Genomic DNA, 57,671 nt, shown 5'->3' with positions numbered 1-57,671 from the left:
CGGGTGTGCGAAGGCTCACGGAGAGCCTGGCCGAGGGTGTCCGCAGGGAACCCAGCACAGCCGCCGGTCGTTAGAACCGCCGTGAGTCGATCCAGGAACGCGGCACTCCTGCTGGCCGCGGTGGCTCTGCTGGCCCTCGCGGGCTGCAGTGGCGGCAAGGAAGAGGCGGACAACCCCGGTGGAGCGGTGATCCGCACCACTCAGGACCCGAACGGTCTGCGCGGGGCGGGCCTGGACCGGCCGTTCTCGATGCCCGCGGCGACCCTGACCGACACCGGCGGGAACCCGTTCAACCTGGTCACCTCGACCAAGAAGCCGGTCACGCTGGTGTTCTTCGGCTACACGAACTGCCCGGACGTCTGCCCGACCGTGATGGCCGATGTGGCGTCCGCGCTGACCAAGCTGGACCAGCCGGTGCGCGACCAGGTCCAGTTGCTCTTCATCACGACCGACCCGGCCCGCGACACCGGGCCGGTGATCCGTAAGTACCTGGACCGGTTCGACCCGTCGTTCGTCGGGCTGTCCGGTTCGCTGACCTCGATCAAGGACATCGCGCAGGCCCTCGGCGTAGCGGTGGAGGGGATGCAGAAGCTTCCCTCCGGCGGCTACGAGGTCGGCCACGGTGCCCAGGTGATCGGCTTCGGCAAGAACGACAAGGCGAACGTGCTGTGGTTGTCGAACGCCGCCATCGGCGACCTGGCGCACGACTTCGGGAAGCTGGTGGAGGACAACCAGTGAGTAAGTGGCGACAGCCGTGGTTCCCCTGGGTCTCCCTGGTGGCACGGCTCGTGCTGGGCGTGGTGATGCTGGTGGCGGGTGCGCTGAAGGTGACCGATCCGGAGACCGCGGCGCAGGCGGTCCGGGCGTACGAGATCCTGCCGAGCGGGCTGGTCTCGCCGGTCGGCTGGGGGCTGCCGTTCCTGGAGATCGCGATCGGATTGCTGTTGATCGTCGGTTTCGGTGTCCGCGCCGCGGCCGTGGCCGCGGGTGTTTTCATGATCGTGTTCATCGTCGCGGTAGCGTCCGCCTGGGCGCGCGGCCTCGCGATCGACTGCGGCTGCTTCGGCGGCGGCGGACAGATCGCCCCCGGCCAGACGAAGTACCTGCAGGAGATCCTGCGGGATGTCGGCCTGCTGCTGCTCGCGGCCTGGCTGTGGCTGAACCCTGTGAGTAAGTACGCCCTCGAGTCCGACCCATCCACCGAATCGTCCGCCCGGACAGGAGTCACCGCGTCGTGAGCAAGACCAAAGCCCCCGTGAATCCGCTGGTGCAGCAGACCAAGCGGCGGATCTCGCCCGGGATCATCGTGGTGATCGTGCTGGTGCTGGCCCTCGGAGCCGGCGTCGGCGTGCAGTACTGGCGCGGCCACTCCAAGGTCGAGGTGAGCTCGAGCGGGCGGCCCGAGCCGACCGTGATCACCGGCCCCGGCCAGGCCGGCAAGGGTGTCACCGTCGGCCAGGCCGGTGCGAAGGCGCACATCGACCTGTACCTCGACTTCCGCTGCCCGCACTGCGCGGAGTTCGAGGAGGCGACCGGCGCGACCATCGACAAGCTGGTGCAGGACGGCACTGCCACCCTGACCTACTGGCCGCTGGGCTTCGTCAACCCGGACGCCTCGCCGCGACTGGCCAACGCGTTCGCCGCCGCGGCCGCGAACGGCAAGGCGCTCAGCTTCGCCGACGAGATGTACGGCGACTTCAGCAAGTCCTGGACCACCGACCAGCTGATGGAGCTGGGCAAACAGCTCGGCATCGGCGACGCGACGTTCCAGCAGGCAGTGCAGGACAACACGTACGCCGGCTGGCTCGACAGCGTCTCCAAGGCGTCGGACGACCGCGGCGTGACCGGTACGCCGACCGTCTACGTCAACGACAAGCAGCTCGACGCCGACCAACTGACCGCGGAAGGCCTGCAGAAGGCCGTGGACGCGATCGCGAGCTGACGCACCGAGTCCCCATCGTGACCATGAGTTTCTGGTCGCGGTGGGACGGGTCGAGTAGCGTTCCCACTTGCCATGTCTAGTCTGATTCCCGCCGTGATGGTTCCGGCCTTCATCCCCAGCCCGAGCCAGGGTGTCTGGCACGTCCTCGACGTGCCGATCCGCGCGTACGCGCTGTGCATCCTGGCCGGCATCTTCGTCGGCTACTGGCTCGGCCGCAGGCGCTGGGTCGCCCGCGGCGGGTCGCCCACCGTGCTGGCCGACATCATGTTCTGGGCCATCCCGTTCGGCTTGGTCGGGGCCCGGATCTACCACGTCATCACCGACGCAGAGCTGTACTTCGGCGCGGGCCGGCACCCGATCGACGCGCTGAAGATCTGGCACGGCGGGCTCGGGATCTGGGGTGCTGTCGCGTTCGGAGCGCTCGGCGCCTGGATCGCCTGCCGGCGGGCCAAGGTGCCGTTCCTGGCGGTCGCGGACGCGATGGCGCCCGGGATCGCGCTCGCCCAGGTGCTCGGGCGGTTCGGGAACTACTTCAACCAGGAACTGTTCGGCAAGCCGACCGACAAGCCGTGGGGCCTGGAGATCGCGCCCGAGCACCGGCCGGACGGGTATGCGAACTTCGCCACCTTCCATCCGACGTTCCTGTACGAAGCGGTCTGGAACCTGGGTGTGGTCGCGCTGGTGATCCTGGTCGACAAGCGCTACAAGCTCGGCCACGGCCGCGCGTTCGCCCTCTATGTGGCCGGTTACACCGCCGGTCGCGCCTGGGTCGAGAACCTGCGCATCGACACCGTCAACCACTTCCTCGGCCTGCGGCTGAACGTGTGGACGTCGCTGATCCTGTTCGTCATCGCCGTCGTCTACTTCATCGTCAGCGCTCGCCTCCGGCCCGGCCAGGAGGACATCTCCGGCGGTCCCGCCGCCGGCAAGCCCACCGGCGACGAGGCGAAGCCCGAGACCGAGCCTGAGCCCGAGTCCGGGCCGGCGGCCGATTCGACGGTCGACGCTGAGCCTAAGGTTGAGGCGAACAGCACCAACGGTTCCGATCCAGACGGGTCTCGTGACTGACGTACCTGAGGTTTCTGCCGAGCATCACGGAGGTCACACCCATCGTGATGTGAACGGCGGCTGGCTGCGTCCGGCGGTGTTCGGGGCGATGGACGGCCTGGTGTCGAACTTCGCCCTGATCGCCGGTATGGACGGCGGGACCGAGTCCGGCTCGATGGTGATCGTCCTGGCCGGGTTGGCGGGCCTGGCCGCGGGCGCGTTCTCGATGGCGGCGGGGGAGTACACCTCGGTCGCCTCGCAGCGCGAACTGGCCCGGGCCGAGATCGAGGTGGAGCGCAAGGAGATCCAGCGCCACCCGGTCGACGAGGAGATCGAGCTCGCCGAGACCTACCGCGCCAAGGGCCTCGACCCGGACCTGGCCAGCAAGGTCGCCAAGCAGTTCCACACCGACCCCGACCAGGCCCTCGAGGAGCACGTCCGCGAGGAACTCGGCATCGACCTGCACGACCTGCCGAACCCGGTGATCGCGGCCGCGTCCTCGTTCGTCTGCTTCGCGGTCGGCGCCTTCATCCCGCTCCTGCCGTACCTCCTCGGCGCAGGCAGCGTCGTACCGGCGCTGATCATGTCGCTCACCGCGCTCTTCGTCTGCGGTGCCGTCGTATCCCGCGTCACCAGCAGGTCGTGGTGGTACTCCGGCCTCCGCCAACTGCTCCTCGGCGGCCTGGCCGCAGCCCTCACCTACTTCGTCGGAACGCTGGTCGGACCAGGCATCGGCTGACTGTGCGTGAACAGCCCGCTGTAGGCGTTCAGGGCAGGCTGGCCACCGAGGTGGGCGTAGAGGACGTTCGAGTCCTTGCCGATCTCACCTTCGCGGATCAGATCGATCAGCCCGGCCATCGACTTCCCCTCGTAGACCGGGTCGATGATCATCCCTTCGAGCTGCCCGGTCAGCCGGATCGCGTCCAGCGTCGACTGCACCGGGATGCCGTACAGGTCACCGGCCCAGCCCTCGAGCACGGTGATCTCGTCGTCGCGTAGCTCCCGGCCGAGCCCGATCAGCTCGGCGGTCGCGCGCGCGATCCGCGCCACCTGGTCGTGGGTCTCCTGCAGCTTCGCGCTCGCGTCGATCCCGATCACCCGCCGCGGCCGGTCCTGCCCGGCGAACCCCGCGATCATCCCGGCCTGCGTCGACCCGGTGACCGCGCAGACGATGATCGTGTCGAAGAACACGCCGAGCTTCTGCTCCTGCTGCGCGACCTCGTCCGCCCAGCCCGCGAACCCGAGCCCACCGAGCCGGTGGTCCGACGCACCTGCAGGGATGGCGTACGGCGTACCTCCGCGGGCCTCGACATCGGCGAGCGCTTCCTTCCAGCTGTCCTTGAAGCCGATCCCGAAGCCGGCCGGGTCGAGGCGGACCTCGGCACCCATGATCCGGCTCAGCAGGATGTTGCCGACCCGGTCGTTGAGCGCGTCGGGCCAGTCGACCCAGTTCTCCTGCACCAGCACGGCTTTGAGGCCGGCCTTCGCCGCGACCGCCGCCACCTGCCGGGTGTGGTTCGACTGATACCCACCGATCGACACCAGCGTGTCCGCACCCTGCGCGAGCGCGTCGGGCAGCAGGTACTCGAGCTTCCGCGTCTTGTTCCCGCCGTACGCGAGCCCCGAGTTGCAGTCCTCCCGCTTCGCCCAGATCCGGGCACCACCGAGGTACGCGCTCAGCCGGTCGAGCGGATGCACCGGGCTGGGCCCGAACAGCAGCGGGTACCGCGGGAAATCGGACAGTGCCATGGTTCCTCCCGAAACTCGATCGCCCGGCGCGACCGCCGTGACTAGGGTCGGCCAGATGTTCCCCGGCGAGATCGATGTCCAGCCGTCCACCTACCTCGACCGTCTCGGCACCATCTTCGCCCGCTTCGGCGCCGACACCCAGGACTCCGGCAACGTCTCGTACGGCGTACAGACCGGTGCGACCCGGTACTTCGTGAAGACCGCGGGCGACCCTGCGAACACCGAGCCCTATCTGGACTTCGACGGCCGCGTCGCCTTGCTACGGAACGCGGTCGCGCTCGCGGAGTCCGTCTCTCCCGGCCCTGCATGCGGTGGTCGAGTCATCTGGGGACCGCTCGTCGTCTACGACTGGCGTGACGGTGAACTCCTCCACCTGAACTCCGGCAGCGCGCACGAACGCTTCCGCGCCTTGCCGGTCGAGGAGATCCTGGCCGCGCTCGACACCCTCTACGACCTGCACGCCGACCTCGACGCCGCCGGCTGGGTGGAGGGCGACTTCTACGACGGCGCCATGCTGTACGACTTCCCGACCCGCCGGCTCACCGTGATGGATCTCGACACCTACCGCCGCGGTCCCCACCGCAACGACATGGGCCGCATGTTCGGCTCTCGCCGCTTCATGGCCCCCGAACAGCTCTCCCTGGGCGCCCCCATCGACACCCGGACCACGGCGTACGTCATGGCCCGCACGGCCGTCGTCCTCCTCTCCGAGCCGCCACCAGCGCTGTGCGCCGTACTCCAGGAGGCGACCACCACGCGCTTCCCGTCGTACGCCGCCTTCCACAGGGCCTGGCTGAGCGCTCGGGCGAGGTGAATTTCAGGTGATGTGGATGGTTCTCTCGAGGGGTTGCTGGGATGATTGAGGGCGAGGAGTGAGTATTTGCTTACTGTGGGTGAGTAAAGGCGTGGTGACGGTGGAATGGCAGTCCATCTGTCGAGCGCCATGAGGTAGTCTCGGGACACCCGGCTTGGGCCAATGTTGTCCCGCGGCCAGTTGTTGACCGTAGGACGACGGGAGCCCCTGAATGTTTGGTCGCGCCCCCTTCCCGAGCGAGGGACTGTACGACGGAACCCACGAGCACGACGCTTGTGGTGTCGCCTTCGTCGCCACCCTGACCGGTGAACCCAGCCACGACATCGTGGCCAAGGCCTTGACCGCCCTGCGCAACCTCGAACACCGTGGCGCCTCCGGTGCCGAACCGGACTCCGGCGACGGCGCCGGCATCCTGCTCCAGATCCCGGACGCCTTCTACCGCAAGGTGTGCGACTTCGAGCTGCCGGTCGCGCGCAGCTACGCCACCGGGATCGCGTTCCTCCCGACCGACGCCGACGACGCCACGAAGGCGATCGCGCGGATCGAGGAGCTCGCCGCCGAGGAAAAGCTGACCGTGCTGGGCTGGCGCGACGTGCCGACCTCCCCGGACCTGCTGGGTGCCACCGCTCGCTCGGTGATGCCGACCTTCAAGCAGCTGTTCGTCGCCGCGCGGGCCGGCCGGGTGCTCGGCCTGGCGCTGGAGCGGATGGCGTTCCGGCTGCGGAAGCGGGCCGAGAAGGAGACCGAGACCTACTTCCCGTCGCTGTCCGGCCGGACCATCACCTACAAGGGGATGCTGACCACCGACCAGCTGGACAAGTTCTTCCCCGAGCTGACCGACCCCGACCTCGCCTCCGCGATCGGCGTCGTGCACTCGCGCTTCTCCACGAACACGTTCCCGTCCTGGCCGTTGGCCCACCCGTACCGCTACATCGCGCACAACGGCGAGATCAACACCGTCCAGGGCAACCGCAACTGGATGCGGGCCCGCGAAGCCCTGCTCGCCAGCGACCTGATCCCCGGTGATCTCGAGCAGCTGTACCCGATCTGTACGCCGTCCGCGTCGGACTCGGCGTCGTTCGACGAGGTCCTGGAGCTGCTGCACCTGGGCGGCCGGTCGCTGCCGCACGCGATCCTGATGATGATCCCGGAGGCGTGGGAGAACGCGACCACGATGGACCCGGCGCGGCGGGCGTTCTACGAGTTCCACTCGACGCTGATGGAGCCGTGGGACGGCCCGGCGTCGGTGGTCTTCTCCGACGGCAGCAAGGTCGGCGCGGTACTGGACCGCAACGGCCTGCGCCCGTCCCGCTACTGGGTCACCGAGGACGGACTCGTCGTCCTGGCGTCCGAGGCCGGCGTACTCGACATCGACCCCGCGACCGTCACCGAGAAGGGCCGGCTCGAACCGGGCCGGATCTTCCTGGTGGACGTCGAGGCGCACCGGATCATCACCGATTCCGAGGTGAAGAACGCGCTCGCCACCGAGCACCCGTACGACGAATGGCTGCACGCCGGCCTGATCCGGTTCGAGGACCTGCACGAGCGTGAGCACGTGGTGCACAGCCACGCGTCGGTGACCCGGCGCCAGCAGGTGTTCGGGTACACCGAGGAGGAACTGCGGGTCATCCTCACCCCGATGGCCAGGGCCGGTGCGGAGCCGATCGGCTCGATGGGCACCGACACGCCGATCGCGGTGCTGAGCGACCGGCCGCGGCTGCTGTTCGACTACTTCGCGCAACTGTTCGCGCAGGTCACCAACCCGCCGCTGGACGCGATCCGCGAGGAGCTCGTCACCTCGCTGTCGTCGTCACTCGGCCCGGAGGCGAACCTGCTCAGCCCGAGCCCGGCGTCCTGCCGGCAGGTGGTGATCCCGTTCCCGGTGATCACGAACGACGAGCTCGCCAAGCTGCGCCACATCAACCTCGACGGAGACATGCCGGGCCTGGCCACCACGGTCCTGCGCGGGGTGTTCGACGTCGAAGGCGGGGGCGAGGCGCTGAAGGCGCGGCTCGAGGAGATCTGCGCCGAGGCAGACGCCGCGATCAAGGACGGCGCCCGCATTCTGGTGCTGTCCGACCGCCATTCGAACGCGGACAGCGCGCCGATCCCGTCGCTGCTGCTGACCGCCGCGGTTCACCACCACCTGGTCCGGGAGAAGACCCGCACGCAGGTCGGCCTGGTGGTCGAGGCCGGCGACGTCCGCGAGGTCCACCACGTAGCCCTGCTGATGGGGTACGGCGCTGCCGCGATCAACCCGTACCTCGCGCTGGAGGCGGTCGAGGACCTGTGCCGCCGCGGCACCTACCTGCCCGGTGTCGAGCCCGAGCAGGCCGTGCGCAACGTGGTGAAGTCGCTCGGCAAGGGCGTTCTCAAGGTGATGTCGAAGATGGGCGTCAGCACGGTGGCGTCGTACACCGGTGCCCAGATCTTCGAGGCCAACGGCTTGGCGCCGGACCTGGTCGACACCTACTTCACCGGTACGTCGTCCAAGCTCGGCGGCGTCGGCCTGGACACGATCGCCGAGGAGGTACGCCGCCGGCACCTGCGCGCGTACCCAGCGGACGGCATCCTGCCGGCGCACCGCAAGCTGGAGATCGGCGGCGAGTACCAGTGGCGGCGTGAGGGCGAGCCGCACCTGTTCGACCCGGACACGGTGTTCCGGCTGCAGCACAGCACCCGGACCGGGCGCTACGACATCTTCAAGCAGTACACGGCCCGCGTGGACGAGCAGTCCGAGCGGCTGATGACGCTGCGCGGCCTGTTCGGGTTCGACTCCGACCGCGAGCCGATCCCGGTCGAGGAGGTCGAGCCGGTCAGCGCGATCGTCAAGCGGTTCTCCACCGGTGCGATGAGCTACGGCTCGATCAGCGCCGAGGCGCACACCACGCTCGCGATCGCGATGAACCAGCTCGGCGGCAAGTCGAACACCGGTGAGGGCGGCGAGGACTCCGACCGTCTGCACGACCCGGCCCGGCGGAGCTCCATCAAGCAGGTCGCGTCCGGCCGGTTCGGCGTGACCGCGGAGTACCTGACGAACTCCGACGACATCCAGATCAAGATGGCGCAGGGAGCCAAGCCGGGCGAGGGCGGTCAGCTGCCCGGCAACAAGGTCTACCCGTGGGTGGCGAGCACCCGGCACTCGACGCCGGGCGTCGGCCTGATCTCACCGCCGCCGCACCACGACATCTACTCGATCGAGGATCTGGCCCAGCTGATCCACGACCTGAAGAACGCGAACCCGGCCGCGCGCGTTCACGTGAAGCTGGTCTCCGAGGTCGGCGTCGGCACGATCGCGGCGGGTGTCAGCAAGGCGCACGCGGACGTCGTACTGATCTCCGGCCACGACGGCGGTACCGGTGCGGCTCCGTTGACGTCCCTGAAGCATGCGGGTGGTCCGTGGGAGCTGGGCCTGGCCGAGACCCAGCAGACCCTGCTGCTCAACGGGTTGCGCGACCGCATCGTCGTACAGACCGATGGGCAGTTGAAGACCGGCCGGGACGTGGTCGTCGCGGCGCTGCTCGGCGCCGAGGAGTACGGCTTCGCCACCGCACCGCTGGTGGTGTCCGGCTGCATCATGATGCGGGTCTGCCACCTGGACACCTGCCCGGTCGGCGTCGCGACCCAGAACCCGGTCCTGCGCGAACGGTTCTCCGGCAAGCCGGAGTTCGTGGTGAACTTCTTCGAGTTCATCGCCGAGGAGGTCCGGGAGTACCTTGCCCAGTTGGGTTTCCGGTCCCTGGACGAGGCGATCGGGCACGCCGAGGTGCTGGACATCCACCGCGCGGTCGACCACTGGAAGGCCGACGGCCTGGACCTGTCCCCGATCCTGCACGTGCCGGCGCTGCCCGAGGGCGCCTCCCGGCACCGGGTCGTCGAGCAGGACCACGGCCTGGACAAGGCCCTCGACAACGAACTGATCCGGATCTGCAAGCCGGCGCTCGACAGCGGCGAGCCGGTCCGGGCACAGCTGCCGATCCGCAACGTCAACCGGACCGTCGGCACGATGCTCGGCCACGAGATCACCAAGCGGTACCGCGCGGCCGGTCTGGCCGACGGCACCATCGACCTGACCTTCACCGGGTCGGCCGGCAACTCGTTCGCCGCCTTCGTCCCGAGCGGTGTCACGCTCCGGCTCGAGGGTGACGCCAACGACTACGTCGGCAAGGGCCTGTCCGGTGGCCGGGTGGTGATCCGGCCGGACCGGGTCGCGCGGTTCGACGCCGCCGACCAGATCATCGCCGGCAACGTCATCGCGTACGGCGCGACGTCCGGTGAACTGTTCATCAGTGGTGGCGTCGGGCAACGGTTCTGTGTCCGGAACTCCGGAGCCACCGCGGTCGTCGAGTCGGTCGGCGACCACGCCTGCGAGTACATGACCGGTGGGCGCGTCGTCGTACTGGGCGCCGTCGGCCGGAACTTCGCGGCGGGCATGTCGGGCGGCGTGGCCCACGTGCTCGATCTGGACCGCGCCCTGGTGAACCCGGAGCTGGTGGACCTGCTCCCGCTCACCGAGGACGAGTCCGAACTGTTGCAGGACCTGGTCCGCCGGCACCACGAGGAGACCGGATCGGAACGGGCGGCCAAGCTGCTCGCCGACTGGGCCGCGGCCGAGGTCAGGTTCACCACGGTGATGCCCCGCGACTACGCCCGGGTGCTGGCGGCCAAGGCGGCCGCCGAGCGGGACGGGCTGGACGAGGACGCCACCACGCGAGCGATGATGGAGGCCATCTGATGGCTGACCCGAAGGGCTTCCTGACCACCCCGCGCGAGGTCGCCGACCGGCGGCCGGTGGGCGAGCGGGTGCAGGACTGGAAAGAGGTCTACCCCGGTGGACCCGGCAAGGCGCTGCTGCCGATCATCACCAAGCAGGCCGGCCGCTGCATGGACTGCGGGATCCCGTTCTGCCACAGCGGCTGCCCGCTGGGCAACCTGATCCCGGAGTGGAACGACCTGGTCTGGCGGGACGACTGGTCCGGTGCGATCGAGCGGTTGCACGCGACGAACAACTTCCCGGAGTTCACCGGCCGGCTCTGCCCGGCACCCTGCGAGCCCGCGTGCGTGCTCGGTATCAACCAGGACCCGGTGACGATCAAGAACGTCGAGGTCGCGATCATCGACAAGGCCTGGGAGAGCGGTGACGTCAAGCCGCAGCCGCCGGAATGGCTGACCGGCAAGACGATCGCCGTCGTCGGCTCCGGTCCGGCGGGTCTGGCCGCCGCCCAGCAGTTGACCCGGGCCGGCCACACCGTCGCGGTGTACGAGCGGGCCGACGCGCCCGGCGGCCTGCTGCGGTACGGCATCCCCGAGTTCAAGATGGAGAAGATCCAGGTCGACCGCCGGATCCAGCAGATGAAGGAGGAGGGCACGGTCTTCCGCTCCGGCGTGAACGTCGGCGTGGACGTGACCGGCACCCAGCTCAAGCAGCGGTACGACGCCGTCGTCATCGCGACCGGTGCCACCGCGGCCCGCGACCTCCCGGTACCGGGCCGCGAGTACGGCGGCATCCACCAGGCGATGGAGTACCTGCCGCAGTCGAACCGGGCCTCGCTCGGACGGACCGTCGAGGACCAGATCGTTGCCACCGGCAAGGATGTGGTGATCATCGGTGGCGGTGACACCGGTGCGGACTGCCTCGGCACCGCGCACCGGCAGGGCGCCCGCTCGGTGACCCAGCTGGAGATCATGCCGCGGCCGTCGGACGACCGCCCGTCCGGGCAGCCGTGGCCGACGTACCCGATGATCTACCGGGTCGCCTCGGCGCACGAGGAGGGCGGCGACCGGGTCTACTCGGTCTCCACCGTCAACTTCGAGGCCGATGCCGAGGGCAACGTTTCCGGGCTGAACCTGGTCGAGGTCGAGTTCAAGGACGGCCGGTTCGTCCCGGTCGAGGGCACCGAGCGGACCATCCCGACGCAGCTGGTGCTGCTCGCGATGGGCTTCCTCGGGCCGGAGCGCGAGGGCTTCCTCGAGCAGCTCGGTGTCGACCTCGACGAGCGCGGCAACGTGAAGCGGGACAAGAGCTACCAGACCTCGGTCGAGGGCGTCTTCGCCTGTGGCGACGCCGGCCGTGGTCAGTCGCTGATCGTCTGGGCCATCGCCGAGGGCCGCTCGTGCGCGAACGGCGTGGACACGCTCCTCACCGGTTCGTCGACCCTGCCCACCCCGATCCCGCCGACGGCCCGCCCACTCGCGGTCTGAACCCGGGACATGAAATGCGGGCTGCAGGCAACAAACCGTTGCGTGCAGCCCGCACCTGTGTGAACGACCGGCAACAGCCGCCCGGTTGGAGATGCGACGACTTGACCAGCCCAATAGGTTGGATCCGTGGCTAGCCGCCTGGTGACCAGAGCCCGGCTCCGCGCGATCGCGCCGTGGGCCTCGCTCACCCTGCTCTTCCTCGTCACCTCCGTGACCGTCGGCCTGCTCGGCTTCGTCAACGACTCCGAACGCGTCACCATCGGTGCGCACGCGGCTACTGTTTCACCCACCTTCGACGGGTACGCCACCCTCGACCTCGGCGCCGTCCTGCCGCGGCTGCGGCTGCCGGCCGACACGCCCGGCGGCATCGGGATCAACATCGACATCCAGGAGACCGACGCCGACAACCTCACCGAACTCCTCAACCGCGACGCCCTGATCGCCTCCCAGCCCGACGGTGAAATCGCGAAGATCCAGCAGGTCGTCCAGCAGATGGCCGTCGACAACGCGGTCGCGGGCGCCGGGACCGGTCTGCTGGTCGTTGTCGTGGTCGCGACCGTCTGGACCATGCTCGGCCGGCGCCGCCGCCGCGAGTTGTGGGAGCTGGTGCATTCGCACGAGCGCCGGGTGGAGCACCGGGCCATCGTCGTACTGGTCGCGATGCTGATCACCATCGCGTCGATCTTCGGGCCGGGCCGGATGCGCACCGCGGACGTCGTGCCGACCGAGTGGCGGCCGCTGGCCAAGCTGCTGCCGGAGCTGTCGCTGGACGAGCGGTTGAAGGGTGTCGAGGTCGCGGCCGGGTTCTCCACCACCGGCGGAGTGGGCCTGATTCGTACCGCGGTCGAGACCTACGAGCGATCCACCGAGTTCTACGGCCGGCTGGAGGAGCGGGTCAGCCGGGTCGGCGGCCGGATCCACCAGGCGAGCGAGGGGGAGACGGTCGCGCTGCTCGTGTCGGACCGGCACGACAACATCGGTATCGACCGGTTCGCGGCCGAGGTGGGGAAGGTGGCCGGCGCCAAGCTGCTGATCGACGCGGGCGACGACTCGTCCTCGGGACAGTCCTGGGAGGTGTTCAGCATCAACTCGCTGCGCCAGCACTTCAAGGGCCTGAAGGTCGTCGCCGTGGCCGGCAACCACGACGCCGGCGGGCACATCGAGGACTCGATGCGCAAGAACGGCTTCACCGTGCTGGACAGCAAGCCGGTCGAGGTCGAGGGCATCCGCTTCCTCGGCGACAGCGACCCGACGCGGACCGGGCTGGGTTCCGCGGACACCCCGGGCGACGAGACGACCGCTGAGCAGTCCGAGCGGCTCGCGGACATCGCCTGCGAGCAGCCCGACGACAAGCGGATCTCCACCATGGTGGTGCACGATCCGTCGTCGTTCGCCGACACCGCGGCCCGGGGCTGCGCGACGCTGCTGCTGTCTGGCCACCTGCATCGCCAGGTCGGGCCCGAGCACAAGGTGGTCGACGGCCGCCCGGTGACGACGTACACCAACGGCACGACCGGGGGAGCGGCGTACGCGTTCGCCCTCGGGTACACGCTGCGGCGGCCGGGTGAGGTCACCCTGATCACGTACGCCGACGGCAAGCCGATCGGCCTGCAGACAGTCACCGCCGAGCTCGACGGCGACGTCGGTGTAGGTGCCTACAGCCCCTTGCCTTCTTGACGATTCAGGCTCTCGAGCCGAAGTGTCACGAGGAGTTGACCGCCTGGTAAGGGGGGCGGACCAGCGGGTCAGTGGTCTTGTAGGAGTAGGATTTTGTGACGTGCGTCGCGCAAAGATCGTTTGTACGCTCGGCCCGGCTACTGCCGCCCCCGAGCGCATCCTTGAACTCGTCCAAGCCGGTATGGATGTCGCCAGGCTCAACCTGAGCCACGGTGCCCACGCCGAGCATGAGCGCATCTATCAGCGGATCAGAACCGCCGCCGCGGAAACCGGGAAGAACGTCGGCATCCTGGTCGACCTGCAGGGCCCGAAGATCCGGCTGGCCGAGTTCGCCGAGGGCAAGGTCACCTTGACCTACGGCGAGCGCTTCACCATCACCACCCGTGAGGTGCCGGGTGACGTGACCATCTGCGGTACGACGTACGACGGTCTGCCGGGTGATGTGAGTCCGGGCGACCAGCTGCTCATCGACGACGGCCGGATCGCGCTGGTCGCCGAGGAGGTGACCGAGACCGACGTGGTCTGCCGGGTCACCGTCGGCGGACCGGTGTCGAACCACAAGGGCATCAACCTGCCGGGTGTTGCGGTCAGTGTGCCGGCGATGTCCGAGAAGGACGCCGAGGACCTGCGCTGGGCGCTGCACCTGCCGGCCGACATGATCGCGCTGTCGTTCGTGCGGGACGCGTCCGACATCCAGCTGGTGCACAAGATCATGGACGAGGAGGGCCTGCGGGTCCCGGTGGTCGCCAAGATCGAGAAGCCGCAGGCGGTCGCCAACCTGGACGAGATCATCGACGCCTTCGACGGGTTCATGGTGGCCCGCGGCGACCTCGGCGTGGAGCTCCCGCTCGAGGAGGTCCCGCTGGTACAGAAGCTGATCATCGACCAGGCCCGGCTGAACGCGAAGCCGGTCATCGTCGCGACCCAGATGCTGGAGTCGATGATCTCCGCGCCGCGGCCGACCCGGGCCGAGGCGTCCGACGTCGCGAACGCCGTACTCGACGGTGCCGACGCGGTGATGCTGTCCGGTGAGACCAGCGTCGGCCGGTTCCCGATCGAGACCGTGAAGACGATGGCTCGCATCGTGGAGTCCACCGAGGAGCACGGACTCGGCCGGGTGCAGGCGATCGAGTGGGAGCCGCGGACCAAGGGCGGCGTGATCGCCAAGGCCGCCGCGGACGTGGCCGAGCGGCTGGAGGCGAAGTACCTGATCGCCTTCACCCAGTCCGGCGACACCGCGCTCCGGCTGGCCCGCTACCGCACCGAGGTTCCGCTGCTCGCCTTCACGCCGGTCCCGTCGGTCAGCTCGTGGCTGAGCGTCGTCTGGGGTATCGAGACGCACATCGTCCCCACCGTCGACCACACCGACGAGATGGTCCGCCAGGTCGACCAGCGCCTCCTCGAACTGGGCAAACTCAAGAAGGGCGACCTGGTAGTCATCGTCGCCGGCTCCCCACCCAGCATCCCCGGCTCCACCAACGCCCTCCGAGTCCACCGCATGGGCGACGCCATAGAAGGCATAGCCCCCGCCTACCGCAACCCCGAGCGGTAGACAGACAGGGCCGACGCAGCTGTAGAACTACGGACAGATCTCTACGTGTGCTTGTGGCGAGCGGTCAACTGGCCGCTCGCCTCAATGCCGTTCACGGGCAGGGGCCGGAGATGCGGTCCCGCCGACTGTCGTGGGTGGGTCCGACGCGGGAGCGGGCCGTCGAACCAGTAGAGTTGCTCCTGCAACCTCGCCGGGTTGGCGGAACGGCATACGCGATGGTCTCAAACACCATTGCCCGCAAGGGCTTGTGGGTTCGAATCCCACACCCGGCACAAACTGTCGGCGCTCGACGTCAGCATGTCCTATGGCTCGGTTCAGGTCGCGGGAGACGGTCGAGTCCGCGTTGCGGATGTCGGACGCCGGCGTCCTCGACCGGATCAACGCAGAGGTCCACGGGGTCACGATCTCGACGATCCGTGGGTGGCGGCGGACGTATCAGCGGCTGGGTCTCGTCAGGACGAACAGCGGGTATGCCGGGACACCGTGTCCGCGGTGCGACGGCGCCGAGCTGGACGAGGCGGCATACGCGCTGCTGCTGGGGTGGTATCTCGGAGACGGGTCGATCGCGCGGGCCAGGCGTCGGGTCTTCACGCTGCAGATCATCAACGACGCGCGGTACGGGGAGCTCAACCAAGAGATCGCGAAGGCCATCCGGCTGGTGAAGCCGAACGCGAGCCCGTGTCTGCGAGGAGGCGACGGAGCGGTCCGGATCGAAGCCCGCTGGAAGCACTGGCCGTGCGTGTTCCCGCAGCACGGTCCCGGCCGGAAGCATCTGCGGAAGATCGAGTTGGCGCAGTGGCAGCGGGAGATTGTTGCCGAGTACCCCGAGAAGCTGCTGCGCGGGCTGTTCCACTCCGACGGCTGCCGCTTCGTGAACTGGGCGAGCAAGCCCGGCCGCGACAAGCGGTACTACTACGTGCGCTACCAGTTCTCGAACGAGTCCGAAGACATCATCGGGATCCTCACCGATGCGCTGGATCTGCTCGGGATTCCGTGGCGGCGGCCGCGGAGGAATGTGATTGCGGTGAGCCGGAGGGAGGCGGTCGCCATGCTGGATGGGTTCGTGGGTCCGAAGAGCTGCCTGCGGGTCGATAAGGTGTGCGGTGTGACTGCTAAGCGTGTGGTGATCGCTGAGGATGAGGCTTTGATCCGGATGGATCTGGCCGAGATGCTGGCGGAGGAGGGGTACGACGTCGTCGGGCAGGCGGGGGACGGGGAGGAAGCCATCCGGCTGGCGACGGAGCATCGGCCCGACCTGGTCATCCTGGACGTCAAGATGCCGAAGCTGGACGGCCTGAGCGCGGCGGAGAAGATCGCCGGCGAGCGGATCGCCCCGGTGCTGATGCTGACGGCGTTCTCGCAGCGCGAGCTGGTCGAGCGGGCCCGCGACGCCGGCGCGATGGCGTACCTGGTGAAACCGTTCTCCAAGGCCGACCTGCTGCCCGCGATCGAGATCGCCGCCTCCCGGTACGTCGAACTGGCCGAGCTGGAGCGTGAGGTCGCCGACCTGGCCGAACGGCTGGAGACCCGCAAGCTGGTCGACCGGGCCAAGTCGATCCTGCAGACGAAGTTCGGGCTGTCCGAGCCGGACTCGTTCCGCTGGATCCAGAAAACCGCCATGGACAAAAGAGTTTCCATGCGGCAGGTTGCGGAGTTGGTTGTTGACGAGGCTGGCGGTAGTGACTGACTCACTCTCCGCGTACGAGGTCCAGCGCGCGTACAGCACTCACCTTGACTCACGCTGCTTACCGCTGTAACGACCTCACAACACACGATGCGTGACATCGCTTCGAGAGCCACCGGAGGTCTAACCTGCGGGTGCTCGCGGCAAACGCGGGAGTCCGGGGTTTGCCGGACTATCCAGACATGGGAGGAACAGTGCACCAGCGTTCCGTAGTACGGGTCGGCGCGTCGCTGATCGTTGCGTCGTTGGCCCTGACTGCCTGCGGTTCACGCAGTGGCGACGACTCCGGAGGGGACTCCGGCGGCAGCGCGACCAAGACTGCCAAGATCGGCGTGATCGCGCCTCTGTCGGGAGACTTGTCGGCCCTGGGTCTGGGTATCCAGCACTCCGTCGAGCTGGCCGTGAAGCAGGCCAACGACAGCAACGCGATCCCGGGCTGGAAGCTCGAGGTCGACGCGAAGGACGACGAGGCCAAGCCGGACCCGGGCAAGAACGCGGCCACCGCGCTCGCCGGTGACGCGGAGGTGATCGGCGTGGTCGGCACGCTGAACACCAGCGTCAGCCAGCAGGTCCAGCCGGTCCTCGCGCCGAAGAACATCGTCCAGGTCTCCCCGGCCAACACCGGCCCGGGCCTGACCCAGGGCGCCAACTGGCAGACCGACCCGAAGCGGCCGTACCCGACGTACTTCCGTACCTGCACGACGGACGCGGTCCAGGGTCCGTTCGCGGCGCGGTACCTGTACGAGACCGCGAAGATCACCAAGGTCGCCACCATCCACGACAAGAAGGCGTACGGCCAGGGCCTGGTCGGCACCTTCACCGAGGAGTTCAAGAAGCTGGGTGGGCAGATCGTCGCGGCCCAGACCATCAACCCGGACGACTCGAACTACCAGGCCGTGATCTCCGCGGTGAAGCCGTCGGCTCCGCAGGCGGTCTACTACGGTGGTGAGTACCCGCAGGCCGGTCCGCTCTCGCAGCAGATGAAGGCCGCCGGTCTGAACATCCCGCTGATGGGCGGCGACGGCATCTACGACCCGAAGTACATCACCCTGGCCGGCAAGACCAGCGACAACGACCTGGCCACCTCGGTCGGCGCCCCGGTCGACGCGCTGGAGTCGGCGAAGAAGTTCGTCGCCGACTACAACGCGGCCGGCTTCAAGGAGCCGTACGCGGCGTACGGCGGTTACTCCTACGACGCGGCCAACGCGATCATCAACGCGCTGAAGACCTCGCTGAAGGACGCCAAGGACGTCGAGTCCGCCCGGCAGGCCACGGTCGATGCCATGAGCAAGGTTGCGTTCGACGGCGTGACCGGCAAGGTCGCCTTCGACCAGTACGGTGACACCACCTCCAAGGTGCTGACCGTCTACAAGGTTGCCGGCGGCAAGTGGGCCACCGTCGAGACGAAGGACTTCGAGGCCAAGTAGTCTCGAGTCGACCTGATGCCTCGGGGGTGGGAGCGATCCTCCCACCCCCGTGGCATGTCATAACTGAGGCAGATGGGAGGTCGACGTGGACCAGTTCTTCCAGCAGCTCGTGAACGGGCTGACACTCGGGTCGCTGTACGCCCTGATCGCAGTCGGGTACACCGTCGTCTACGGCATCGTGCAGCTGATCAACTTCGCCCACGGCGAGGTGTTCATGATCGGTGCGTTCGGCGCACTGACCACGTACCTGTTGTTCTTCGACGGCGAGACCAGCGTGTGGATCCTGCCGATCATGATCATCGGCGCCATGATTGCCTCGGTCGGCACGGCTGTGGCGATGGAACGTGTCGCGTACCGTCCCCTGCGGAACGCGCCACGACTCGCACCGCTGATCACCGCGATCGGTATCTCGGTGTTCCTGCAGGAGTTCGTCCGGCTGTTCTACGAGCGCCCGGGCTGGACGCTGTTCGCCTTCGCCGGCCTGGCAGTGGGCATCGGCTACTACGTCGGCGCGCTCGTGTCGAAGGCCGACCTGAACCACCAGGTGAGCAGGTGGTACGACCGCGCCCCGCTGATCGGCGCCGTGCTCGGCGCCGTCGGCGTCTGGGTGGTCGTACGGCTGGTCGACAGCGACGTGAGCGTGCTGCTGGCGCTGGGCGTCGTCATCGTCGGCGCCGCCGTCGGTACGGCGATCGGCTGGCTGGCCGGTCTGGCGACACGACGCAACGCACGCACCACGATCGGCATCCAGGCGATCGCAGCGTCCGCGGCCACCGCGGCCGTCGCCGCGGTCGTGGGCTGGGTGCTCTTCGAGAAGCTCATCAGCAGCATCACCTGGCCGAGCGCGAAGCAGCGCATCCCGTTCCCGCAGATCGATGTGGTCACCGGTACGGCGATCGACATCGGCGGCGTGACGATCCAGCGGTCGGCGATCTTCACCATGGCCGCCCTGGCGATCTGCGCGATCCTGCTGTGGTTCTTCATCAACCGGACCCGCCTCGGCCGCGGCATGCAGGCCGTGTCGCAGGACCCGGACACCGCCCGGCTGATGGGTATCAACGTGGACCGGATCATCGTGGTCGCGTTCGCCCTCGGCGCCGTACTCGCGGCCATCGCGGGTGTCTCGCAGGGTCTGCAGAACAACAACATCGAGTTCCGGATGGGCTTCCTGGCCGGTCTGAAGGCGTTCACCGCCGCCGTCCTCGGTGGTATCGGCAACATCTACGGCGCTGTCGTCGGTGGTCTGGTGCTCGGCGTCGTCGAGGCGATGGCGACGCAGTACATCCCGGGCCAGTTCGGTGGTAGCACCTGGAAGGACGTCTGGGCCTTCGTGATCCTGATTCTGGTACTGGTGTTCAGGCCGCAGGGCCTGCTCGGCGCGAGGGTGGTGGACCGGGCATGACCGATGTGAAGACGCCTCCGGCGGAACCGGAGACCACGGCTCAACCGCCCGCCAGGCCGCTCGCCTGGCCGTTGGGGCTGCTCGGGGTGGCGCTGGTCATCGTCGGCTCCTTCCTGTCCTGGAGCTACGACAGCCAGATCCTGGGCGACCTGTCGATCAACTTCTACCCGGGTGGCCTGCAGATCCTGGCGATCATCCTCGCCCTGATCGCGCTGGTCCTGCTGCTGGCCGAGAAAGGCCCGCTGACCAAGCTGGGCGCATGGCTCGACGTCACAGCCGGTCTGCGGGCACTGGGCTTCACTCTCACGCTGTACATGCTGCTGGTCCTGATCGCGATCTCGGTCGAGTCCGACGGCCTGATCAACGTGAACCCCGGCGGCTACATCTCGTTCGCCGGTGCCGTGCTCATCCTGGTCAGCGCCTGGATGCTGCCCTTGCGGCAGTTGCGGGACATGAGCGAGGCGAGACTGCCGGCCTGGTTCGAGATCCTCGCGATCGCGCTACTGATGGCCGCGGTGCTGTTCGTCGCGGCGTACGCGCTCGGGCTGGAGGACGCCTGGTCGTTCATCCTCTGCCTGGTCTTCATCGCCGCGGTCACGGCCGTGCTGTTCCGGACCGGTTCGTTCTCGTGGGTCGGTCATGTCTCGCAGCGGCAGCGCAAGGTGCTGACGCTGTCGGCGGTCGTGGTCGCGTTCCTGTTCCCGTTCACCCAGGGTGGCTCGGACGCGAACATGTCGATCGCCACCCAGGTGCTGGTCTTCGCGGCGACCGCGATGGGTCTGAACATCGTGGTCGGTCTGGCCGGCCTGCTCGACCTCGGGTACATCGCGTTCCTCGGGTGTGGCGCCTACGTGGCCGCCACCATGTCGACGTCTGCGTTCGCGACCGTGGGGTGGAAGCCTCCCTTCCTGGTCGTGATGCTGATCGGCGCCGGTGTCGCGGCGACCCTGGGTCTGATCATCGGTACGCCGACGCTGCGGGTCTCGGGTGACTACCTGGCCATCGTGACCCTGGGCTTCGGTGAGATCTTCCGGTTCTCGATGTTCAACCTGGACGGCAACAACGGCCCGAACCTGACCAACGGCCCGAACGGTGTCCCAGGCATCCCGGACCTGGAGATCGGCAGCTTCAATTTCGGCGACGTGCACACGGTCGCGGGGATCGAGCTGGGCCGGTTCTCGAACTACTACTTCCTGCTGCTGATTCTGACCGGCTTCGTCATCCTCGTCTTCTCGCGGCTGAACAACAGCCGGATCGGCCGGGGCTGGGTAGCGATCCGGGAGGACGAGAAGGCGGCCGAGGCGATGGGCGTGAACACGTTCGGGCTGAAGCTGCTCGCGTTCGCGGTCGGTGCCTTCCTGGCCGGCCTGGCCGGCACCATCAAGGCCCACCAGGACGGCGCGGTCAGCCCGGACCAGTTCATCTTCCTGGAGTCGGCGTTCCTGCTCGCCGCGATCGTGCTCGGCGGTATGGGCACCATCGCCGGTGTGTTGCTGGGGGCAACGATCCTGAAGCTGCTGCCGGAGAAGCTCCGGTTCTTCTCGGAGTACCGGCTGCTGCTGTTCGGCCTGCTGCTGGTGCTGATGATGCGGTTCCGGCCCGAGGGCCTGGTCGCGAACAGACGCCGCCAGTTGGAGTTCCACGAAGAGGACGAGCAGCTTGCCGTCGAGCTCGACGAGGAGCACCTGCTGGCCGAGGAGGGGAAATGACCGTCACGGACACGCAACGCCAGCCGGCCCGGACCGGAGGGCAGCCGGTGCTGGAGGCCTCCGGTGTGACCATGCGGTTCGGTGGTCTGCTGGCGGTCAACAACGTCAACCTGACGGTCCGCGAAGGCGAGATCGTCGGTCTGATCGGCCCGAACGGTGCCGGCAAGACGACGTTCTTCAACTGCCTGACCGGTCTCTACAAGCCGACCGGCGGTCAGGTCCGGTTCGCCGGAGCGCCGCGGAAGGCGCCGAAGGCGACCAGGAAACAGGCCGAGGACCCGGAGGCGGTGCGGGTGGAGGCGCTGGCTGAGCTCACCCCGCTGGCACCCAAGCCGCGGGCCGTCGTCAAGGCCGGGATGGCGCGGACGTTCCAGAACATCCGGCTGTTCGCGAACATGACCGCGCTGGAGAACGTGATGGTCGGCCGTTACTGCCGGACCAGCTCGGGCGCGCTCACCTCGGTCCTGCGCGGGCCGAAGTTCCGCCGCGAGGAGGCTGCCACCAGGGCGCGGGCCCAGGAGCTGCTCGACTTCGTCGGCCTCGGCAAGTCGACCGAGCACCTGGCCAGGAACATGCCGTACGGCGACCAGCGCCGGCTCGAGATCGCCCGAGCGCTGGCCACTGACCCGAAGCTCATCCTGCTGGACGAGCCGACGGCCGGTATGAACCCGCTGGAGACCCGGCAGGCCAGTGACCTGATCTTCAAGATCCGGGACTCGGGGCTGTCGGTCGTGGTGATCGAGCACGACATGCGGTTCATCTTCAACCTCTGCGACCGAGTGCTCTGCCTGGTCCGTGGCGAGGCGCTGATCGAGGGCACGCCGCAGGAGGTGCAGTCCGACCCGCGGGTGATCGAGGCCTACATCGGCACCGGCGAGCAGGACGACGAGGACGAGGCGGCCGCCGTCCAGGACACCACCGTCGCCGACGAGGAGGACAGGTCATGACCGCGATGCTCGAGGTCCGCGACCTGGAAGTTGCCTACGGCAAGATCGTCGCGGTGAAGAAGATCAGCTTCAGCGTGGAGCAGGGGCAGGTGGTGTCGCTGATCGGCACCAACGGCGCCGGCAAGACCACCACGCTGCGGACGATCTCCGGCCTGCTCCGGCCGACGTCGGGCGAGATCCTCTTCCAGGGCGAGCGGATCGACAGCGTGGCGGCGCACGACATCGTCGCCCGCGGTCTGGCCCACTCGCCGGAAGGACGGCGGATCTTCCCGCGGCTGTCGGTGGAGGAGAACCTGCTGCTCGGGGCGTTCGCCCGCAAGGACCCGGCGGGCGTGCGCACCGACCTGAACGCGGCGTACGACCTGTTCCCGATCCTGGGGGAGCGGCGCAAGCAGCCGGCCGGGACGTTCTCCGGCGGTGAGCAGCAGATGCTGGCGATGGGCCGGGCGATGATGAGCCGGCCGAAGCTGCTGATGCTGGACGAGCCATCGATGGGTCTGTCGCCGATCATGATGAAGCGGATCATGTCCACGGTGTCCGAACTGCAGTCGCAGGGTACGACGATCCTGCTAGTGGAGCAGAACGCCCAGGCCGCGCTGAAGCGCGCGGACTTCGGCTACGTGCTGGAGGTCGGCCAGATCGTTCTGTCCGGCACCGGCCGCGACCTGCTGGTCAACGACGAGGTGCGCAAGGCCTACCTCGGCGAGGACTGACCGTCCACCTTTGGCTGGTTGACCCAGCAGACGGTGGGTTTGCCACCCTCGTACGGGGTGGCAACCCACACGCTCGTGGGTCAACCAGCCAAAGGCGGTCAGTCGCGGATGGCCACGAGCAGTTGCACCAGCAGGGGAGCGACGATCAGTGCGGGCAGCAGGTCGGCGACCGCGATCTGCTTGATCTTCAGCAACCGCAGCGCCACGCCGATCAGCATCACGCCACCGGTCGCGCCGAGTGCGGTCACGTGCGCGTCCGGGAGTACGTCGCCGAGTACGGCGCCGACCGCGGTCATCAACCCCTGTACCACCAGGACGACGAGCGCAGACGCCATCACACCCCAGCCGAGGGATGCGGCGAACGCGATCGAGGCGAACCCGTCCAGCACCGCCTTCAAGTACAGCTGGTCCGCGCCCCGGCCGAGCCCGTCGGACAGCGCGCCCAGGAACGTCAGCGGCCCGACGCAGAACACCATCGAGGCCGTCACGAACCCCTCGACGAACGTGCTCTCGCCCTCGGCACGGCGGAACCGGTGCTGCAGCCACGCCCCGAACTCCTCCAGGCGTAGCTCGATCCGTAGCAGCGAGCCGGTGATCCCGCCGATCAGCATCGCGCCCAGCACGATCAGGATCGGCGCGCTGTCACCGACCGCGTCGCTGAGGACCGCGTCGCCCACCTTGAGTGCGGAGCTGATTGCGATCAGCAGCGTGACCAGACCGAGCGCGTCGGTGACCAGATCCCTCGTTCGGTGACTGAGCCGGTGGCCCACGAGCACGCCGAGTACTGACCCGACGATGACCGTCACGACGTTCACGACAGTGCCGATTCCGATGAACAAATCTGGTCTCCGATCACCCCGGGGCGCAGCTTTGCAAGTGACCCGCAAGGGCCTACTGTTGCGCGGGGGACGAGCGTATCCGCCGTCCCGTTCACCTCGGGGGTGGACCGAAGCAGGAGGTCGCTGTGGCATCAGCCATCGAGGTGAGGGACGCCCAACGCGGTGATGCCGCCGCCTTGGTCGCGCTGTGGCGCGAGCTGGCCACCGGAGCCGGTCATCCGTCCCGGCTGCCGGCGGCGCCGTCGCCGGCAGCGGTCGAGGTTGCTGTCAGCAAGCATCTGGACGATCCGTTCGGCCGGCTCCTCGTCGGTGAGCTCGACGGCGCCGTCCACGGCATGGCGTATCTGCGCCGGACCGCGATCAGCCCGTTGCACGACGACCTCACGGTGACGGTCGAGTATCTGCACGTCAGTGACGAGGCCCGCCGGCACGGACTGGGCAAGGCGCTGATCGCCGAGGCGACCGCGTGGGCCGAGCACGAGAACTGCGCACACGTTGCCGCGGTCGCGCCCCCGATCGCCCGCGAGGCGAACAGGTTCCTCGCCCGGCTCGGGTTGGCCCAGGCCGGCGTACTGCGCTATGCGACCACGCACACGGTGCGCCGTCGGCTCGCGGCCGAGCACGCGCCGAACCTGCTTGCCCTGTTGTCGTCGCGACGGTCAGTGATCGCCCGCCGCGCGCAGCTCGGCCGTCCGCTGCCCGCCGACGTGGCGCACGTCGACGTACCGGCCGAGGTCACTTACCCGGCGGAGCCTGAATCAGCTGGCACGTGAGCCGCGCGGTGCAGACCCGCTTGTCCCGGTCGTCGGTGATCACGACCTCGTACGACGTGGTCGTGCGACCGAGGTAGATCGGGGTCGCGACGCCCGTGACCGTGCCCTCGCGGACCGCGCGGTGGTGGGTGGCGTTGATGTCCACGCCGACCGCAACCTTGTCGTACGTCGCCGCGTGCAGGGCCGAGCCGATCGAGCCGAGGCTCTCGGCGAGCACGCAGGACGCGCCGCCGTGGAGCAGCCCGTACGGCTGGGTGTTGCCCTTGACCGGCATCGTCGCCACGACCCGCTCCGGGGAGGCTTCGGTGACAACGATTCCCATCAGCTGCAGGAGCGTGCCTTCCAAGCCCATGCCCGGGCCGAGGTCCACTTGATCAGTCACAGGGGCAGACTACGCGGCTGTGACAGAACTGTCCGTGGGAACCACTAGAGTCGGTACGTGGCTCCAGAAACCAACACCTCGACGATGACCAAGGACGCTGGATCTGCGCAGGCCGGCGCATCAGGCCGGCCGCGGATCCTGCTGCTGGACGGGCACTCGCTGGCGTACCGGGCGTTCTACGCGCTTCCGGTGGAGAACTTCTCCACCACCACCGGGCAGCACACCAACGCGGTGTACGGGTTCACCTCGATGCTGATCAACATGCTCCGCGACGAGCAGCCCACCCATATCTGTGTGGCCTTCGACGTATCCCGCAAGACCTTCCGCTCCGAGCAGTACGCGGAGTACAAGGCGGGCCGGTCGAAGTCGCCGGACGAGTTCAAGGGACAGGTGTCGCTGGTCAAGGAGGTGCTGGAGGCGCTGCGGATCCCGACCACGGAGATCGACGGCTGGGAGGCCGACGACGTGATCGCCACGCTCGCCACCCAGGCCTCCGAGCAGGGCTTCGAGGTGCTGATCAGCAGCGGTGACCGGGACGCGTTCCAGCTGGTCAGCGACGACGTCACGGTGCTCTACCCGAAGCGTGGCGTGTCCGAGATCGCCCGGATGGACCCGGCCGCGGTCGAGGAGAAGTACGGCGTCACCCCGCAGCTGTATCCGGATCTGGCCGCGTTGGTGGGGGAGCAGAGCGACAACCTGCCGGGTGTGCCCGGCGTCGGCCCGAAGACGGCGGCCAAGTGGCTGAACCAGTTCGGCTCGCTGAACGACGTGGTCGACCGGGTGAACGAGATCAAGGGCAAGGCCGGTGAGTCGCTGCGCGAGCACCTGGCCGGCGTGATCCGGAACCGGCAGATCAACGAATTGGTCCGGGACCTGACCCTCGACGTCACGGTGGACGACCTGGTCCGGGTGCCGTGGGACCGCGAGAAGGTGCACACGCTGTTCGACAGCCTGGAGTTCCGGGTGCTGCGCGAGCGGCTGGTCGCCGAGCACGAGGAGGTCGACGCGACCGTCGACCACGGGTTCGAGCTGGAGGGTGTGCAGCTGAAGCCGGGCGAGGTGGCCGCCTGGCTGAAGGAGAACGTGAACACCGGCGAGCGCGTCGGCGTCGCGGTGCAGGGCAGCTGGGGTCGCGGGACCGGCGAGATCACCGGCCTGGCGCTGGCGACCACGGCCGGTGCGGCCGCCTGGTTCGACCCGACCGCGCTCACGCCGGACGACGAGGCCGCGTGGCAGGCCTGGCTCGCCGACCCGAAGCAGCCGAAGGCGCTGCACGACACGAACGGTCCGCTGCTCGGCTTCCTGGAGCGCGGCTGGACGCTGGCCGGTCTGAGCTCGGACACGCAGCTCAGTGCGTACCTGGTCCGTCCCGACCAGCGATCCTACGACCTGGCCGATCTGACCGTTCGGTACCTCAAGCGCGAGCTGCGCAACGAGGAGGCCGACAACGGTCAGCTCAGCTTCGACGACATCGAGGGCGGCCCCGCCGCGGACCACACGATGCTGCGGGCGCGCGCGATCGCCGACCTGGCCGACACACTCGATGCCGAGCTGGACAAGCAGGCCGGTACGGCGCTGCTCGCGGACGTCGAGCTGCCGCTGATCGACGTGATCGCGAGCATGGAGCGCGACGGCATCGCGGTCGACCGGCCGTACCTGGAGGAGCTGGAGGCGCGGTTCGCCACCGGTGTCCGGGAGGCCGCGACGGCGGCGTACGACGTGATCGGCAAGGAGATCAACCTCGGCTCGCCGAAACAGCTGCAGGTGGTGCTGTTCGACGAGCTGCAGATGCCGAAGACGAAGCGGACCAAGACCGGCTACACGACAGACGCGGACTCGCTGCAGGCGCTGTTCGAGAAGACCGAGCACCCGTTCCTCGCGTACCTGCTGGCGCACCGCGACGCGACCCGGCTGCGGCAGACGGTCGAAGGGCTGCTGAAGACGATCAGCCCCAAGGACGCGCGGATCCACACCACGTTCAACCAGACGATTGCGGCCACCGGGCGCCTGAGCTCGACCGACCCGAACCTGCAGAACATCCCGATCCGGACCGAGGAGGGCCGCCGGATCCGGCAGGCCTTCATCGTCGGTGCGGGGCACGAGTCGCTGATGTCGGCCGACTACAGCCAGATCGAGATGCGGATCATGGCCCACGTGTCGGCGGACGAGGGTCTGATCTCGGCGTTCAACTCCGGGATGGACTTCCACTCGGTGACGGCGTCGCGGGTGTTCTCGGTCGATACCGCTGAGGTGACGCAGGAGCAGCGGGCCAAGATCAAGGCGATGAACTACGGTCTCGCCTACGGCCTGTCGGCGTACGGGCTGAGCCAGCAGCTGAAGATCGGTGTGGACGAGGCGCGCGGGCTGATGGACGAGTACTTCGAGCGCTTCGGTGGCGTCCGCGACTATCTGCGCAGCATCGTGCTGGACGCCGGCAAGAGCGGCTATACCGAGACGATCCTGGGCCGCCGGCGCTACCTGCCCGACCTGACCAGCGACAACCGGCAGCGCCGGGAGATGGCCGAGCGGATGGCGCTGAACGCGCCGATCCAGGGCTCGGCCGCGGATGTGATCAAGATGGCGATGCTGAAGGTGGACGCGTCGCTGCGCGAGTCCGGCCTGAAGTCGCGGATGCTGCTGCAGGTGCACGACGAGCTCGTCTTCGAGATCGCACCGGGCGAGCGCGAGCCCCTCGAGGAGCTGGTCCGCCGCGACATGGGCCACGCCGTCGACATGGCCGTCCCTCTCGACGTCTCCATAGGCATCGGCCGCACCTGGCACGAGGCCGCCCACTAAGTGTCCTGAGTCGGCCTCGGTGGTCGAGCCGAACCGGCCGTTCCGCTGGGATCTGGTCCGGCCGGATCAGCTCGGCTCATTGCTGGACGACGTCGGGGAGCCGAGCCTGTTCTTCCTCGACGACCTGATCGAGTGCGCCGCCCGGGTGCTGGCCCAGTGCGCGGACGGTGAGCTGTACTTCGTCGACCTTGTCTTCGAGGGCTCGACGTTCGGGAACCTGTACGCCGTACTGCGCCGGTGGATCGACGACGACCGGGCACAATGGGATGTCATCCGGCGGCAGCTGCGGTTCATCGGGATCACGGCCCGGACCAAGACCAGCCCGAACACCTGGCGCTGGCAGCAGCACGCCGCGTTCGCCGCGGAGCTGCCGGCGGCGGCGATCCGGCACGTGTCGCTCGACGGCCGCCTGTGGTCATACTTCGGCGACTACCAGCACAAGACGGCCGCGTCGTTCCGCCGGACCCGCTGGTCGGACCGCGAGTCCCCCGCGCGACCAGGACACCCGGTTCGCGCTGGCGCAAGCCGTACGTGTGGTTGCGGCGGGGCGTACGGCGCAGGTGCGGCGCCGGCTGGCCGACCGGTTGACGCGGGAGCCGGCGATCAGCGACCGGTGGCTACGCGACCTTCAGCTGGCGCTTCGGCGGTAGCCCATTCGGTTGCCCGGTCGGTCGCGAAGATCGGCATCGGGTCGGGGGAGAGGGCGTGCTGGATCAAGGTCAGTTCGCGGGGTGCCAGAGGCGGCAGATCGTCCAGGGGCCACCAGCGGACCTCGAGGGACTCGTCGTCGTTGACGCGCGGCTCCCCGCGGAGCGGCCGGCAGCGGAAGCAGAGGTCGAGGAACTGGACCTGGTCGCCGTTCGGATAGCCGGACGGCGGCAGTGACTCGATGCTGACCAGACGGTCGATCGCTGCCTCGACGGCGGTCTCCTCCTCGATCTCGCGGAGCAGGCCGACGGCGGGCTGTTCACCCGGCTCGAGAATGCCCGCGACCAGACTCCAGCGTCCGTTGTCGGCCCGGCGTACCAGCAAGACCTGACCGGTGTCGTCGAGCACGACACCGGTGATGCCGGTGAGCCAGAGCAGGTCGTGCCCGATCTTCTCGCGCAGTTCGAGGATGAACTTGGGAGTGGTCATGTCCAGGACCCTATCGGTCGCTGTCGCAAGAACCTGAGATCGGCCACGCAGTTGGAAAGCGCTTGCACGTAAGACGCGGACAGGATCATGTCCGTCGGGTTCGAGAAGGTCCTGCTGTTGCAGAACACACTGAACCTGCAGACGTCGGAGGTGCTCGACACCTACGTGTACAAGCTCGGCTTCACCTCGCAGGTGCCGCAGTTCCGCTATGCCGCGGCGATCGGTCTGTTCCGATCCGTGATCGGACTCGCGTTGCTGGTGCTGGCGAACACCGTCGCGCGGAGGTTCGCCAAGTCCAGCCTCTGGTAATCAGTTCGCGTCGGAGGCCTGGCGGCGGAGTCCTGCCGCCAGGCCGGCCGACAACAGCAACGCACACGTGCTGGTCATCGCGACGAGGACCAGCACGCCGTTCAGTCCGGTCGCGATACCGGTTCCGAGCACGATCCCGGCGGCGAGCACGAGGACGACGAGACCGACCCAGATCAGCAGCGCGGCCCGCTTCTCCTGCTGTGCGATCGCCGCATAGACAACGAGTTGCAGTACGGCGTACGCCGAGCCGGAGATCGCGAACAGCCAGGTGTACGGGCCGAGCGGCGCGTACTTCTCCTCGCCGCCGATGATCGCCACCACCAGATCCGGCAGCAGCAGGGTGCCGATCACCGTGCAGAACCCGAGCGCGGCGACGGCCTGGATCGCGCGGCGCAGCCGCACGGTGTCGCCCGGGGAGCTGGCCAGTGTCGGGAACACGACCACGATGACGAACTGCGGCAGGAACAGACAGGCCTTCGCCACGATGACACCGGCCGCGTAGTACCCGCTGTCCGTGCCGTCGAGGAGCGCCCGGGCCAGCAACACGTCCGCGTTCGCCATGACGAAGAACGCCAGCAGCGTGTGCGTGCCGTGCACCGTCCCCCGCAGTACCTCCTTGATGTGCTCGGACGTCGCACCGGACGATCCACGCAGCAGGAAGGCGCCCAGCAGGGTCGGTACGGCGGCACCCAGGGTCAGACCGATCATCGCCGAGTCGAGCGATGGGTGGATCAGCAGCGCACCGCCACCGAGTACCAGGCGACCCACACCGACCGCGGTGTAGACAGCTGCGAGTTCGGTCCAGCGTTTGCTGCCCTGCAGTACGCCGAGCTCCGAGCCCATCAGCGTGAGGCAGCCGAGTGTCGGTGCGAGCAACAGGACTGGGAGGACGGAGTCGATGTGCAGCAGCCACATGAACAGCGGGGTGGCCACGAGCAGGACCGCGGTCAGTCCGAGTGCTCCGCGGCGACCTGCCTTGACCAGCGCGTCGGCCAGGGACGCTGTGCTGTCATCGGTGTGGGTGGCGATCATCCGGGCGCCGGTCGCCTGCAGACCGAGCGAGGCGACGTTGCCGATCAGCAGCAGCCCGAGCAGGGCGGTGATGGCGCCGAACTCCTCCGGCGTGAGCCGGCGGGAGCCGAGGATCGTGAAACCGTAGGCGGCGACGTTCATGATGGCCATGCCGACGGCAACGACCGTGGCGCCGCGCAGGAATGCCAACCGGGGTGCCATGGGCTCTTGCTCCGGAGTGGTGTCTGAACTCATGCTCTACTGCCTCAGGTCGCAACCGTTGGGTGGGGAAGTGGTCATGTCAGAACGTGCACTGCGCGTCCTGCCCTGGTTGTGGCCTGTCCTGCTCACCCTGTTGATCACTGCTCCGCTGCTCGCTCCGGGCTACATCGTTGGCTACGACATGGTGTTCGTGCCGGACCTCACGGTACGGCTTGACCTGTTCGGTGTCACAACGGCCATGCCGCGGGCAGTCCCGTCGGACGTGCTGGTCGCCGTCCTGGACGAGCTCACCGGCGGCCAGGTGCTCAACAAGCTCGTGCTGGTAGCCATCCCGCTACTCTCCGGTCTCGGCATGACCGCACTCTGGCGTGAGCTCCGGCTGGGCGGTGCACTGCCCGGTGCCGCGGCCGCCACCCTCTACATGTGGAACCCGTTCGTCGCCGAACGACTCCGCCTCGGCGCCTGGGCGCTCCTCCTCGGGTACGCCGCTCTGCCGTGGCTGGTGCGATCCGCGCTGCGACTGCGCAGGGGAGAGGGATGGCCGGGCTTCGTGCTCGCATCCGCCGGCTGTGCGCTCACGGCGTCCGGTGGAATCACCGGACTGCTCGTCGGTGGCTTGATCCTGCTGTGGCGGCCACGGGTGAAGTCGTTGTGGCCGTTGGGCGCGGCAGTCCTGCTGAACGCACCCTGGCTGATGGCGGGCCTCGCGCACACCGGCAACGCGACCACCGACCCGGATTCGGTCACCTCGTTCGCGGCCCGCAACGAGGGCTACGGGGGAGTGCTGCCCACTCTTCTCACCTTGGGTGGGATCTGGAACGCAGATGTTGTGCCGGGCAACCGGGGAGATCTGCTGCCGGTCATCTTCGCGTTCGTCCTGCTGGTCGCCTCCGTGATCGGTGTCGTGTTGTGGTGGCGACAGGACCCGGTGGCGAGGGCTCTGGTCGTGGCGGCGGTGATCGCACTGCTCCTCGGGCTGGCCGGTGTGGTCGCGTCCGGAGCCTTTGCTCAGGTTGTCGCTCACGTCCCCGGCGCCGGCCTGTTCCGTGACGGCCAGCGTTATCTCGGACCGCTCGCCCTGCTCGAGTCCATCGGCTTCGGTGTCGCGCTGGCCGTCGCCCTGGAGCACGTTCGCCTGTACCGAATCGTCGGCATCACCGCGATACTGCTGCCGATCGCCGCGCTGCCGGCCCTCTCCGGCGGCGGGGGGCTGAAGGTGTCGCACTACCCGGCCGATTGGGAGCAGGCACAGCAGGCCGTCACGGGGCGGTTCGTCCCCTGGCCCTTCGAGTCCTATCGGGCACCGTCCTGGAACGGGCGGCGCCCGTTGCTCGATCCGATGCCGCGGTACTTCGCGCAGCCCTCGATCGTCCCGGACGAGTTGATCGTCGGGGGCCACCGATTAGCCGGTGAGGATCCGAGTGCGCGCGAGGTGGCCACCGCGATCCGGTCGGCCGTGCGCGACAGGACGGATCCGACGCCCGCGCTGCTGCGGCAAGGTGTCGGTTGGCTGATCGTCGATCGTGAGGCGGGTGGACCGACTCCACCCAGCCTCATGCCCGGACTGACCGAGGAGTTCTCCGGCCCGACCGTGACGGTGTACCGGCTCGCCGGAGCGCCTGCTGCGCGACCCCATGCGCTCTGGCGGACCATCGTCGTACTGGCTGCCTGGGCGGCTGCGGGGATGACCTTGATCGCCGCTCTGGTCTCGGCGGTCCGGCGTTGTTACTCTTCGGTTCACTTGACCGGGAGGGGACACAGTTCATGGGATCACTGATCGGTGCGGCACTCGCCGTACTCGCCGGGCTGGCGGTTGCTACCACCACGGTTGTCGGGGTGGTGCAGTCGGTGCAGGAGGACCCGGCACCGCCGGCCGGACAGCCTCAGGGGCAGGCCGACGTACCGATCGTCGGCTACGGCACGAAGTAGACAGCAGCCGGTCGAAGGACAGTGCGGCCGCGCACCAGGTGAAGTTGTCCGCACCTGCGACCGCACCGTCCGACAACCGTCGCCGAAGCTCGGTGTCCTGCAGCAGCAGGGTGATCGCCGTACTGAACTCGTCCGGGGTGTCGACCAGGATGCCGGTGACTCGGTCGTGCACGGACTCCGTCGGACCGCCCGCGCTCCGATAGGCCACCGTCGGTACGCCGTGACCCGCGGCCTCGCCGACGACCAGACCCCAGCCCTCCTTGAGGCTCGGCAATGCCAGCACCCAGGCCTCGTCGTACGCCGCGTGCTTGTCGTCCTCGCTCACGTGTCCGGTGAAATCGACCGCCGCCTGCAGGCCGCGCTGCTCGACGTACTCGCGCAGTGAGTCCTCCCACCAGCCCGAGCCGACGACGACCAGGCGCGCGTCCGGCAGCACCTTTCGTGCTTCGGCGATCGCGTCGACGGCGTGCTCGAGTTGCTTGTGCGGAACGATGCGCCCGACGCAGACCACTGTCGGTACGTCGCCCCGCGGTCGCTGTCGTGTTGGCGCCGGATCGGTGCCATTGTGGATCACGGTGATGTCGGCAACCCCCAGTCCGGCGAGCTCGTCGCGTGAGGCCGACGACACGGTCACGTACCGGCAGTCGTCGTACAGCTGTGGGGCCACGCGCGATTCCAGCCACCATCCGAGCCGGCCACGCCAGCCCGGGTACACCACCTGCCACTGCTCCTGGTGCACGTGATGCACGAGGACGACGACGCCGGTACGACGTACGAGGCGGGTAAAGAATGGCAGTCCGTTCTGCACGTCCACCACGCGGTCCGGGCGGTGCAGCCAGGTGTGCAGGAGACCGCGCAGATACACGGTGACCTTGGTACCGCGGTACAGGTACCGCACGTCGTGGCGACGTGCTTCACGCGGACCTCCCGGGTACGCCGCGCACAGCACCGTCACCGACCAGCCCAATGCGGCAAGGCCTCTCGCCACCTCCTCCACATAGCGTTCAGAGCCTCCGCCCTCAGGGTTCGTCGTGTCCCGCCAGTTCAGCATCAGCACGCTCTGAGCACGCACCTCGTCAACCCCACCCCTCCGGTCACCTCCCCCGAGGTAATGGGCGGGGACGTTACCAAGGAGTAACGATGTCCGCCAGACCTCGCGAGATCCGTTAATGTCCCGCCTGTGCCAGTGATCACGAATGCCACCGGAACCGAGGACTGGACGGCCGATCTCGGTCGTGCGGTCCGGCTGTTCCGGGCGTTCGGCGTGGAGCAGACGGACCCGGATCGCTTCTACGGAACGCTTGCCGCGGACTCGGTCGGACAGGTCGGCCAGTACGCCGATCTGCGGGGCGCACTGATGCTCGACGTAGGTGGTGGACCGGGCTACTTCGCCGACGCGTTCCGCGCGGCCGGTGCGACGTACTACGCGATCGACTCCGACCTGGGCGAGCTGAGCGGCCGGGGTGAACCCGTACCAGGCACAGTCCTCGGCAGCGGCATGGCCCTACCCGTCGCAGACGCCACAGTCGACGTCTGCTTCTCGTCCAACGTGCTGGAACACGTGCCGGACCCCTGGCTGATGGCTGACGAACTGGTCCGAGTCACTCGGCCCGGCGGCACGGTCTTCCTGTCGTACACCGGTTGGTGGGGTCCGCACGGCGGTCACGAGACAGCGCCCTGGCACTACCTCGGCGGAGACCGGGCAGCCCGTCGGTACGAACGCCGAGTGGGTCACCGGCCGAAGAACAAGTTCGGTGAATCGCTCTTCCCGATCAGCGTCGCCGCCGGACTGCGGTGGGCACGCAGCTGCACCGCGGCCGAGCTCGTGGCGGCGGTGCCGAGGTATCACCCGCGCTGGGCGTACGGCGTACTCGCCGTCCCCGGAGTACGCGAGGTCGTCACGTGGAACCTCGTCCTGGTGCTCCGGCGGCGATGAGGAGACTGAAGGCCGGTAGTTCCGAGCAGGTGGTCTGGCGAGCGAGGCTCGTGCTGGGCTGCCTGGTCCTGATCGCCCTGTGCTTCCACCAGGCGCCGGGCAAGATCGTGCCGGACACCAAGCTGGACCTGACCGCCAGTCCCGGTGGCTTCCTCGTTCGTGCACTGCACCTGTGGGATCCGCAGGGCGCGTTCGGGCAGTTGCAGAACCAGGCGTACGGCTACCTGCTGCCGATGGGTCCGTTCCACTGGCTGCTCGACTCGCTGTCGGTGCCGGACTGGGTGACGCAACGGCTGTGGTGGTCGGTGGTGCTGTGCGTCGCCTTCCTCGGTGTGTGGAAGCTGTGCAACGCCCTCGAGTACGGCGTGCCGTGGACCCGTTTCGCGGTCGCACTGCTCTACGCACTGAGCCCCCGAATGCTCGGCGAGGTGTCGATCACCTCGATCGAGGTGTGGCCGATCGCCATGGCTCCCTGGGTACTGCTCCCACTCGTCACACCACGGGCCCGCTCCGGCTGGTGGCGGGTCGGCTGGTCCGCGGTCGCGTTCGCACTGGTCGGTGGAGTCAACGCCGTCGCCACTGCTGCCACGCTCGTACTGCCTGCGTTGTGGCTGATCACCCGCCGCCTGGACCGGTCGACGGTGAAGGTGATGCTCGGTTGGCTCGGCTGTGTGGTCGCCGTGTCGATCTGGTGGCTCGTACCGCTCCTGCTGCTCGGCCGGTACAGCCCGCCGTTCCTCGACTGGATCGAGGACGCCGGAGTCACCACCGGCACCGCCAGCGTCTTCGAGTCCTTCCGCGGTACGTCGCAGTGGCTCAACTTCCTGTCCGGCGCCGACGGACCGACTTGGCCGGCCGGGTGGTTGTACGTCACCCAGCCGACGCTCATCCTGATCACCGCGGTCGTCGCGCTGCTCGGCCTGGCAGGCTTGGCGATGGGCTCGCTCAAGCACCGCGGCTTCCTGCGGCTCGCACTCGTCGTCGGGCTGCTGCTCGTGACGCTCGGCCATGCAGGTACGGCCGGCTCGCCACTGGCACCCCAGATCCAGGACCTGCTCGACGGACCGCTCGCAGCACTTCGCAACACGCACAAGTTCGAGTTGGTCGTCCGTCTGCCGCTCGCACTCGCCGCTGCGCACTCGCTGAGCAGACTCACCGAGTGGACGACCGTCCGGGGGATTCATCGCCGCGTGGTGCCGGTGCTGGTCGCCTGCCTGATCGTGTCGGTGGCGGCGCCGGCCATCTTCGGCCAGCTACCCAGACGCGAGGGGTACGACGCCATCCCCGCTCACTGGCGTGAGGCGGCGGCGTGGCTCGACGACCAGACCACGAAGGGCAGTGTCCTCGTGGTGCCTGCCGCATCGTTCGCCGACTTCACCTGGGGATCGACGAAAGACGAGCCGTTCCAGGCCTTGCTGAAACGCCCCCTGGCTGTGCGAGACGCCGTACCGCTCGGCTCTGCCGGTACGACGCGCTGGCTGGACGAGGTGGAACGCCGACTCGGCTCGGGGGTCGGCGACAAGACCCTGAAGCAGGCACTGACCCGGGCCGGAGTCCGGTACGTCGTCGTCCGCAACGACCTGCGGTACGACGCCCAGGTGACACCGACGCCGGTCGTCCACGAGACCTTGGACGAGTCCGGCATCGACCGCGTCGCGTTCTTCGGTCCGGGCACTGGTAGCACGATCGAACAGCCCGGCGTCACGCTCGACGGACACACCCGGCTCCCGTACCCGAGCGTGGAGATCTATGACGTCGGCGCCACGAGTCCAGGGCGGCTGATCCCGAAGTCGCAGCTTGTGGAGGTCCGAAGCGCGGCCGAGGACGTGCCGGCCGCACTGACCGCGCTCGGCGGCGATCGCAACGCGGTGACGAGTTCTGACGCGGCCGGTCGACTGACCGGGCTCCCCCTGATCCAGACCGATGGCATGCAACGCCGTGAGGTCTCGGTCGGTCGTCCCGCGGAGAACTACTCGCCCGTGCTGACCGCGTCGGAGGCAGGCCGCCAGGGCCGCCGCACCCTCGGGTACGACGTTGACCCGGCGGCACCGGTCACGACGCGGACGTGGGGCGGCGGCATCGTCGACGTACGGGCGTCGTCCTCGGCGGCGGATGCGGACGCGACGCTGCGGACCGGGCCGGGCAACGGGCCGTTCGCAGCGGTGGACGGTGATCCGTCGAGTCGCTGGATCTCCGGGACGTTCGGCCGGAGCAGTGGCGAGTGGCTCGAGGTGACGTTCGCGTCCCCTCGCAATGTCGACGGTCTGAAGGTGCAGTTCTCGCTGGCGCCGCCGACCACCGAGCCTGTCCGCACGTTGCAGGTGGACACGGACGCGGGCTCACTGACCTCAGTGGTGTCGGGGTCGACCGATCCGCAGAGCGTTCCGGCCCCGCCCGGCCAGACCAAGCGGTTGCGGCTCAGTGTGGGTGTGACCGACGGCAAGAACCCGAACGGCGTATCGATCGCCGAGGTCTCGTTGCCCGGCATGCTCCCGGTCAGTCGGCTCAGTGTGCCGTCGGACGACCGTCAGCCGAGCGCACTGGTGTTCAGGAACCAGCAGATCGGCCGCTCTGCGTGCCTGCACGTTGCCACGCGTCCGCTGTGCCGACAGGAAGTGGCCAAGGACTCCGAGGAACCGACCGGACTACTGCGCAGCATCGACCTTCCGCAAGCCGCGTCGTACCAGCTGCAGGGGACGGCGCTACCGAAGGGCGGTGCCACGCTCGAAGGTCTGCTGACTGTGCCGGGCGCCATCACGGCGTCGGCGACCTCCCGAGCGGTCACGGCTCCGGAGGGACGTCCCGGCGCCGCGGTGGATCGTGACCTGGGCACCGGCTGGGTCGCGGACCCGTCCGACCAGCACCCGGCGCTCACGTTGAAGTTGCCTGAGGCAAGAAGCATCAGCGGACTGCAGTTCCTCTCCGATCCCTACCTGACCGCCTCGCAGCCGACCGAGGTGTCGCTGCGCTTCGACGGTGGCCCACCGGCGAAGGGCACGGTGGATCCGGAGGGCTACCTGCGCTTTGCCGCACGGAGCGCACGAACAGTCGAGCTGACGTTCACCGCCACCAGACCGATGACGGACTTCGACTCCGCGACCGGCTACGCGCGGACGGCACCTGTCGGCGTCGCCGAAGTTCGCGTGCTCGGCGCCGACGATCTGCGCAAGGCACTCGACCTGGACGGCCAGACCGGCGTGTACTGCGGTTACGGCCCGGGTCTTCGCGTGGACGGCGTACCGGCCGACACGCAGGTGAAGGCGACCGTGCGGGACCTGCTGCAGCGGCGTCCGGTGACGTTCTCGACGTGTGGCAAGGACAGCATGGTCCCACTGCAGTCCGGACGCCACAACGTCGACGTACTGGCCGGTGGTGGGTTCGTGCCGACCGAGACGACGCTGACCAGGGCGGGCTTCGGCAACGTGTCCAAGACGCCGGTGCAGGGCGTGGACGTCTGGCGGCCCAATCCGGCCGAGCTGAGCATCGAGGTGCCGGCCGCCGACGAGCAGTCGGTGCTGACCGTCGCGCAGAACTACAACGAAGGCTGGGAAGCGTACGACAGCAGCGGCCGCAAGCTGACGCCGATCCGGATCGGTGGCTGGCAGCAGGGATGGATTCTGCCCGAAGGGCCCGAGCAGGTCGTCACCGCGCGGTTCATGCCGGACCGTCTTTACCGCGCCGGTTTGCTGGTCGGTCTGGTCGCACTCCTGTCGGTGGTCGCGCTCGCGGTCTTCTTTCGGCGCCGGTCGAGGCACTCCGGTCATCGACTCCGCGAAGGCCGCGATGTCGGGCCATGGGTCGCGCTCGCAGGTGGCCTGGCGGCGGGGTGGTTCATGTCCGGCTGGATCGGACTGGTCGCGGTGGCGGTCGCTGCGCTGTGCTCGTGGTTCCTGTCGCCGCGGGTGGCGATCGGAGTGGTGGCTGCTGCGGTGGCGGTCGGCGCGCTGGTCGCGGCGGTTCAGCCGTGGCCGGACGGGGGAGCGGGACTGACGTCAGGAGTGGTCCAGACATCGACCTTGTTCGCCTGTGCGCTGGCGCTCTTGTCCCGGCCGACTGGTGAGACGTCGTACTCCTTGTCCCGCCTGCCCAGGCGCATGATGGGCCGCTCCATCCCGTAGTAGCTCGCGGCCGCGACGCCGACGGACACCACCAGCGTCGGGAAGAACAGCAGCGCGAACCTGCCGCTGAACATCTCGTACCCGCTGATCCGCTCGACCACGCTCAGCACGATCAGGTGGTACACGAAGACGCCGTACGAGATGTCTCCGGCGATGTGGCCGGCCTTGCCTCCGAGGATGCGGACCGTCCTGGCTGTCGGGTTCAGAGCCGGGAACAGGACGCACGCGGCGATCCCGGTGTAGAGCAGGCTCTTCAGGAACGCCTGACCTGGCGTGGACGGCGAGAGACCGTACGGGCCGGCCAGCGGGCTGGCAGCGATGACCAGCAGCGCACCTGCGGCGGCCCAGATGGTGCCGGGGATCTTCGCGAGTGTGTCGAGCGTGGACGGCTCGAGTCGACCGCTGCTGCGCGCCACCTGCCACAGTGCGAACCCCATGCCGACCGCGAACCAACCGACGTACCCAGGGAGCCAGAGGCCGGCGCGGGGGTGGTCGGTCGCGTTGATGGAGGCCATCCAGATCGGGCTGAGCACAGTGAGGACACCCAGTACGACGAGGCGCCAGCGGACACTGCGCCGGGTCGGACGCTCGTACCCGGTCAGCAGCTTCGCCAGCGCCGGCAGCAGGAGGTAGAACGCCACCTCGGTCGCCAGACTCCACAGCTGCGTGAGTCCGTCCGCGGCCGGTCCGTCGAAGTAGATCTGGGTGAGCGACGCGTGCTGGAGGTACGTCGCCCAGCCCACGCCGTCCTTGCGCGGCACCAGGAACGCGGCGAGCAGTACGGCGAGCCACAGCGCCGGCAGGATCCGCAGTGCGCGATTGCGTAGGTACGGCAACGTGAGTGGTGGCAGTGTGCCGTCGAACCACGCGACCACGTGCGGCCGGTACAGCAGGAACCCGGAGATCGCGAAGAAGATCGCTACCCCGACGTCGAGCCGCGCCAGCAGACCGGCGAACGGCCCGTTGAGCGAGGCGCCGGAGTGAAACCCGACATGCGTGGTCAGCACCGCGAGCGCACCGATCGCCCGCAACCCGTCCAGCGCCGGGAAGCGCGTTCGATTCATCTGGGCAGTCCGATCTCGAGGTTCTCCACGCAGAGGTTCGTCGCGGGATCGGAGGAGCGTAGCCGAACCTCGGTGGCTCCGATCCGCCGCGACGGGCCGAGGTACATGCTCCCAACACCGGCCGGCCAGTCGGCGGCCGGGAGTGCGGTGACGTTGCCGTCCGCATCGAGTAGCTCGACGGACACCTGGTTCTCGCGGTTGGAGAAGTACGCCGCCTTGATGAACCACTCGGCGGTCGCGATCTCGTTCTGCGTCGGCGTCAGCCGGATGGTCAGTGGCTCGGTGCCGTGCACGAGCAGATTGCAGAACGAGTTCCCTCGGGTTGCCGGCTCGCCGCGCGACCATACCGCGAATGGCGCCGGCCGGATGTGTCCGGTGTCGTCCACCAACAGCGGCTCGCTACCCGCCGCCTGCACCCGGAACTGCTTCCCTGCCATCCGCAGTACTGGAGACAATCTGGGGTCGGACATCAATGCGGTGCCGATCGGTTGTGGCATCGAGGTGTCCCACAGGTTCACGTTCGGTCCGATCCGATCCAGGTCCGCCGCGACCGTCGCGAAGTAGGACTTGGCCGGATTCCTGCCCCACGGACCGGCGAACCCGACGTCCGACACAACCACTCCGACGAGCAAACAGGCCAACCCGACGGCAGGTACGGCGATCCGCACCGTGGACGCCGACAGGACGACGGCCAAAGTCAACGGGATCGAGAGATCGGACCAGTAGTGGTAGTGCACGGTGAACACCGAGCCGAATCCCGTGAACCGTCCGTAGGCCACCAGCACCACGGTCACCAGGACATAGCCGGCCACCGAGGCCCACAGCAGCAGCGCTCGGCGGTCGTGGCGAAAGGCGACCACGAGGAGCAGACCGGCCACCAGCCCACCGAGCACAACCGCCGCGACCGGCGGACCTGCAAGGCTCAGAGGCTGTCCCGTCGGAGCCCAAGTCCAGGGTCCGCCCACCACTGCGGAGACCGGCACCTCGAAGCCGCGGCCCGTGAGTTCCAGCAGCTTCCCGGCAGACGGGAGGCCGCCGCGGGACGGGTTGCCGCGGGCCAGATAGAGAGTGCCGAAGGCAACGATCGAAACGGCGAGAGCGGCAGCGAAGGGCCAGGTCCTGCGGAGCCAGACGCGGATCGGCTGCTCGCGAAGATAGAGGGCCAGGGCAATGGCCGTGACCAGGATCAGCCCGGACTTCTCCCAGCAGGCCAGCGAGATCAGCAGCGCGAGCGGGCCGTAGACGAGGGCGCGCCGCCGGCCGTCGTACCAGTCGATGGTTGCGTGCAGCAACAGCAAGCCGAAGACGTGCGCGGACAGGTTGTTCACGCCGCTCGACAGCGACATGAACGACGGCATGCTCAGCGGGGTGAGCGCGTAGAACAGGGTGCCGAGGAGCACCCACCAGTTCGATCCGAGGAGGCGCACAAGCAGCAGGCCCATCAGCGTGATCGCGATCGCCTGCATCACCGTCCGCCACCCGACGGTGAAGTCGTGGTTGAGTGGCGCGACCTTCGCGAAGATCGCGTAGACGAACCGCAGGCCCGGCGCGATGTGGTCGTTCACCGGCGTCAGCAGTTCGGCCGGCGCGAATCCGCGACTGCCCTGGACCAGGAAGTCGAGGTCGTCGCTCAGCCACGAACCACGGCGCGCGAGCAGCCCGAGGACCACCGACTGCACCACCGCGACAGCCACCACGAGACCCCGGAGAACCGATGACTTCGGTGCCTCCGGCAGTGTCCAGATCCCCCTCATGCGGCGCGACTATATGTCAGTTCGGACCCGCGCGAACTTTGTTGTCCCCGCAGTCTGTTCAAGGTGCCTACTCGCTGGTAGCGTCCCGCGGACAGACCGGGAGGGGATGCAGTGGGGACTCGTAGTCGTGCGGTGCTGATCGGGCTTGGGGTGTTCTTCGTCGGCATCGCGGCGCTGGCCAGGTTCTATGCCTATCCAACACTCGCGGTGGCGCCCGCGGACCAGATCGCGCACACGGTGTCGATCGGGAAGGACGCCACCATCTTCAGCGCCGCCGACCTGAAGAGTAAGACCGGCCTCGAGCTCGAGGCACGCCGGACCGTCCGCGGTGATGTGGTCGCGGCGGAGAAGATCAGCAAGGCGCTGAACCGCAAAGTCGTGGTGTTCGACACCGCCGTGGTGACGGACGACTCGAAGAACTACCAGTTCCCCGACGACTCGTCGAAGACCGCAGAGCTCCCGCTCAGCTTCGTCCAGGAGCGGGTCGTGCTCGACGCGCACACCGGCGAGGCCGTGCGCTGGAACCCGACCGGCGACGACAACAGCGGCGAGTACATCGCGACCACGCTGGAGAAGGCGGATCGGCTGAAGCCCGGCCAGAACACCGCGCTGTTCGCGGGCCATCAGGGTCTCGTGCTGAAGTTCCCGTTCGGCACCGAGAAGAAGACGTACCCCTTCTGGGACACCACGCTGCGCAAGGCGTTCCCGATCGAGTTCAAGCGGGAGGAGCCGCTCGACGGGCTCAAGGTCTATGTCTTCGAGCAGGAGATTCCGAAGAAGGAGGTGCCGCAGGCCAAGCCGCTGGAGGTGCCGGGCAGCCTGGTCGGTGACTCCGGCAAGGACTCGGTCATCGTGCAGCGCACCTACAAGAACACCCGGACCTTGTGGGTCGAGCCGGTCACCGGCGCGATCATCAAGGGCCGGGAGCAGCAACTCGCCACCATCGCGTACGAGGGCCAGGACAAGTTGACCGCCACCCAGGTCACGATCGAGTACGACGCCGCCACGGTCGCGAAGAACGTGAAGGGTGCGACCGAGAACGGAGTCGCCGAGGGCGGCTACCAGTCGAAGGCGGCGCAGCTGCACCTGATCGGGTTCTGGGTGCCGCTGCTCTCACTGATCCTCGGCCTGCTGTTGCTGGCGTCCGTCGGGCTCTTCCAGCTCCTGCCCAGGAAGGCGGACTGAGCTCAGGCCTTGTGGGCGGACCAGATCGCGGTGCCGGGAACGAGCCGGCCGCGGTCTGGTCCCCAGCCACCCCAGATCAGGTCGTGACCGGCCGGCCACTCCGGCTCGAGTAGGTCGTCCACGACGAAACCCGCGGTGGTGAGCGCCCGGATCCAGTCGCCGGTCGTCCGATGGTGTTCGGCATAGATCGGCGTACCGGCGTCGTCCACTTCGACGTACGGCGTCCGGTCGAAGTACGAATGGGTGATCCGCAGACCGGCGCGGGTCGGGTCGTCCGGCATGGTCCAGCGGATCGGGTGTGTCACCGAGAACACGAGCAGACCGCCCGGCTTCAGGGTCCGGGCGATCTCGCGCAGTGCGGTCGTGGCGTCGGCGACGAACGGCAGCGCACCGAACGCCGAGCAGACGATGTCGAACGTACTGCTCTTGTAGGGGAGGGCCACCGCATCGGCGGCGACCGTGCGGACGGCCGTGCCGGTGCGGGCGTCGAGTTGCCGGCCGATCCGGAGTTGCTCGAGCGAGATGTCGAAGGCGACCACGTCGGCGCCCTGGCCGGCCAGCCAGCGTGAGCACTGGGCGCCTCCACAGCCGACTTCGAGGACGCGCTTGCCCCGGACCGGTCCGAGCAGCTGGGCCGACTCCTCGTCGACACCTTCGGGGCACCAGATGAAGCGGTCGTCGCCGAGGAACTCGCCGTGCTCCGACAAGTAGTCGTCGGCCTCGGAGTTCCAGTACGCCCGGCTGGCCCGGGAGGTCTCCGCCTCGCTCAACTCCACCCGCACCGGCCCGCTCACGAACCAAACTCTAGTGTTCAGCGGTATGAGCGACTTCGCGGCCAGTGCCGTTCCGTTGGCGGGTGGGTACGGCGGGCAGACGTACGCCGTGAGTGCCGGCGGTGAGGACGCCGTACTGAAGCTGTATGTGAAGCAGCCGGAGCGGGCGGCCGTGGACGCGGCGTTGCTGCAGCTGGTCCGCGGTCTGCTGCCTGTCCCGAAGGTGCTGGAGGCGAAGCGCGAGGGGTCGCCGGAAGATCCGCCGTACCTGCTGACCGAGCGGCTTCCGGGGGTGAACCTGCAGGTCTACCTGGAGACGGCAGGGGAGTCGGAGCGGCGGACGGTCGGGGAGCAGCTGGGTGAGTTGCTGGTGCGGCTGAGCGGGATGCCGTTCCTGACCTTCGGCGTGTTCCGCGGCGGCGAGCTGGCCATCGAGCCCTTCGGCCTCGGGGATCTCGAGCAGTACGTCGATGGCCTCGACCTCGGCCTGGACCCGGGGCAGCTGGAGCGGTTCGGCGCGGTCATCGCCGAGGCCGAGGACGTGCTGGCCGACGGGGTCGACCGGGTCTGCCTGGTGCACAGCGACTTCAACCCGAAGAACCTGCTGGTCGACCCGGCCACGGCCCGGATCACCGGACTGATCGACTGGGAGTTCAGCCACGCCGGGTCGCCCTACACGGATTTGGGAAACCTTTTCCGGTTCTGCACCGATCCCGTGCTGGCCGGCGCGGTGCTGAGCGTGATCCGGGGGAGCGGGCCGGGGCTGGGCGAGCCGTTGGTGGACCTCGGGCGGGCGGCGGATCTGTGGGCAGTGCTGGACCTCGCGTCCCGATCCACCGAGCACGAGATCGCGGCCGCGGCGCACGACCTGGTCTCCCGAATGGCGGACACGAGCACCCTCGCGGGGGGCCGAGTGGACCTGGACGTCGTACATTGAGATCAGTGAGACGTCGGGAAGCCTCGGCGGGCAGCCGGTGGAGGCCGGGTGCCCCGGGTTGCCCTGCCTTCGTCAATACCCGTATTCTGTCAGATGCGCTATGGGCCCGCGCGACCTCGGACGGAGCAGGCTCGTGCTCGCAGCAGTCGGTGGTGAATCTGTGCTCTTCAGGCAATCCAGCGGTTTGGTGCGATCCAACGGTTCATGACGCGACCGAACGACACCACCAGTCCACGGAGCAACCCACCACATGACGGCCAGCATCGAGGCACCTCTCGACCCCGCAGTGCGCAACACCCCGCAGGTAGCGGTCAATGACATCGGGTCGGAGGAAGACTTCCTCGCGGCGATCGATCAGACCATCAAGTACTTCAACGACGGCGACATCGTCGAGGGCACCATCGTCAAGGTCGACCGGGACGAGGTCCTGCTCGACATCGGTTACAAGACCGAAGGCGTCATCCCCTCCCGGGAGCTGTCGATCAAGCACGACGTCGACCCGAACGAGGTCGTCAACGTCGGCGACCACGTCGAGGCCCTTGTACTCCAGAAGGAGGACAAGGAAGGCCGTCTGATCCTCTCGAAGAAGCGCGCCCAGTACGAGAAGGCCTGGGGCACGATCGAGAAGATCAAGGAGGAGGACGGCGTCGTCACCGGCACCGTCATCGAGGTCGTCAAGGGTGGCCTCATCCTCGACATCGGCCTGCGTGGCTTCCTGCCCGCCTCGCTGGTCGAGATGCGCCGGGTCCGCGACCTCCAGCCGTACGTCGGCCAGGAGATCGAGGCCAAGATCATCGAGCTGGACAAGAACCGCAACAACGTGGTCCTGTCCCGCCGGGCGTGGCTGGAGCAGACGCAGTCCGAGGTGCGGATGAACTTCCTCACCCAGCTGCAGAAGGGCCAGATCCGCAAGGGTGTCGTCTCCTCGATCGTGAACTTCGGTGCGTTCGTGGACCTCGGCGGCGTCGACGGTCTGGTGCACGTCTCGGAGCTGTCCTGGAAGCACATCGACCACCCGACCGAGGTGGTCGAGGTCGGCCAGGAGGTCACCGTCGAGGTGCTGGACGTCGACATGGACCGCGAGCGCGTCTCGCTGTCGCTGAAGGCGACCCAGGAAGACCCGTGGCAGCAGTTCGCCCGGACCCACCAGATGGGCCAGATCGTGCCCGGCAAGGTCACCAAGCTGGTTCCGTTCGGTGCGTTCGTCCGCGTGGAGGAGGGCATCGAGGGTCTGGTGCACATCTCCGAGCTGGCCGAGCGTCACGTCGAGATCCCGGAGCAGGTCGTCCAGGTCAACGACGACACGATGGTCAAGATCATCGACATCGACCTCGAGCGTCGCCGGATCTCGCTGTCGCTGAAGCAGGCCAACGAGGGTCTCGACCCGGTCTCGGACGACTTCGACCCGACGCTGTACGGCATGACCGCGACGTACGACGACCAGGGCAACTACGTCTACCCCGAGGGCTTCGACCCGGAGACCGGCGAGTGGCTCGAGGGCTTCGACGCACAGCGCGAGGAGTGGGAGCGGCAGTACGCCGAGGCCCACACGCGCTGGGAGGCCCACAAGAAGCAGATCGAGGACGCCAAGACGGCGGACGTCGAGGCCGGCGAGGCATCGACGTACTCCTCGGCCGCGGCTCCGAAGGACGACGCTCCCGTCGAGGGCGCGCTCGCTTCTGACGAGGCGCTCCAGGCCCTCCGCGAGAAGCTGACCGGCCAGGGCTGATCCACCGCAGGACCCGAGACCCCCGCATCCCCGTACTGGATGCGGGGGTCTCGCTTGTCTACCCCACTGGCGGGTTGTCCGCCCGCTGACGGCTTAGATCGCGCTATCGGTGACATAAGCCGCCAGCCGTGCCCGCCCGCCCCACCAGTGGGGAGTGGATAGGGTGCTGTTGTGCTGAGAGTCGGGCTGACCGGGGGTATCGGGGCGGGGAAGAGTTCTGTGTCGGCGCGGTTGGCCGAGCGCGGGGCTGTGGTGATCGACTCCGATGTGCTGGCGCGGGAAGTAGTGGCCAAGGGCACCGAAGGTCTCGCCGAGGTGGTGACGGAGTTCGGGGCCGGCGTGCTGACGGCCGAGGGGGAGTTGGACCGGCCGGCGCTCGGGCAGATCGTGTTCGGTGATGCGGCGGCGCGGCGCATGCTCGAGGCGATCATTCATCCGCGCGTACGGGCCCGGGCGGCCGAGATCGAGGCCGCGGCACCGGCGGGAGCGATCGTCGTGCACGACATCCCGCTGCTGGTGGAGACAGGTCAGGCGGACCGCTTCGACGTCGTCGTGATCGTCGACGTACCGGTCGACGTACAACTCGAACGGCTGACTGCGCAGCGCGGAATGCCTGACACAGAAGCGAAACAGCGCATCGCGAGCCAGGCGTCCCGCGAGGATCGGCTCGCCGTCGCCGGTCTTGTCGTGGACAATTCCGGCCCCCTCGCCGACCTGGATCGCCGCGTCGACGAGGTGTGGGCAGAGCTCGAACGACGGGCAGGGCACGGTCCGGACACGAAAAGGTGACCCCTGCGCGGTAAATGATGAATCCGGGACCGGCTGTACAAGAATCTGTCCCGGTTCGGCCCAGGCTCTGGGCCGGCCACCGACGGCGCGCCCCGCGCCGGTCCGGATGTCCGAGGTTGGGAGGATGGCGTGGTCTGTCCGCGCTGCAACTCAGACGTCCCCGAGGTGTCGCACTTTTGCCACCACTGTGGCAACGATGTGCGCTCCGGGGACGCCGAGCGGAAGAAGGCGTACGCCGCCAGGCCGGATGAGCCAGTGGCGTCGTTCCGGCTGGTTTCGACGATCATGCCGCAGGGCTCGGGCAAGCAGCCCTATACATACAAGGTGGCACTCGGTGTCGCGCTCCTGCTGACCGTTCTCACCGCCGCGCTGGGCGCGCTACCGGTGGCGATCATGGTGGCGGCGTTCTCGATCCCGATCGTCTACATCCTTTATCTGTACGACGTGAACCTCTGGGAGGACGAGCCGATCCCGGTCGTCGCCGCGGCGTTCGTGCTCACCGGAGTACTGGCCGCGGTGTTCACCTGGATCTGGTCGGACAAGATCGCCCTGAGCCTGGACACGATCGGCGGCAACGACGCCGGTCCGGCCGCGCGGGACCTCCTGATCCTGCTCCTGCTGGTGCCGGTGGTGTCGGAGCTGATCCGCCAGATCGGCCCGCTCTACCTGGCCTCGCGGCCGCGGTACGACGATCTGATGGACGGCTTCACGTTCGGCGTGGTGGCCGGCGTGGGCTACGCGTGCTTCGAGACTCTGGTGCTGCACTGGGGCTGGATCAGCGGCGGCTTCGCCGGTCCGGGCAGCAGCGCGGGCACCTGGATCTCGATCGTCCTGCTGCACGGCTTCATCAAGCCGCTGATCTACGGTTCGGCGACCGGCCTGGCCGGTGCGGAGTTCTCCGGCCTGGGCGAGGGGTACGACGGCTTCACCCCGCGCTGGGTGTTCGCTGTGATCCAGGCGATCGTGATCAACGCGCTGTTCCAGGGCGGGGTCTACCTGCTCGGGTTCGTCGGCGGTCACGGCTCGACGGTCGGCGCGATCCTCGGTGTGGTCTGGGGCCTGCTGCTGCTCGGCGCGCTGATCATCCGGGTCCGTACGGTCCTGCACAAGGGTCTGCTCGAGGCGGCGCTGGAGTCGGCCGCCCGCGGCGGCTCCAACCACGCGTCGGGCGAGCTGGCGTTCTGCTCGCGCTGTGAGATGCCGCTGCTCCCGCACTCCGACTTCTGCTCCGCGTGCGGCAACTCGGTGCGATCCGTACCGAAGTCCGCCCGTGGTGTGGCAGTACAGGCCGTGGCAGGCGGCGGGGTTGGTGGATACGACGCGACGACTGGGGAGACGCAGGCATGAGCAACCAGCCACCGCCCTACGGTCAGGGTGGCCACCCCGGGCAGCAGCCCCCGTACGGCGGCCAGCCGGGTCAGCAGGGTCAGCCCGGCTACGGTCAGCCGGGGCAGCCGCCGCAAGGTCAGCCCGGCTACGGCCAGCGGCCGGGGCAGCCACCGCAGGGCCAGCCTGGTTACGGTCAGCCCGGTCAGCAGCCTGGTTACGGGCAGCAGCCTGGACAGCCGCCGCAGGCTCCGCCGCCGGGCTACGGTCAGCCGGGTCAACCGCCGTACCAGGGGCAGGGTCAGCAGCCCTACCCCGGTCAGCAGCAGGCGCCGTACCAGGGCCAGCACCAGTACCAGGGCCAGCAGCAGGGCTACCCGGGTCAGCAACAGCAGTATCCGGGTCAGCAACAGCAGTATCCGGGTCAGCAGCAGCAGTGGGGCCAGTACGGCGGTCAGGCTCCGCGCGGCAAGGGCGGGAACAAGATCCTGTTCCTGGCCGGCGGTGCGATCGTCGTCGTCGCGGTGATCGGCGTCGTGCTGGCGCTGATCTTCGGTCGCGGTGACGACAAGCAGGCCGAGCCGACCCCGCAGCCGACCAACGGGCAGAGCACCGAGCCGACCGAGAACGTCGACGAGGGCATCGAGGTCGCCGAGGGCGTCTTCGTGAAGCCGCAGCCCGGCTACGTCCGCAAGGAGCTGAAGAACTTCGACGGCGTCTACCTGCTGAAGGCCAAGGAGGCCTACTTCATGGTGGAGGCCTTCAAGGGCAAGGAGGGTGAGAACACCGACACCATCCTGCCGAAGCTGATCGGCGCCGAGACCGGGGACCTGTCCGCGGTGAAGAAGAACGAGCCGAAGGTGACCAAGCCGGGGCCGGACGACAAGACCCCGGTGAAGATCCTCACCACGCAGAGCTTCTCCGCCACCTCGTCCAGCCAGAACGGCAGCGAGCCGGTGGTCGGGTTCGTCGGCGTGGTCGAGCGCAACGACGGCGTGATCACGCTGGTGCGGGTGTACGGGCTGAAGACGAAGTTCGATGCCATCAACAAGGACTCGAACGAGATGCTGAAGTCGGTGCTGAAGAGCCAGTGATCCGCAAGCGCGCCGAGGGTGTGGCCGGCAGGTCGAACCCTTGGGTGAGGAACCCAGCGCCGGACGACGGTGCGGCTCCGGGTACGCCGGAGCCGCCACCGTCGCGGCGATTGCCGGGTCGGTCGCGACCGACCCCGTCCGCCGGCCCGACCCAGGGTCCGCGGATCCCGACGTACCTGATTCCCGCCGGTGCCGGCCTGATCGTGGTCGTGGCGGTCGCGGTCGGGCTCTACCTGCTGTCCGGCGGGGACGACAAAGCCGACCCGGCTCCACCGCCGTCTCCGACCGCGACCGCGAGTACGCCGACGTCGACGTACACGCCGCCGCCGAACGCAGTCCTGGTCGGTTCCGGCGTCGCCGTCGTACCGGCCGCGGGCTGGAGCCTGCTGGAGAAGGAGACGCAGGGCAAGGAGTTCGTCTCCTACGCGGCCAGCGGCGACGCGCGGGCGTTCTTCTGGGTCCGGCAGAAGCAGAACGTGACCGCGAAGGCGTACGTGCTCGGGGTCGTCGAGGGCGAGACCCAGAACGAGATCGCCCAGTTGGGCAACGTCCGGAACCTGACCTGCCCGAAGGACGTCCTGGAGGAGTGCGTCGCGATCAGCTACACCTCCACCACCAAGGACAAGACCGGACTGCAGGTCAAGGTCCAGGGGTACGTCGAGGCGTACCGGCGCAAGGACCAGGTGGTCACCGCGCTGGACTTCCGGACCCGGATCGACTTCGCCCCGCAAGCCGAGGCGGACGCCGCGACCATGAAGCAGTCGGTGCTCGACAGCCTGTGACGACGAGATCCCAGACATACCGCGAGGAAGAGTTATGAGTCAGCAGTACGGGCCGCCCCCGAACTCCGCGCCGGGCGGCTGGGGACGTGGGCCGGGCCAACCGCAACGGCAGTCGTCGGGGTCGATGCGGTCCCGGTGGATCATCATGGGCGGCACCATCGTCGCCGTCGCGCTGGTCGCCGTCGGGGTCGTCGTACTGGTGACCGGCGGCGACAAGGAGCAGCCGGTCGCCGAGCAGACGCCGGACCCGACCGGCACGCTGTACACACCGCCGACGCCGTCTCCGACCAAGGCGGCCGTCACCAAGGGCCGGTACGACACCGGCGTCGAGGTCGGTGGCGGGCTCTGGTTCACCCCGGTCAAGGGGTGGCTGCCGGACTGGGACAAGTCCAAGGGCGGAACCAACTACATCCTGCAACAGCCCGGGGCGCGGGGGCGGATCGACGGCTACTACTGGGTCCGTCAGACCACGCAGTACGACGCCAAGGGGTTCGCCGAGCACCTGGTCGACGTCGAGTCGGACGGGTTCAAGGACGTCCGGATCGGCAAGACGGTGGCCTGCAAGACGACCAACCCGGCGATCAAGGCCTGCTACGCGGTGACGTTCAACGCGCTCGTCCCGGCCGCCGCCGGCAAGTTCCTCCCGTTCCGAGGCTTCGTCACGGCGTACGCCGACCAGTCGGGCAAGATCACCGCCACCGACGCGGCCCTGGAACTCAGCGTCTACAAGCGCCGTGTCCGCGAGCTCGTCTACATGAACAACACCCTGATGAAAAGCTTCTGATCCGGCCCCTGACCTGGGGTTTTCGGAACTGTCGGCGCGGCGCCGTACGGTGGAGGGCATGAGACAGGTCTCGGATCTTCAGCGTATGGTGGCGCCGCTCAAGGTGGTGTCCGATTTCGAGCCGGCCGGTGACCAGCCGGCCGCGATCACGGACCTGGAGCGCCGGATCAACAGCGGCGAGCAGGACGTCGTACTGCTCGGCGCGACCGGTACCGGCAAGACCGCCACGATCGCCTGGCTGGCCGAGAAGATCCAGCGCCCGATGCTGATCCTGCAGCCGAACAAGACCCTCGCCGCCCAGTTCGCGAACGAGCTGCGCCACTTCTTCCCGGCCAACGCCGTCGAGTACTTCGTCTCGTACTACGACTACTACCAGCCGGAGGCGTACGTCCCGCAGACGGACACCTACATCGAGAAGGACTCCTCGATCAACGAGGAGGTCGAGCGGCTGCGGCACTCGGCGACCTGGTCGCTGCTGACCCGCCGCGACGTGATCGTGGTCGCGACCGTCTCCTGCATCTACGGCCTGGGCTCCGCCGACGAGTACCTGAACCGCATGATCCACGTGAAGGTCGGCACCGAGATGGATCGCGACGGCCTGCTGCGCAAGCTCGTCGGGGTGCAGTACGCGCGCAACGACCTGGCCGGCACCCGCGGCACGTTCCGGGTCCGCGGCGACACGCTCGAGGTCTTCCCGGTGTACCAGGAGCTCGCCGTCCGGGTGGAGTTCTTCGGCGACGAGATCGAGCGGGTGATGACGCTGCACCCGCTCACCGGTGAGGTGATCAGCGAGGAGGACGAGGTCTACATCGGCGCTGCGACGCACTACGTCACCGCGCCGGAGCGGATGGAGCGCGCGATCACGTCGATCGAGGCCGAGCTGGAGGAGCGGCTGGCCGAGCTCGAGCGTGGTGGCCAGTTGCTGGAGGCACAGCGGCTCCGGATGCGGACGACGTACGACATCGAGATGATGCGCCAGATCGGGACGTGCTCCGGCATCGAGAACTACTCGCGCCATACCGATGGCCGCGAGCCCGGGACGGCGCCGCACTGCCTGCTGGACTACTTCCCCGAGGACTTCGTGCTGGTCATCGACGAGTCGCACGTGACCGTCCCGCAGATCGGCGGTATGTACGAGGGCGACATGTCCCGGAAGCGGACGCTGGTCGAGCACGGGTTCCGGCTGCCGTCCGCGATGGACAACCGGCCGCTGCGCTGGGAGGAGTTCCTGGAGCGGATCGGCCAGACGGTCTACCTGTCCGCGACCCCGGGGCAGTACGAGCAGGACAAGTCGGACGGCTTCGTCGAGCAGCTCATCCGGCCGACCGGTCTGGTCGACCCCCAGGTGATCGTGAAGCCGACCAAGGGGCAGATCGACGACCTGATCCACGAGATCCGGCTCCGGGTCGAGCGGGACGAGCGCGTCTTGGTCACCACGCTGACCAAGAAGATGTCCGAAGACCTGACCGACTACCTGCTGGAGATGGGTATCCGGACCAGGTACCTGCACAGCGAGGTGGACACGCTGCGCCGGGTCGAGCTGCTCCGCGAGCTGCGCCAGGGCGAGTACGACGTACTGGTGGGCATCAACCTGCTGCGTGAGGGTCTGGACCTGCCCGAGGTGTCGCTGGTCGCGATCCTGGACGCGGACAAGGAGGGCTTCCTGCGCTCCGGCCGGTCGCTGATCCAGACCATCGGCCGTGCCGCCCGGAACGTGTCCGGCCAGGTGTTCATGTACGCCGACAAGATCACCCCGTCGATGGAACTGGCGATCGACGAGACCAACCGGCGTCGCGCCAAGCAGATCGCCTACAACGAGGCGAACGGGGTCGACCCGCAGCCGCTGCGGAAGAAGATCGCCGACATCACCGACATGCTGGCCCGCGAGGACGCGGACACCGCCGACCTGCTCGGCTCCGGCCGGACCCAATCCCGGGGCAAGGCGCCGGTACCGGGCGGCGGCAAGGCGAAGGCGGGCGAGAAGGCGAAGGAGCTGGCCGGCGGACTGCCGTCGTCCGACCTGGCCGACCTGATCCAGCAGCTGACCGACCAGATGCACAACGCGGCGGCCGAACTGCAGTTCGAGGTCGCGGCGCGCTACCGCGACGAGATCTCCGAACTGAAGAAGGAACTCCGCCAGATGACCAACGCCGGCATGAAGTAATCGTCCGGTCGGCCCGGCCGACCTGTTCGGCCCGGGTCGCCGGGTTCAGTTGCGTGGTTGGACTGTGTGTTGGGGTGACTCGTTGACCTGGAGGGTGAAGAGGTCTGGCCGGGCGTAGTGGCCGTTCGGATCGAAGTCGAACTTGCCACGGTCCAGGTCGCCGAGGTCGAGTTCCGCGAGCGGGGTGTCCTCGACTTTGTGCACGGTGTGCGTACCGAATCGCCGCTGAAATGCGGATCTGGTGCACAGAGTCGGGGCGAACGAGGGCTAGCGTGCGTACCGAGACCAGGTAAGGGGAGGGCACATGTTCGATCATCTGTCGTTGCAATGTGATGACTTGGATGCGAGCCGGCGGTTCTACGAGACGCTGCTCGCGCCGATCGGGATCACCGTGGTGATGGAGTTCGGTGACGTCCTCGCGCTTGGCGGGCCGGACGGCGCACCGAAGTTCTGGCTCGGGAAGCAGACGACCGGCGGTACGCAGCGGGAGATCCACATCGCGTTCACGGCACCGAATCGGGCGACCGTCGACACGGTCCACCGGACCGCCCGGGAGTTGGGTGCCGAGATCCTGCACGAGCCGAAGGAGTGGCCGGAGTACCACCCCGGCTACTACGCCGTCTTCGTCCGGGACCCCGACGGCAACAACGTCGAGGCCGTCTCACACAGCTGAGCTGGGAGGGAGTGTGATGGGGAGACTGAGCGGCGCGGACGTGCTTGAGCACTGCTTGGCGAAGCCGGGGGCATGGCAGGACGAGCCGTGGGAGGGCGATGTGGTCGCCAAGGTCGGCGACAAGATCTTCGCGTTCCTGGGCGGCGGGGACGGGGTCGGGATCAAGTGCGGCGCCAACCGCGAGGAGGCCGACGAACTGGTCGACACCTACCCGGGTGACGTCACCAAGATGGCCTACATCGGCCGCTCCGGCTGGAACAGCGTCCGCCTCTGCGGCAGCGTGCCGGACGACGAGATCCTCGAGCTGATCGACGCGTCGTACGAGACGATCGTGGGCAAACTCCCCAAGAGCAAGCGTCCGACCTAGCCGCGGACGACACGCCGGAAACAGGCGAACTGATCACACAGCGCAACTATTCCTCGGCCGGTTGTGATCATTCCGACAGCCGGACACGGTGCCCTGGGATTTGGAGACTTGGACATCGACCAGTCAGAATAGACGTGGAGAAGGGGAGTATTCCTTCGCGGCGGCATCGTCATCACGGTCTGGGATTCGTTCCCGCGCCCGGTGCCACCGGCCGGACTCGCAGTGCGAGTCCGGCGGAAGAGACCTTCGGAGTCCTGTTTCAGCTGAGCTCCGGAGGTGTCTGTGCACGTTGCTGACTACGTTTGGTACATCACGGTCGGCGTGCTTCTCGCGCTGCTGGCTTTCGACGTCTTCATCATCGGCCGCCGTCCACACGAGCCGAGTACCCGGGAGTCCGCGACCGCGATCGCGTTCTACGTGGGTCTCGCTGTGGTCTTCGGCCTCGGCGTCTGGTTGTTCTCCGGTGGGCAGTACGCGGGCGAGTTCTTCGCCGGCTGGCTGACCGAGTACAGCCTGAGCGTCGACAACCTGTTCATCTTCCTGATCATCATGTCCAGGTTCGGCGTACCCAGGAAGTATCAGCAGACCGCGCTGCTGATCGGCATCATCCTGGCGCTGGTGTTCCGCGGCGTGTTCATCGCGGTCGGTGCCGCCGCGATCAACGAGTTCTCCTGGATCTTCTACCTGTTCGGCGCGTTCCTGGTCTACACCGCGATCCACCTGGCCAAGCAGGGTGAGAACGACGACGACGACTTCAAGGAGAACGCGGTCATCCGGTTCGCCAAGAAGCGCCTGAACGCCACCGACGAGTACAACGGCGTCAAGCTCACCATCGTCAAGAACGGCAAGCGGCTCGTCACCCCGATGGCGATCGTCATCATCGCGCTCGGCACGACCGACCTGCTGTTCGCACTCGACTCGATCCCGGCGATCTACGGACTGACCCAGGAGCCGTTCCTGGTCTTCACCGCGAACGTGTTCGCACTGATGGGTCTGCGGCAGCTGTACTTCCTGCTCGGCGACCTGCTGAAGCGGCTGGTCTACCTGTCCATCGGCTTGTCGGTGGTGCTCGCGTTCATCGGCGTGAAGCTGGTCCTGCACGCGATGCACGTGAACGAGTTGCCGTTCATCAACGGCGGCCACCACATCGAGTGGGCGCCGGAGATCCCGATCTGGTTCTCGCTGGGCTTCATCATCATCACTCTCGGCATCACCACGGTCGCCAGCCTGCGCAAGTCCCGCATCACCAAGCAGGAGAACGGGACCGACGCCCCGGCCGAGGGCGGCGAGCTGGACGAGTCGACCCCGGTCGACAGCCCGAACGGTACGACGGCCGAGCTCGACCCGAAGACCCAGGCCGAGCTCGACTCGATCCGCGAGCCCGAGCCGCAGGAGTCGGACGCCAAGAAGTCCTGACCTCGGACGCCAAGAGGTCGTGACCCTCGGACGCTGAGGAGTCCTGACCCGAAGAAACGACCGTCGCCCCGGACCGACCTGGTCCGGGGCGACGTCGCGTCGAGACGGTCAGAGCCTGGCCGCGGCGACCAGGGTGGCTCTGCGTTCGTCGCGCACCGGCGCGTCTTCCAGGCGCTTGCCGGTCTCCGACGCGTGCAGCATCCCGGTGGGGGAGACGAAGCCGACGTGGTGGACCTGCTTGCCGGGTCGGCCGAAGAAGTACAGATCGCCGGGTTGCGCCTCGTCGACGCTGATGTTCTCCAGGGCGGCGGCCTGGTCGTGCGCGTCGCGAGGGATGCGCAGACCCAGCACCCGACAGACCGCGTGGGTCAGGCCGGAGCAGTCCAGGCCGTACGCCGATGTTCCGCCCCACAGGTACTCCAGCCCGAGGAACAACGCCCCCAACCGCAGCCGATCCTCAGGTTTGGACGGCTCCTCGACGGACCGCAGTACGTCGTCCGCCAGCCAGCCTGACCCGCCATCCGGGGTAGCCACCCGGGTGTACCCGTCGGCGTGCTCGGTCGACGCCAGGACGGTCGCGAACGACAGCTCGCCCAGCGGCGCGCCCGCGCCGGGCTCAGCGAGCAGCGTCGCGGTCGGGACCGTGACTGCGACGGGCGCGGTCGCGCTGCTGGGCAGCTCACCCAGGTGGCTCGACGGCACCCAGCCCGGGTACCCGAGCTCGTCGTTGGACGACGGCTGCCAGGGTGCCAGGATCTCCGACCAGCCGTCCCGCTCCGAGCGGACCAGGACAGGTTCGGCGAACAGCAGTTGGGTCAGGGTCCGGCCGTGCAGGCCAAGGCGGGTCTCGGTGTCCATGGACTTCGCCCACGCGGCGACATCGGGCTGGGCGGCGACGGCCGCGGCATCGATGTCACGGGGCGCATCCGGCGCGGTCCAGACGGTACTGACCGGGACTTTGGCGGCGACTAGCTTCATACGGTCAAGCCTGTCACGCCGAGGCCAGGAGCCGCAGGCAGGTGGATCAGCGCGCCGTCGTACCGGATCCCGCCGGTCACGGGCGCCTGCTTCAGCCACCAGGCGGCGTCGAGGTCGTTGACCGCGGACGTCGGGTAGGCCGACACCAGCGCGGCCGCCGCGCCGATGCCGACGTGGCTCTCCATCATCGAGCCGACGACCGTCCGGATCCCGTGCTCGCGGGCCAGTTCCAGCAGGGTCCGGGCCGGCCCGAGTCCGCCGCACTTGGCCAGCTTCACGTTCACCATGTCCGCGGCGCCATACCGGATCACGTTCACCAGGTCGCGTACGCCGTACACCGACTCGTCGGCGAGGATCGGCGTACGGACCCGGTCGGTCACCCAGGCCATGCCCTCGAGGTCGGCGGCAACGACAGGCTGCTCGACGAGTTCGAGGTCGCAGCCCGCGTCCTCCATCGCCCGGATGGCGGTGACCGCGTCGCGCCGGGACCAGCCCTGGTTGGCGTCCAGCCGCAGCGTCGGTTCCGGGCCGATCGCCTCGCGAACCCGCCGGACCCGCTCGACGTCGGCGCGGGCGTCGGTGCCGACCTTGACCTTCAGTACGTCGAAACCGTCCGCGAGCCGGGCCTGTGCCGCGGCCGCGAGCGCATCGGGATCGCCGACGGACAGCGTCATGTCAGTGCGCACGATGTCGACGGTCGAGCCGAGGAAACCGTGCAGCGTCTGCCCGCGACGCCGCGCGGCGAGGTCGTGCAGCGCGACGTCGACCGCACCCTTCGCGCCGAAGTTGCCGGCCGCGGCGTTCTGCACGCGGCGCAAGGCCTCAGTGAGGTCGTCCGGGCCGAGACCGTCCAGGGCCGCGGTGATCGGTCCCTCGACGCAGGCCTGCGACCCGGCGAGCGAATCGCCGGTCACCTTCCACACCTGCGGAGCCTCGCCCCAACCGCTGAGCTCGCCGTCGCTCACCTCGACGAGCAGCGAGTCCGCGTGCGTTGCAGTCCGCAGTGCCGTGATGAATGGCGTGTGCAGCGGCGCCGAGACCAGATGTGTGCTGACCTTCATCGGACCGCTCCGAGGTCGCGCCGGTGGTTCCAGGCTTCGAGCGCGATGTTCGCGATCAGCTTCTGCGCATCCGCGTCGGCCAGGTCGGACGTCGTACACACGACCAGCACGAACGGTTCGGCGTCGGGTGGGCGGACGATGCCGCCGTCGTGCCGGATCCGGGTGTCCCAGCCGTTCTTGTGCTCGACCCGGGTCCCGGCCGGCAGCAGGGCAGGGATCTCGCCGTTCCACTGGTTGCCGGCCAGCAGATCGCGCAGGTAGTTGCCCGAGGCGCCCTGCTGATTGCCGACAGCAACCAGTACGCCGGCCAGACCCGCCGGGCTCATCAAGTTGCTGATGCCGGCCCGCACGCCCGGCCCGTCGTCGATCCCGCGCCGGATCGCGCTGTCTCCGGGGCCGTACTCCGCGAGCACCGCGTGGGCGGCGTCGATCCCGACCTGCTCCAGCACGAGGTCGGTCGCGAGGTTGCTGGACCGGGT

48 protein-coding genes, 1 tRNA gene and 3 pseudogenes (2 of these 52 cut by a window edge) are annotated in these 57,671 nt (G+C 68.3%); 38 read left to right on the top strand and 14 right to left on the bottom strand.

What is annotated here, in order from left to right; translation table 11 throughout:
- The 6 genes from trpA to OG817_RS18765 form a co-directional block, all read left to right on the top strand.
- On the top strand, positions 1-74 hold the 3' end of the coding sequence (gene trpA, locus OG817_RS18790) for a tryptophan synthase subunit alpha (protein ID WP_396389722.1). 754 nt of this gene lie to the left of the window's left edge; the window shows 74 of its 828 coding nt (coding positions 755-828); the start codon falls outside the window, past its left edge; the stop codon is at positions 72-74.
- 7 nt (positions 75-81) lie between these two features.
- Entirely contained in the window at positions 82-738 is a 657-nt protein-coding gene (locus tag OG817_RS18785) for an SCO family protein (protein ID WP_406056334.1), read from the top strand.
- Positions 735-1,238, top strand: coding sequence for a MauE/DoxX family redox-associated membrane protein (locus OG817_RS18780; RefSeq protein ID WP_396389724.1), 504 nt, complete (start codon positions 735-737; stop codon positions 1,236-1,238). Before OG817_RS18785 ends, OG817_RS18780 begins: the two co-directional genes overlap by 4 nt.
- Positions 1,235-1,942: a DsbA family protein gene (locus tag OG817_RS18775; protein ID WP_406056332.1), complete on the top strand. Its 708-nt coding sequence runs from the start codon at positions 1,235-1,237 to the stop codon at positions 1,940-1,942. The genes OG817_RS18780 and OG817_RS18775 overlap by 4 nt, the downstream gene beginning before the upstream one ends.
- A 72-nt stretch (positions 1,943-2,014) precedes the next feature.
- Positions 2,015-3,010: a prolipoprotein diacylglyceryl transferase gene (lgt, locus tag OG817_RS18770; protein WP_406056330.1), complete on the top strand. Its 996-nt coding sequence runs from the start codon at positions 2,015-2,017 to the stop codon at positions 3,008-3,010.
- Positions 3,003-3,728, top strand: a complete 726-nt coding sequence (locus OG817_RS18765) for a VIT1/CCC1 transporter family protein (RefSeq protein ID WP_406056327.1) — start codon at positions 3,003-3,005, stop codon at positions 3,726-3,728. Before lgt ends, OG817_RS18765 begins: the two co-directional genes overlap by 8 nt.
- On the opposite strand, the gene OG817_RS18760 is transcribed toward OG817_RS18765, so the two are convergent.
- The gene (locus OG817_RS18760; protein ID WP_406056325.1) at positions 3,689-4,738 is read right to left on the bottom strand and encodes a 1-aminocyclopropane-1-carboxylate deaminase; all 1,050 of its coding nucleotides are present in this window, start codon (positions 4,736-4,738) and stop codon (positions 3,689-3,691) included. The two genes, OG817_RS18765 and OG817_RS18760, sit on opposite strands and share 40 nt — an antisense overlap.
- 55 nt (positions 4,739-4,793) lie before the next feature.
- On the opposite strand from OG817_RS18760, the gene OG817_RS18755 reads away from it, so the two are divergent.
- The 13 genes and pseudogenes from OG817_RS18755 (at position 4,794) to OG817_RS18695 (ending at position 22,864) form a co-directional block, all read left to right on the top strand.
- A complete protein-coding gene (locus tag OG817_RS18755) occupies positions 4,794-5,552 on the top strand; it encodes a hypothetical protein (RefSeq protein WP_406056322.1) in 759 nt (252 codons plus the stop codon).
- A 211-nt stretch (positions 5,553-5,763) separates the two neighbouring features.
- Positions 5,764-10,287: a glutamate synthase large subunit gene (gltB, locus tag OG817_RS18750; protein ID WP_406056320.1), complete on the top strand. Its 4,524-nt coding sequence runs from the start codon at positions 5,764-5,766 to the stop codon at positions 10,285-10,287.
- The gene (locus OG817_RS18745) at positions 10,287-11,753 is read left to right on the top strand and encodes a glutamate synthase subunit beta (RefSeq protein WP_396389731.1); all 1,467 of its coding nucleotides are present in this window, start codon (positions 10,287-10,289) and stop codon (positions 11,751-11,753) included. Before gltB ends, OG817_RS18745 begins: the two co-directional genes overlap by 1 nt.
- Before the next feature lie 126 nt (positions 11,754-11,879).
- Complete coding sequence (locus tag OG817_RS18740) at positions 11,880-13,430, top strand: metallophosphoesterase (RefSeq protein ID WP_406056318.1); 1,551 nt, start codon at positions 11,880-11,882, stop codon at positions 13,428-13,430.
- Positions 13,431-13,530: 100 nt separating this feature from the next.
- Entirely contained in the window at positions 13,531-14,982 is a 1,452-nt protein-coding gene (gene pyk / locus OG817_RS18735) for a pyruvate kinase (RefSeq protein WP_360452905.1), read from the top strand.
- Positions 14,983-15,171: 189 nt separating this feature from the next.
- Positions 15,172-15,254, top strand: a tRNA-Leu gene (locus tag OG817_RS18730).
- A 776-nt stretch (positions 15,255-16,030) separates the two neighbouring features.
- Positions 16,031-16,669: an ANTAR domain-containing response regulator gene (locus OG817_RS18725; RefSeq protein ID WP_406057468.1), complete on the top strand. Its 639-nt coding sequence runs from the start codon at positions 16,031-16,033 to the stop codon at positions 16,667-16,669.
- 179 nt (positions 16,670-16,848) lie between these two features.
- The gene (locus OG817_RS18720; protein ID WP_406056316.1) at positions 16,849-18,093 is read left to right on the top strand and encodes a branched-chain amino acid ABC transporter substrate-binding protein; all 1,245 of its coding nucleotides are present in this window, start codon (positions 16,849-16,851) and stop codon (positions 18,091-18,093) included.
- Between the two features lie 85 nt (positions 18,094-18,178).
- Positions 18,179-18,532, top strand: a pseudogene (locus OG817_RS18715) (branched-chain amino acid ABC transporter permease); the annotation flags it as partial.
- Positions 18,506-19,495 (top strand): branched-chain amino acid ABC transporter permease, encoded by a 990-nt coding sequence (locus tag OG817_RS18710; RefSeq protein WP_406057466.1) that lies wholly within the window; start codon positions 18,506-18,508, stop codon positions 19,493-19,495. The pseudogene OG817_RS18715 and the gene OG817_RS18710, both read left to right, overlap by 27 nt.
- Positions 19,492-21,204, top strand: coding sequence for a branched-chain amino acid ABC transporter permease (locus tag OG817_RS18705; RefSeq protein ID WP_406056314.1), 1,713 nt, complete (start codon positions 19,492-19,494; stop codon positions 21,202-21,204). The genes OG817_RS18710 and OG817_RS18705 overlap by 4 nt, the downstream gene beginning before the upstream one ends.
- Positions 21,201-22,151, top strand: a complete 951-nt coding sequence (locus OG817_RS18700; protein ID WP_406056312.1) for an ABC transporter ATP-binding protein — start codon at positions 21,201-21,203, stop codon at positions 22,149-22,151. The genes OG817_RS18705 and OG817_RS18700 overlap by 4 nt, the downstream gene beginning before the upstream one ends.
- A complete protein-coding gene (locus OG817_RS18695) occupies positions 22,148-22,864 on the top strand; it encodes an ABC transporter ATP-binding protein (RefSeq protein ID WP_360452917.1) in 717 nt (238 codons plus the stop codon). Before OG817_RS18700 ends, OG817_RS18695 begins: the two co-directional genes overlap by 4 nt.
- Positions 22,865-22,962: 98 nt before the next feature.
- Here OG817_RS18695 and OG817_RS18690 read toward each other — a convergent pair whose 3' ends face one another.
- Positions 22,963-23,703 (bottom strand): DUF554 domain-containing protein, encoded by a 741-nt coding sequence (locus tag OG817_RS18690; protein WP_406056310.1) that lies wholly within the window; start codon positions 23,701-23,703, stop codon positions 22,963-22,965.
- Between the two features lie 125 nt (positions 23,704-23,828).
- On the opposite strand from OG817_RS18690, the gene OG817_RS18685 reads away from it, so the two are divergent.
- Positions 23,829-24,476: a GNAT family N-acetyltransferase gene (locus OG817_RS18685; protein WP_360452921.1), complete on the top strand. Its 648-nt coding sequence runs from the start codon at positions 23,829-23,831 to the stop codon at positions 24,474-24,476.
- Here the strand turns inward: OG817_RS18685 and OG817_RS18680 are convergent.
- Entirely contained in the window at positions 24,439-24,828 is a 390-nt protein-coding gene (locus OG817_RS18680) for a hotdog fold thioesterase (RefSeq protein ID WP_396390756.1), read from the bottom strand. The genes OG817_RS18685 and OG817_RS18680 overlap by 38 nt on opposite strands.
- A gap of 114 nt (positions 24,829-24,942) precedes the next feature.
- On the opposite strand from OG817_RS18680, the gene polA reads away from it, so the two are divergent.
- On the top strand, positions 24,943-27,654 hold the full coding sequence (gene polA / locus OG817_RS18675; protein WP_396390757.1) for a DNA polymerase I: 2,712 nt from the start codon (positions 24,943-24,945) through the stop codon (positions 27,652-27,654).
- Between the two features lie 76 nt (positions 27,655-27,730).
- Here polA and OG817_RS18670 read toward each other — a convergent pair whose 3' ends face one another.
- On the bottom strand, positions 27,731-28,045 hold the full coding sequence (locus tag OG817_RS18670; RefSeq protein ID WP_406056308.1) for a hypothetical protein: 315 nt from the start codon (positions 28,043-28,045) through the stop codon (positions 27,731-27,733).
- A 212-nt stretch (positions 28,046-28,257) separates the two neighbouring features.
- Complete coding sequence (locus OG817_RS18665) at positions 28,258-28,791, bottom strand: NUDIX hydrolase (protein WP_406056306.1); 534 nt, start codon at positions 28,789-28,791, stop codon at positions 28,258-28,260.
- 87 nt (positions 28,792-28,878) lie between these two features.
- Between OG817_RS18665 and OG817_RS18660 the strand changes: the two genes are divergently transcribed.
- Positions 28,879-29,100: a hypothetical protein gene (locus OG817_RS18660; RefSeq protein WP_406056304.1), complete on the top strand. Its 222-nt coding sequence runs from the start codon at positions 28,879-28,881 to the stop codon at positions 29,098-29,100.
- On the opposite strand, the gene OG817_RS18655 is transcribed toward OG817_RS18660, so the two are convergent.
- Positions 29,101-30,366, bottom strand: coding sequence for a polysaccharide biosynthesis protein (locus OG817_RS18655; protein WP_406056302.1), 1,266 nt, complete (start codon positions 30,364-30,366; stop codon positions 29,101-29,103). It abuts the gene before it with no gap.
- 43 nt (positions 30,367-30,409) lie between these two features.
- On the opposite strand from OG817_RS18655, the gene OG817_RS18650 reads away from it, so the two are divergent.
- Together OG817_RS18650 and OG817_RS18645 are read left to right on the top strand one after the other, a co-directional pair.
- On the top strand, positions 30,410-32,110 hold the full coding sequence (locus tag OG817_RS18650) for a hypothetical protein (protein ID WP_406056300.1): 1,701 nt from the start codon (positions 30,410-30,412) through the stop codon (positions 32,108-32,110).
- Positions 32,098-32,196 (top strand): annotated as a pseudogene (locus OG817_RS18645) (DUF2613 family protein); the annotation flags it as partial. The gene OG817_RS18650 and the pseudogene OG817_RS18645, both read left to right, overlap by 13 nt.
- On the opposite strand, the gene OG817_RS18640 reads toward OG817_RS18645, so the two are convergent.
- The gene (locus OG817_RS18640) at positions 32,150-33,334 is read right to left on the bottom strand and encodes a glycosyltransferase family 4 protein (protein WP_406056298.1); all 1,185 of its coding nucleotides are present in this window, start codon (positions 33,332-33,334) and stop codon (positions 32,150-32,152) included. The pseudogene OG817_RS18645 and the gene OG817_RS18640 overlap by 47 nt on opposite strands.
- 108 nt (positions 33,335-33,442) lie before the next feature.
- On the opposite strand from OG817_RS18640, the gene OG817_RS18635 reads away from it, so the two are divergent.
- Together OG817_RS18635 and OG817_RS18630 are read left to right on the top strand one after the other, a co-directional pair.
- A complete protein-coding gene (locus tag OG817_RS18635; protein ID WP_406056296.1) occupies positions 33,443-34,198 on the top strand; it encodes a class I SAM-dependent methyltransferase in 756 nt (251 codons plus the stop codon).
- Positions 34,195-38,316, top strand: coding sequence for an alpha-(1->3)-arabinofuranosyltransferase (locus tag OG817_RS18630; RefSeq protein WP_406056294.1), 4,122 nt, complete (start codon positions 34,195-34,197; stop codon positions 38,314-38,316). Before OG817_RS18635 ends, OG817_RS18630 begins: the two co-directional genes overlap by 4 nt.
- Before the next feature lie 26 nt (positions 38,317-38,342).
- Here the strand turns inward: OG817_RS18630 and OG817_RS18625 are convergent.
- Positions 38,343-39,380, bottom strand: a pseudogene (locus tag OG817_RS18625) (acyltransferase family protein); the annotation flags it as partial.
- A complete protein-coding gene (locus OG817_RS18620; RefSeq protein ID WP_406056292.1) occupies positions 39,377-41,134 on the bottom strand; it encodes a hypothetical protein in 1,758 nt (585 codons plus the stop codon). The pseudogene OG817_RS18625 and the gene OG817_RS18620, both read right to left, overlap by 4 nt.
- Before the next feature lie 111 nt (positions 41,135-41,245).
- Between OG817_RS18620 and OG817_RS18615 the strand changes: the two genes are divergently transcribed.
- Positions 41,246-42,319, top strand: a complete 1,074-nt coding sequence (locus tag OG817_RS18615; RefSeq protein ID WP_406056290.1) for a DUF3068 domain-containing protein — start codon at positions 41,246-41,248, stop codon at positions 42,317-42,319.
- Positions 42,320-42,321: 2 nt separating this feature from the next.
- Here OG817_RS18615 and OG817_RS18610 read toward each other — a convergent pair whose 3' ends face one another.
- Positions 42,322-43,113: a class I SAM-dependent methyltransferase gene (locus OG817_RS18610; RefSeq protein WP_406056288.1), complete on the bottom strand. Its 792-nt coding sequence runs from the start codon at positions 43,111-43,113 to the stop codon at positions 42,322-42,324.
- Between the two features lie 25 nt (positions 43,114-43,138).
- On the opposite strand from OG817_RS18610, the gene OG817_RS18605 reads away from it, so the two are divergent.
- From OG817_RS18605 to uvrB, 8 genes are all read left to right on the top strand, one after another.
- Entirely contained in the window at positions 43,139-44,029 is an 891-nt protein-coding gene (locus OG817_RS18605) for a phosphotransferase family protein (RefSeq protein ID WP_406056286.1), read from the top strand.
- 250 nt (positions 44,030-44,279) lie between these two features.
- Positions 44,280-45,758 (top strand): 30S ribosomal protein S1, encoded by a 1,479-nt coding sequence (rpsA, locus tag OG817_RS18600; protein ID WP_131351982.1) that lies wholly within the window; start codon positions 44,280-44,282, stop codon positions 45,756-45,758.
- Positions 45,759-45,929: 171 nt separating this feature from the next.
- On the top strand, positions 45,930-46,547 hold the full coding sequence (coaE, locus tag OG817_RS18595; protein WP_406056283.1) for a dephospho-CoA kinase: 618 nt from the start codon (positions 45,930-45,932) through the stop codon (positions 46,545-46,547).
- A gap of 198 nt (positions 46,548-46,745) precedes the next feature.
- Entirely contained in the window at positions 46,746-47,894 is a 1,149-nt protein-coding gene (locus tag OG817_RS18590) for a PrsW family glutamic-type intramembrane protease (protein ID WP_396389755.1), read from the top strand.
- Positions 47,891-48,967, top strand: coding sequence for a hypothetical protein (locus OG817_RS18585; RefSeq protein ID WP_406056281.1), 1,077 nt, complete (start codon positions 47,891-47,893; stop codon positions 48,965-48,967). Before OG817_RS18590 ends, OG817_RS18585 begins: the two co-directional genes overlap by 4 nt.
- A 44-nt stretch (positions 48,968-49,011) precedes the next feature.
- Positions 49,012-49,749, top strand: coding sequence for a hypothetical protein (locus OG817_RS18580; RefSeq protein ID WP_406056279.1), 738 nt, complete (start codon positions 49,012-49,014; stop codon positions 49,747-49,749).
- A gap of 34 nt (positions 49,750-49,783) precedes the next feature.
- Entirely contained in the window at positions 49,784-50,533 is a 750-nt protein-coding gene (locus OG817_RS18575) for a hypothetical protein (protein WP_406056277.1), read from the top strand.
- 58 nt (positions 50,534-50,591) lie between these two features.
- Positions 50,592-52,697 carry an excinuclease ABC subunit UvrB gene (uvrB, locus tag OG817_RS18570; RefSeq protein ID WP_406056275.1) on the top strand — a complete coding sequence of 702 codons (2,106 nt, stop codon included), beginning with the start codon at positions 50,592-50,594 and terminating at the stop codon, positions 52,695-52,697.
- Positions 52,698-52,742: 45 nt separating this feature from the next.
- Here uvrB and OG817_RS18565 read toward each other — a convergent pair whose 3' ends face one another.
- On the bottom strand, positions 52,743-52,901 hold the full coding sequence (locus OG817_RS18565) for a hypothetical protein (protein ID WP_406056273.1): 159 nt from the start codon (positions 52,899-52,901) through the stop codon (positions 52,743-52,745).
- A 100-nt stretch (positions 52,902-53,001) separates the two neighbouring features.
- Between OG817_RS18565 and OG817_RS18560 the strand changes: the two genes are divergently transcribed.
- From OG817_RS18560 to OG817_RS18550, 3 genes are all read left to right on the top strand, one after another.
- On the top strand, positions 53,002-53,370 hold the full coding sequence (locus tag OG817_RS18560) for a VOC family protein (RefSeq protein WP_406056271.1): 369 nt from the start codon (positions 53,002-53,004) through the stop codon (positions 53,368-53,370).
- Positions 53,371-53,386: 16 nt separating this feature from the next.
- A complete protein-coding gene (locus OG817_RS18555) occupies positions 53,387-53,737 on the top strand; it encodes an MmcQ/YjbR family DNA-binding protein (protein ID WP_406056269.1) in 351 nt (116 codons plus the stop codon).
- A gap of 282 nt (positions 53,738-54,019) precedes the next feature.
- Positions 54,020-55,153, top strand: coding sequence for a TerC family protein (locus OG817_RS18550; protein ID WP_396389764.1), 1,134 nt, complete (start codon positions 54,020-54,022; stop codon positions 55,151-55,153).
- Between the two features lie 108 nt (positions 55,154-55,261).
- Here the strand turns inward: OG817_RS18550 and OG817_RS18545 are convergent, their stop codons facing one another.
- The 3 genes in view from OG817_RS18545 to OG817_RS18535 are tightly spaced (each overlapping or abutting the next) and all read right to left on the bottom strand, a layout consistent with a single transcriptional unit that may run on beyond the window.
- On the bottom strand, positions 55,262-56,131 hold the full coding sequence (locus OG817_RS18545) for an NlpC/P60 family protein (protein WP_406056266.1): 870 nt from the start codon (positions 56,129-56,131) through the stop codon (positions 55,262-55,264).
- Entirely contained in the window at positions 56,128-57,192 is a 1,065-nt protein-coding gene (locus OG817_RS18540; RefSeq protein WP_406056264.1) for a mandelate racemase/muconate lactonizing enzyme family protein, read from the bottom strand. The genes OG817_RS18545 and OG817_RS18540 overlap by 4 nt, the downstream gene beginning before the upstream one ends.
- On the bottom strand, positions 57,189-57,671 hold the 3' portion of the coding sequence (locus tag OG817_RS18535) for a serine hydrolase (protein ID WP_406056262.1). The gene runs 330 nt beyond the window's last position; the window shows 483 of its 813 coding nt (coding positions 331-813); its start codon lies off the right edge, out of view — the gene reads right to left on this strand; it ends in the stop codon at positions 57,189-57,191. Before OG817_RS18535 ends, OG817_RS18540 begins: the two co-directional genes overlap by 4 nt.

The sequence above is a fragment of the Kribbella sp. NBC_00889 genome (genome assembly GCF_045207705.1).
GTDB lineage: Bacteria > Actinomycetota > Actinomycetes > Propionibacteriales > Kribbellaceae > Kribbella.
This window is presented reverse-complemented; position numbering and strand designations above follow the sequence as displayed.

What these genes read in the sequence shown, in the direction of transcription:
- OG817_RS18555 (WP_406056269.1), top strand. Translation starts at nt 53,387, where the DNA reads ATGGGGAGACTGAGCGGCGCGGACGTGCTTGAGCACTGCTTGGCGAAG.
- OG817_RS18660 (WP_406056304.1), top strand. Translation starts at nt 28,879, where the DNA reads ATGTCCGTCGGGTTCGAGAAGGTCCTGCTGTTGCAGAACACACTGAAC.
- polA (WP_396390757.1), top strand. Translation starts at nt 24,943, where the DNA reads ATGACCAAGGACGCTGGATCTGCGCAGGCCGGCGCATCAGGCCGGCCG.
- OG817_RS18630 (WP_406056294.1), top strand. Translation starts at nt 34,195, where the DNA reads ATGAGGAGACTGAAGGCCGGTAGTTCCGAGCAGGTGGTCTGGCGAGCG.
- OG817_RS18605 (WP_406056286.1), top strand. Translation starts at nt 43,139, where the DNA reads ATGAGCGACTTCGCGGCCAGTGCCGTTCCGTTGGCGGGTGGGTACGGC.
- lgt (WP_406056330.1), top strand. Translation starts at nt 2,015, where the DNA reads ATGTCTAGTCTGATTCCCGCCGTGATGGTTCCGGCCTTCATCCCCAGC.
- OG817_RS18755 (WP_406056322.1), top strand. Translation starts at nt 4,794, where the DNA reads ATGTTCCCCGGCGAGATCGATGTCCAGCCGTCCACCTACCTCGACCGT.
- OG817_RS18585 (WP_406056281.1), top strand. Translation starts at nt 47,891, where the DNA reads ATGAGCAACCAGCCACCGCCCTACGGTCAGGGTGGCCACCCCGGGCAG.
- OG817_RS18720 (WP_406056316.1), top strand. Translation starts at nt 16,849, where the DNA reads ATGGGAGGAACAGTGCACCAGCGTTCCGTAGTACGGGTCGGCGCGTCG.
- OG817_RS18695 (WP_360452917.1), top strand. Translation starts at nt 22,148, where the DNA reads ATGACCGCGATGCTCGAGGTCCGCGACCTGGAAGTTGCCTACGGCAAG.
- OG817_RS18575 (WP_406056277.1), top strand. Translation starts at nt 49,784, where the DNA reads ATGAGTCAGCAGTACGGGCCGCCCCCGAACTCCGCGCCGGGCGGCTGG.
- rpsA (WP_131351982.1), top strand. Translation starts at nt 44,280, where the DNA reads ATGACGGCCAGCATCGAGGCACCTCTCGACCCCGCAGTGCGCAACACC.
- OG817_RS18705 (WP_406056314.1), top strand. Translation starts at nt 19,492, where the DNA reads ATGACCGATGTGAAGACGCCTCCGGCGGAACCGGAGACCACGGCTCAA.
- OG817_RS18725 (WP_406057468.1), top strand. Translation starts at nt 16,031, where the DNA reads ATGCTGGATGGGTTCGTGGGTCCGAAGAGCTGCCTGCGGGTCGATAAG.
- OG817_RS18620 (WP_406056292.1), bottom strand. Translation starts at nt 41,134, where the DNA reads ATGAGGGGGATCTGGACACTGCCGGAGGCACCGAAGTCATCGGTTCTC.
- OG817_RS18655 (WP_406056302.1), bottom strand. Translation starts at nt 30,366, where the DNA reads ATGAGTTCAGACACCACTCCGGAGCAAGAGCCCATGGCACCCCGGTTG.
- OG817_RS18700 (WP_406056312.1), top strand. Translation starts at nt 21,201, where the DNA reads ATGACCGTCACGGACACGCAACGCCAGCCGGCCCGGACCGGAGGGCAG.
- OG817_RS18540 (WP_406056264.1), bottom strand. Translation starts at nt 57,192, where the DNA reads ATGAAGGTCAGCACACATCTGGTCTCGGCGCCGCTGCACACGCCATTC.
- OG817_RS18680 (WP_396390756.1), bottom strand. Translation starts at nt 24,828, where the DNA reads ATGGGCTTGGAAGGCACGCTCCTGCAGCTGATGGGAATCGTTGTCACC.
- OG817_RS18560 (WP_406056271.1), top strand. Translation starts at nt 53,002, where the DNA reads ATGTTCGATCATCTGTCGTTGCAATGTGATGACTTGGATGCGAGCCGG.
- gltB (WP_406056320.1), top strand. Translation starts at nt 5,764, where the DNA reads ATGTTTGGTCGCGCCCCCTTCCCGAGCGAGGGACTGTACGACGGAACC.
- OG817_RS18745 (WP_396389731.1), top strand. Translation starts at nt 10,287, where the DNA reads ATGGCTGACCCGAAGGGCTTCCTGACCACCCCGCGCGAGGTCGCCGAC.
- OG817_RS18665 (WP_406056306.1), bottom strand. Translation starts at nt 28,791, where the DNA reads ATGACCACTCCCAAGTTCATCCTCGAACTGCGCGAGAAGATCGGGCAC.
- uvrB (WP_406056275.1), top strand. Translation starts at nt 50,592, where the DNA reads ATGAGACAGGTCTCGGATCTTCAGCGTATGGTGGCGCCGCTCAAGGTG.
- OG817_RS18545 (WP_406056266.1), bottom strand. Translation starts at nt 56,131, where the DNA reads ATGAAGCTAGTCGCCGCCAAAGTCCCGGTCAGTACCGTCTGGACCGCG.
- OG817_RS18760 (WP_406056325.1), bottom strand. Translation starts at nt 4,738, where the DNA reads ATGGCACTGTCCGATTTCCCGCGGTACCCGCTGCTGTTCGGGCCCAGC.
- OG817_RS18650 (WP_406056300.1), top strand. Translation starts at nt 30,410, where the DNA reads ATGTCAGAACGTGCACTGCGCGTCCTGCCCTGGTTGTGGCCTGTCCTG.